The organism is Acidovorax sp. GW823-FHT02H02 (genome assembly GCF_058797075.1).
Window position 1 is genome coordinate 54,089 of record NZ_JBXAJH010000003.1, and the last position, 56,300, is coordinate 110,388.

The 56,300-nt window shown below is 63.5% G+C and carries 51 protein-coding genes, 3 tRNA genes and 1 other RNA gene (2 of these 55 running past the window's edge); 25 read left to right on the forward strand and 30 right to left on the reverse strand.

The features are described from left to right. The 4 genes from AC1RDS_RS03815 to AC1RDS_RS03830 form a co-directional block, all read left to right on the forward strand. Positions 1–156, forward strand: the 3' portion of a protein-coding gene (locus AC1RDS_RS03815) for an HU family DNA-binding protein (protein ID WP_024815362.1). Its footprint begins 117 nt before the window's first position; the window shows 156 of its 273 coding nt (coding positions 118–273); its start codon lies off the left edge, out of view; its stop codon occupies positions 154–156. 15 nt (positions 157–171) lie between these two features. Next, positions 172–247, forward strand: a tRNA-Val gene (locus AC1RDS_RS03820). Between the two features lie 59 nt (positions 248–306). Next, positions 307–2,220 carry a SurA N-terminal domain-containing protein gene (locus tag AC1RDS_RS03825; protein WP_092697940.1) on the forward strand — a complete coding sequence of 638 codons (1,914 nt, stop codon included), beginning with the start codon at positions 307–309 and terminating at the stop codon, positions 2,218–2,220. Positions 2,221–2,282: 62 nt separating this feature from the next. Further along, positions 2,283–2,358, forward strand: a tRNA-His gene (locus AC1RDS_RS03830). A gap of 193 nt (positions 2,359–2,551) precedes the next feature. On the opposite strand, the gene AC1RDS_RS03835 is transcribed toward AC1RDS_RS03830, so the two are convergent. Both AC1RDS_RS03835 and AC1RDS_RS03840 read right to left on the reverse strand, forming a co-directional pair. Next, on the reverse strand, positions 2,552–2,788 hold the full coding sequence (locus tag AC1RDS_RS03835) for a hypothetical protein (protein ID WP_348683683.1): 237 nt from the start codon (positions 2,786–2,788) through the stop codon (positions 2,552–2,554). 103 nt (positions 2,789–2,891) lie between these two features. Beyond that, the gene (locus tag AC1RDS_RS03840; protein WP_092697939.1) at positions 2,892–3,440 is read right to left on the reverse strand and encodes a phasin family protein; all 549 of its coding nucleotides are present in this window, start codon (positions 3,438–3,440) and stop codon (positions 2,892–2,894) included. Positions 3,441–3,641: 201 nt separating this feature from the next. Here AC1RDS_RS03840 and AC1RDS_RS03845 point away from each other — a divergent pair, with 201 nt between their 5' ends. The 7 genes from AC1RDS_RS03845 (at position 3,642) to AC1RDS_RS03875 (ending at position 12,025) form a co-directional block, all read left to right on the forward strand. Continuing rightward, the gene (locus AC1RDS_RS03845) at positions 3,642–4,583 is read left to right on the forward strand and encodes a histone deacetylase family protein (RefSeq protein WP_092697938.1); all 942 of its coding nucleotides are present in this window, start codon (positions 3,642–3,644) and stop codon (positions 4,581–4,583) included. Continuing rightward, the gene (locus AC1RDS_RS03850; protein WP_092697937.1) at positions 4,580–5,053 is read left to right on the forward strand and encodes an acyl-CoA thioesterase; all 474 of its coding nucleotides are present in this window, start codon (positions 4,580–4,582) and stop codon (positions 5,051–5,053) included. Before AC1RDS_RS03845 ends, AC1RDS_RS03850 begins: the two co-directional genes overlap by 4 nt. A gap of 202 nt (positions 5,054–5,255) precedes the next feature. Continuing rightward, positions 5,256–6,464 (forward strand): nicotinate phosphoribosyltransferase, encoded by a 1,209-nt coding sequence (gene pncB, locus AC1RDS_RS03855; RefSeq protein ID WP_092697936.1) that lies wholly within the window; start codon positions 5,256–5,258, stop codon positions 6,462–6,464. Positions 6,465–6,513: 49 nt separating this feature from the next. Then, positions 6,514–7,923, forward strand: coding sequence for a sodium:proton antiporter (locus tag AC1RDS_RS03860; RefSeq protein WP_092697935.1), 1,410 nt, complete (start codon positions 6,514–6,516; stop codon positions 7,921–7,923). Between the two features lie 16 nt (positions 7,924–7,939). Further along, entirely contained in the window at positions 7,940–8,932 is a 993-nt protein-coding gene (locus tag AC1RDS_RS03865) for a 2-hydroxyacid dehydrogenase (RefSeq protein ID WP_092697934.1), read from the forward strand. Positions 8,933–9,011: 79 nt separating this feature from the next. Then, on the forward strand, positions 9,012–10,865 hold the full coding sequence (locus AC1RDS_RS03870) for a DNA recombination protein RmuC (protein ID WP_092697933.1): 1,854 nt from the start codon (positions 9,012–9,014) through the stop codon (positions 10,863–10,865). Further along, entirely contained in the window at positions 10,862–12,025 is a 1,164-nt protein-coding gene (locus AC1RDS_RS03875) for an MFS transporter (protein ID WP_092697932.1), read from the forward strand. Before AC1RDS_RS03870 ends, AC1RDS_RS03875 begins: the two co-directional genes overlap by 4 nt. Before the next feature lie 51 nt (positions 12,026–12,076). Here AC1RDS_RS03875 and AC1RDS_RS03880 read toward each other — a convergent pair whose 3' ends face one another. The 5 genes from AC1RDS_RS03880 to AC1RDS_RS03900 form a co-directional block, all read right to left on the reverse strand. Beyond that, positions 12,077–12,940, reverse strand: a complete 864-nt coding sequence (locus AC1RDS_RS03880) for an LOG family protein (RefSeq protein ID WP_092697931.1) — start codon at positions 12,938–12,940, stop codon at positions 12,077–12,079. 194 nt (positions 12,941–13,134) lie between these two features. Beyond that, positions 13,135–13,521 carry a fluoride efflux transporter CrcB gene (crcB, locus tag AC1RDS_RS03885; RefSeq protein ID WP_092697988.1) on the reverse strand — a complete coding sequence of 129 codons (387 nt, stop codon included), beginning with the start codon at positions 13,519–13,521 and terminating at the stop codon, positions 13,135–13,137. Between the two features lie 37 nt (positions 13,522–13,558). Further along, positions 13,559–14,863, reverse strand: a complete 1,305-nt coding sequence (locus AC1RDS_RS03890; protein ID WP_092697930.1) for a TRAP transporter large permease — start codon at positions 14,861–14,863, stop codon at positions 13,559–13,561. A gap of 17 nt (positions 14,864–14,880) precedes the next feature. Then, positions 14,881–15,390, reverse strand: coding sequence for a TRAP transporter small permease (locus tag AC1RDS_RS03895; RefSeq protein WP_092697929.1), 510 nt, complete (start codon positions 15,388–15,390; stop codon positions 14,881–14,883). 25 nt (positions 15,391–15,415) lie between these two features. After that, complete coding sequence (locus AC1RDS_RS03900; protein WP_092697928.1) at positions 15,416–16,399, reverse strand: TRAP transporter substrate-binding protein; 984 nt, start codon at positions 16,397–16,399, stop codon at positions 15,416–15,418. Between the two features lie 52 nt (positions 16,400–16,451). Here AC1RDS_RS03900 and AC1RDS_RS03905 point away from each other — a divergent pair, with 52 nt between their 5' ends. Together AC1RDS_RS03905 and AC1RDS_RS03910 are read left to right on the forward strand one after the other, a co-directional pair. Continuing rightward, entirely contained in the window at positions 16,452–16,763 is a 312-nt protein-coding gene (locus AC1RDS_RS03905; protein ID WP_139285341.1) for a hypothetical protein, read from the forward strand. A gap of 188 nt (positions 16,764–16,951) precedes the next feature. Continuing rightward, positions 16,952–20,614, forward strand: a complete 3,663-nt coding sequence (locus tag AC1RDS_RS03910) for a hydantoinase B/oxoprolinase family protein (protein ID WP_492226695.1) — start codon at positions 16,952–16,954, stop codon at positions 20,612–20,614. A 99-nt stretch (positions 20,615–20,713) separates the two neighbouring features. Here the strand turns inward: AC1RDS_RS03910 and AC1RDS_RS03915 are convergent, their stop codons facing one another. The 16 genes from AC1RDS_RS03915 to gyrA form a co-directional block, all read right to left on the reverse strand. Beyond that, entirely contained in the window at positions 20,714–21,085 is a 372-nt protein-coding gene (locus AC1RDS_RS03915; protein WP_092697925.1) for a monovalent cation/H(+) antiporter subunit G, read from the reverse strand. After that, positions 21,082–21,363 (reverse strand): K+/H+ antiporter subunit F, encoded by a 282-nt coding sequence (locus AC1RDS_RS03920; RefSeq protein ID WP_092697924.1) that lies wholly within the window; start codon positions 21,361–21,363, stop codon positions 21,082–21,084. The genes AC1RDS_RS03915 and AC1RDS_RS03920 overlap by 4 nt, the downstream gene beginning before the upstream one ends. Further along, entirely contained in the window at positions 21,360–21,848 is a 489-nt protein-coding gene (locus tag AC1RDS_RS03925) for a Na+/H+ antiporter subunit E (RefSeq protein WP_092697923.1), read from the reverse strand. The genes AC1RDS_RS03920 and AC1RDS_RS03925 overlap by 4 nt, the downstream gene beginning before the upstream one ends. Beyond that, positions 21,845–23,578 carry a monovalent cation/H+ antiporter subunit D gene (locus AC1RDS_RS03930; protein ID WP_092697922.1) on the reverse strand — a complete coding sequence of 578 codons (1,734 nt, stop codon included), beginning with the start codon at positions 23,576–23,578 and terminating at the stop codon, positions 21,845–21,847. Before AC1RDS_RS03930 ends, AC1RDS_RS03925 begins: the two co-directional genes overlap by 4 nt. Before the next feature lie 61 nt (positions 23,579–23,639). Continuing rightward, entirely contained in the window at positions 23,640–24,005 is a 366-nt protein-coding gene (locus AC1RDS_RS03935) for a Na+/H+ antiporter subunit C (protein ID WP_092697921.1), read from the reverse strand. Then, entirely contained in the window at positions 24,005–26,956 is a 2,952-nt protein-coding gene (locus AC1RDS_RS03940) for a monovalent cation/H+ antiporter subunit A (RefSeq protein ID WP_092697920.1), read from the reverse strand. Before AC1RDS_RS03940 ends, AC1RDS_RS03935 begins: the two co-directional genes overlap by 1 nt. 139 nt (positions 26,957–27,095) lie before the next feature. Continuing rightward, positions 27,096–27,410, reverse strand: coding sequence for a ComEA family DNA-binding protein (locus AC1RDS_RS03945; RefSeq protein WP_092697919.1), 315 nt, complete (start codon positions 27,408–27,410; stop codon positions 27,096–27,098). Between the two features lie 78 nt (positions 27,411–27,488). Then, a complete protein-coding gene (gene lapB / locus AC1RDS_RS03950) occupies positions 27,489–28,646 on the reverse strand; it encodes a lipopolysaccharide assembly protein LapB (protein ID WP_092697918.1) in 1,158 nt (385 codons plus the stop codon). Beyond that, on the reverse strand, positions 28,636–28,947 hold the full coding sequence (locus AC1RDS_RS03955) for a LapA family protein (protein ID WP_092697917.1): 312 nt from the start codon (positions 28,945–28,947) through the stop codon (positions 28,636–28,638). The genes lapB and AC1RDS_RS03955 overlap by 11 nt, the downstream gene beginning before the upstream one ends. A gap of 155 nt (positions 28,948–29,102) precedes the next feature. Next, positions 29,103–29,408, reverse strand: coding sequence for an integration host factor subunit beta (locus tag AC1RDS_RS03960; protein ID WP_026436927.1), 306 nt, complete (start codon positions 29,406–29,408; stop codon positions 29,103–29,105). Between the two features lie 90 nt (positions 29,409–29,498). Beyond that, entirely contained in the window at positions 29,499–31,199 is a 1,701-nt protein-coding gene (gene rpsA / locus AC1RDS_RS03965) for a 30S ribosomal protein S1 (protein ID WP_255346467.1), read from the reverse strand. A 192-nt stretch (positions 31,200–31,391) separates the two neighbouring features. Further along, on the reverse strand, positions 31,392–33,422 hold the full coding sequence (locus AC1RDS_RS03970) for a bifunctional 3-phosphoshikimate 1-carboxyvinyltransferase/cytidylate kinase (protein WP_092697916.1): 2,031 nt from the start codon (positions 33,420–33,422) through the stop codon (positions 31,392–31,394). 156 nt (positions 33,423–33,578) lie between these two features. Next, entirely contained in the window at positions 33,579–34,451 is an 873-nt protein-coding gene (locus tag AC1RDS_RS03975) for a prephenate dehydrogenase (RefSeq protein ID WP_092697915.1), read from the reverse strand. A 9-nt stretch (positions 34,452–34,460) separates the two neighbouring features. Next, on the reverse strand, positions 34,461–35,558 hold the full coding sequence (gene pheA, locus AC1RDS_RS03980) for a prephenate dehydratase (protein ID WP_092697914.1): 1,098 nt from the start codon (positions 35,556–35,558) through the stop codon (positions 34,461–34,463). Positions 35,559–35,600: 42 nt separating this feature from the next. Beyond that, positions 35,601–36,710, reverse strand: coding sequence for a 3-phosphoserine/phosphohydroxythreonine transaminase (serC, locus tag AC1RDS_RS03985; RefSeq protein WP_092697913.1), 1,110 nt, complete (start codon positions 36,708–36,710; stop codon positions 35,601–35,603). 98 nt (positions 36,711–36,808) lie between these two features. Then, on the reverse strand, positions 36,809–39,481 hold the full coding sequence (gyrA, locus tag AC1RDS_RS03990; protein WP_092697912.1) for a DNA gyrase subunit A: 2,673 nt from the start codon (positions 39,479–39,481) through the stop codon (positions 36,809–36,811). Positions 39,482–39,705: 224 nt separating this feature from the next. On the opposite strand from gyrA, the gene ompA reads away from it, so the two are divergent. The 6 genes from ompA to AC1RDS_RS04020 all read left to right on the forward strand — a co-directional run bounded on the left by ompA (position 39,706) and on the right by AC1RDS_RS04020 (position 44,291). After that, on the forward strand, positions 39,706–40,341 hold the full coding sequence (gene ompA / locus AC1RDS_RS03995) for an outer membrane protein OmpA (protein WP_092697911.1): 636 nt from the start codon (positions 39,706–39,708) through the stop codon (positions 40,339–40,341). Between the two features lie 90 nt (positions 40,342–40,431). Then, entirely contained in the window at positions 40,432–41,142 is a 711-nt protein-coding gene (gene ubiG, locus AC1RDS_RS04000) for a bifunctional 2-polyprenyl-6-hydroxyphenol methylase/3-demethylubiquinol 3-O-methyltransferase UbiG (protein ID WP_092697987.1), read from the forward strand. Between the two features lie 8 nt (positions 41,143–41,150). Then, on the forward strand, positions 41,151–41,816 hold the full coding sequence (locus AC1RDS_RS04005; protein ID WP_092697910.1) for an HAD-IA family hydrolase: 666 nt from the start codon (positions 41,151–41,153) through the stop codon (positions 41,814–41,816). Positions 41,817–41,829: 13 nt separating this feature from the next. Beyond that, positions 41,830–42,216, forward strand: a transfer-messenger RNA (tmRNA) gene (gene ssrA / locus AC1RDS_RS04010). A 338-nt stretch (positions 42,217–42,554) separates the two neighbouring features. Then, the gene (locus AC1RDS_RS04015; RefSeq protein WP_092697909.1) at positions 42,555–43,097 is read left to right on the forward strand and encodes a Chromate resistance protein ChrB; all 543 of its coding nucleotides are present in this window, start codon (positions 42,555–42,557) and stop codon (positions 43,095–43,097) included. A gap of 12 nt (positions 43,098–43,109) precedes the next feature. Then, positions 43,110–44,291, forward strand: coding sequence for an MFS transporter (locus tag AC1RDS_RS04020; protein WP_092697908.1), 1,182 nt, complete (start codon positions 43,110–43,112; stop codon positions 44,289–44,291). Positions 44,292–44,397: 106 nt separating this feature from the next. Here the strand turns inward: AC1RDS_RS04020 and asd are convergent, their stop codons facing one another. Then, entirely contained in the window at positions 44,398–45,249 is an 852-nt protein-coding gene (gene asd / locus AC1RDS_RS04025; RefSeq protein WP_092697986.1) for an archaetidylserine decarboxylase, read from the reverse strand. Positions 45,250–45,623: 374 nt separating this feature from the next. Here asd and AC1RDS_RS04030 point away from each other — a divergent pair, with 374 nt between their 5' ends. The 3 genes from AC1RDS_RS04030 (at position 45,624) to AC1RDS_RS04040 (ending at position 47,492) form a co-directional block, all read left to right on the forward strand. Next, the gene (locus AC1RDS_RS04030; protein ID WP_092697907.1) at positions 45,624–46,826 is read left to right on the forward strand and encodes an HPP family protein; all 1,203 of its coding nucleotides are present in this window, start codon (positions 45,624–45,626) and stop codon (positions 46,824–46,826) included. Between the two features lie 244 nt (positions 46,827–47,070). Further along, positions 47,071–47,319, forward strand: a complete 249-nt coding sequence (infA, locus tag AC1RDS_RS04035) for a translation initiation factor IF-1 (RefSeq protein WP_024815327.1) — start codon at positions 47,071–47,073, stop codon at positions 47,317–47,319. A 96-nt stretch (positions 47,320–47,415) separates the two neighbouring features. Beyond that, positions 47,416–47,492 (forward strand) — tRNA-Pro (locus tag AC1RDS_RS04040). Positions 47,493–47,679: 187 nt separating this feature from the next. Here the strand turns inward: AC1RDS_RS04040 and AC1RDS_RS04045 are convergent. The 6 genes from AC1RDS_RS04045 to AC1RDS_RS04070 form a co-directional block, all read right to left on the reverse strand. Next, entirely contained in the window at positions 47,680–48,465 is a 786-nt protein-coding gene (locus AC1RDS_RS04045; protein ID WP_026437657.1) for a foldase protein PrsA, read from the reverse strand. Between the two features lie 67 nt (positions 48,466–48,532). Further along, positions 48,533–48,808: a BolA family protein gene (locus AC1RDS_RS04050; RefSeq protein WP_026437656.1), complete on the reverse strand. Its 276-nt coding sequence runs from the start codon at positions 48,806–48,808 to the stop codon at positions 48,533–48,535. Next, positions 48,805–49,359, reverse strand: coding sequence for a septation protein A (locus AC1RDS_RS04055; protein ID WP_026437655.1), 555 nt, complete (start codon positions 49,357–49,359; stop codon positions 48,805–48,807). Before AC1RDS_RS04055 ends, AC1RDS_RS04050 begins: the two co-directional genes overlap by 4 nt. Before the next feature lie 36 nt (positions 49,360–49,395). After that, the gene (gene msrB, locus AC1RDS_RS04060; protein WP_026437654.1) at positions 49,396–49,809 is read right to left on the reverse strand and encodes a peptide-methionine (R)-S-oxide reductase MsrB; all 414 of its coding nucleotides are present in this window, start codon (positions 49,807–49,809) and stop codon (positions 49,396–49,398) included. After that, positions 49,806–51,290 (reverse strand): protein adenylyltransferase SelO, encoded by a 1,485-nt coding sequence (locus AC1RDS_RS04065; RefSeq protein ID WP_026437653.1) that lies wholly within the window; start codon positions 51,288–51,290, stop codon positions 49,806–49,808. The genes msrB and AC1RDS_RS04065 overlap by 4 nt, the downstream gene beginning before the upstream one ends. A gap of 76 nt (positions 51,291–51,366) precedes the next feature. After that, complete coding sequence (locus tag AC1RDS_RS04070) at positions 51,367–52,059, reverse strand: Crp/Fnr family transcriptional regulator (RefSeq protein WP_092697906.1); 693 nt, start codon at positions 52,057–52,059, stop codon at positions 51,367–51,369. A 328-nt stretch (positions 52,060–52,387) separates the two neighbouring features. On the opposite strand from AC1RDS_RS04070, the gene AC1RDS_RS04075 reads away from it, so the two are divergent. The 3 genes from AC1RDS_RS04075 to AC1RDS_RS04085 form a co-directional block, all read left to right on the forward strand. After that, a complete protein-coding gene (locus tag AC1RDS_RS04075; RefSeq protein WP_092697905.1) occupies positions 52,388–54,031 on the forward strand; it encodes a 3-(methylthio)propionyl-CoA ligase in 1,644 nt (547 codons plus the stop codon). 181 nt (positions 54,032–54,212) lie between these two features. Then, a complete protein-coding gene (locus AC1RDS_RS04080; RefSeq protein WP_092697904.1) occupies positions 54,213–55,445 on the forward strand; it encodes a branched-chain amino acid ABC transporter substrate-binding protein in 1,233 nt (410 codons plus the stop codon). 68 nt (positions 55,446–55,513) lie between these two features. After that, positions 55,514–56,300: the 5' portion of a branched-chain amino acid ABC transporter permease gene (locus AC1RDS_RS04085; protein ID WP_026437649.1), read on the forward strand. It continues 167 nt past the right edge of the window; only the first 787 of its 954 coding nucleotides appear in the window; its start codon is at positions 55,514–55,516; its stop codon lies beyond the right edge, outside the window.

The following is a 56,300-nucleotide window of genomic DNA, read 5'->3' on the forward strand; positions in this document are numbered from 1 at the left end:
GGCACTGTTTCGCTCGTCGGTTTCGGTACCTTTGCAGTGGGCAAGCGTGCAGCCCGCACGGGTCGCAATCCCCGTACCGGCGCTGCGATTAAAATCAAAGCTGCTAAAGTTCCAAAGTTTCGTCCAGGCAAGGCATTGAAAGACGCCTTGAATTGATGGCCAGTTAGGTTGGGGTCCTTAGCTCAGTTGGTAGAGCGGCTCCTTTACACGGAGTAGGTCGGCGGTTCGAGACCGTCAGGACCCACCACCACCGAACAAAGGCGAACGAAAGTTCGCCTTTTGTTTTTTGTCTCTGAAAGATCGACCATGTTTGAATCCATCCGCAAGCACTCCAAGATCGTGATGTTCTTGTTGTTCTTGTTGATCATTCCATCGTTTGTGCTGGTGGGCATCGACAGCAACTATTTCTCCGAAAAGAGCGCTGTGGTTGCTCGCGTTGATGGTCACGACATCAAGCAGACCGACTGGGACAACGCCCACAAAACGGAGACGGACAGAATCCGGGCCCAGTCGCCCACGGTGGATGCAAAACTGCTCGACTCTCCCGAGGCCCGCTATGCAACGCTGGAACGCCTGGTTCGTGACCGGGTGCTTCAGGCCGCAGCCCAGAAAATGCACCTGGTCACCAGTGACAGCCGCCTGGCCCGCAGCCTGCAGGAAATTCCGGCCATCGCCGCCCTCAAACGCCCTGATGGCTCGCTGGATGCCGAGGCCTACCGCGCATTGGTGGGCGCCCAAGGGCTGACGCCTGAAGGGTTCGAGGCCAGTGTGCGCCGGGACATTTCGGTGAACCAGGTGATGGGCGGGGTGATGGAATCCGCCTTCGGCACCGATGCGCAGGTCAAGCTGTCGCTGGACGCCCTGTACCAGCGCCGCGAAGTGCAGATTGCCCGTTTCAACCCCGCAGATTTTTCCGGCAAGGTGGCGCCCACCGACGCTGATCTGGAAGGCTACTACAAGGCCCATACCTCCGCATTCCAGCAGGCCGAACAGGCCGCCGTGGAGTATGTGGTGCTGGATCTTGACAGCGTGCGTGCTGGCATCACGCTGAACGAAGATGACTTGCGCACCTATTACAAGGAAAACGTGGCCCGCCTGGCAGGCAAGGAGGAGCGCCGGGCCAGTCATATCCTGATCAATGCGCCCAAGGATGCGCCCGCGGCAGACCGGGAAAAGGCCAAGGCGCGTGCCGTGCAATTGCTGGAACAGGTGCGCAAGGCGCCCGCCACTTTTGCGGAGGTTGCCAAGAAGTCCTCCGAAGATGCGGGGTCTGCCGTGTCGGGCGGAGACCTGAACTTCTTTGGGCTGGGCGCCATGGTCAAGCCGTTCGAAGACGCGGCTTTTGCGATGAAAAAAGGCGATATCAGCGACGTGGTGGAAACCGATTTCGGTTATCACATCATTTTGCTGACGGACATCAAGACACCCCGTCAGCCAAGCTTTGAAGAGTTGCGCCCCTCCATGGAAGCCGAACTCAAGCAACAGCAAGCGCAGCGCAAGTTTGCCGAGGTGGCCGAATCGTTTGCCAATGGCGTCTATGAGCAATCCGACAGTCTCAAGCCCGTGGCCGAAAAGCTCGGGCTCAAAGTGCTGACGGCGTCAGGTGTCACCCGTACACCAGCGCCTGGAGCGACGGGCCCGTTGGCCAACGGCAAGCTGCTGGAGGCGCTGTTCTCAACGGATTCGATCGAGAACAAACGCAATACCGAAGCCGTGGAAATCGGACCCAGCCAGATGGCTGCTGCCCGCGTCAGCGCCTACACCGCTGCACGCACCCTGCCACTGGAGGAGGTGCGTGCGCAGGTGCGCAGCCTGTATATCGCCGAGAAATCCGCCGAACTGGCGCGCAAGGACGGCGAAGCAAAGCTGGCTGCATGGAAAGCCACGCCCGGCAATGCTGCGGGTTTGCAATCCGCCATCGTGATCTCGCGCGATCAACCCCAGAATCAGCCACGGCGTCTGGTGGATGCGGTATTGGGTGCCAGTACCGCCACCTTGCCAGCTTGGATCGGTGTGGATCTGGGAGCGCAGGGTTACGCCGTAGCCAAAGTCAATCGACTGGTTCCGCGCGAGACCCCCAACGAGCAAGTCGCCCGCCAGGAGCGCCAGCAATACCTGCAGTGGTGGAGCAATGCCGAAGGACTGGCCTACTATGAGCTGCTGAAAGACCGCTTCAAGGTTCAGATCAAGGCCCCTCGCCCACAGTCCGCACCCGATTGATCAGAAATTTGACGGATATTGGCGCGAAGCCCGGTTTTCTCGGGCTATAATTCAAAGCTACGGTGGCTGTAGCTCAGTTGGTAGAGTCCAGGATTGTGATTCCTGTTGTCGTGGGTTCGAGCCCCATCAGCCACCCCAAAAAATGCCAGTACAAACAAGGACCTTCGGGTCCTTGTTTCGTTTCGGAGGCACTCCAGGGGCGAGAGTTGAAGTCCACTGGCCATCGCCTTCTGCTAGCGACACCCGTTCTGGACTGTTTGCTGCTGCTTTATTTTCCCGACATTGCTTGGTTCGCGGCAAGGGTTTCATTTTCAGAAGCCGGGTCAATGCATCAGATTGCCAGTGGTGCGAAGGCGCTTGAGCTTGATGTCTGCTGCTTCGGGTCGGGCGGCTCAAAAACCATCGCGTAGTCGCGCTGCATCCGCTGGTCTTGTATCCATTCCACCGGTCTTTTTTTGGCGGCAAATGTGCCAACGCGGGGCAAGACGGGGCACAGAGATAAAAAAAGCCCGATCCTGGGATCGGGCTTTAAAAGGATCCCTGAAACGGGGGTTTCGAGAGGATCCAAGGAGACAACTGGAGGCCCCGAATTCGGGGCGATGGCTCAATGGTCGGGGCATTTCCTGGGCGCTGGCGGGAGACTGCACTCCAGTGCCAGTGCCGCGCCTGGTTCAGCGCTTGCGGGGAGCGGCCGACTTGGCGGCGTCGGCTGCGGTGCTGGCGACGGCGTTGAAGTTGGCTTCGGCCACGTCAGAGGCTTGCTTGACGGCCTTCTGCACCGATTCGAAAGCGTTGTTGGCAGCGGCAACGGCGCTCTTCATCACGGCGACGGCGGTTTCGGAACCGGCGGGGGCGTTCTTGGCAGCGCTGTCCACCAGGTTGGCGAATGCCTTTTGCGCGTCGGCGGTCTGGGTTTCGAAGGTCTTGCCGAATTCTGCGCCGGTGCCCGAAGCGATGTCATACAGGTGACGGCTGTAGGCGGCGGTCTTTTCAGCCAGGGGCTGGAACAGGCCGGCTTGCAGTGCCAGCAGCTCCTGTGCGTCCTTCACGCCCAGGACAGCCTGGGTGTGTTGAGCGGCTTCCGTCAGGGCAGCGCGCGAGGCGGTCACGTTCAGTTCGACCAGCTTTTCCACGCCTTCGAAGGCCTTGGTGGTCAGACCAAACAGGGTTTCGATGTTGGCTTTGTGGGATGCCAGGATTTGTTCTGCGGTCAGCGACATGTCATATCTCCTAAAAATGAAACCCGGATGGGTCAAGGTGGTTCACGGACATCTGCGCTGACCTTGACTCGGTAAAGTCATGTTGCAGTGCAGCATGGAGGGAATTTTAGGTGCTTGCAGTTCAATTGCAAGCTATTTTTGCTGCAATGCAACATATTAGGGGCAACTCCCCAGCGGTGATGGGATTGCCACAATCGTGTCATGCATGCCTATTACGCAGACCATTTTGTGTTGCCCCTGCCGGAGGGGCATCGCTTTCCCATGGCGAAATACCGCCTGTTGCGTGACCGCCTGGCGCAGCAGTTGCCCCAGGTGCAACTCCAGGTGGCCCCGCGGGCCTCTGATGGTGAATTGGCCCTGGTTCACACGCCGGGCTATGTCCAGGCGATTGTTGATGGCACTTTGACTGCAGCCGCGCAGCGGGAGATCGGGTTTCCGTGGACCGAGGTGATGGCCGAACGCGCCCGGCGCTCGGTGGGCGCCACTATTGCGGCATGCCGTGCGGCCCTGGCGCAAGGGGTGGCGGGCAGCTTGGCGGGGGGCACGCACCACGCCTATGCCGACAGGGGCAGCGGGTTTTGCGTGTTCAACGACATTGCCGTGGCTGCGCGCCTGATGCAGGCTGAGTGCCAGCGTGGGGGCAGCGCTGGCGTGGTGCCGCCACTTCGGGTGGCGGTGATCGATCTGGACGTGCACCAGGGCAATGGCACGGCACATATCTTTCGCAGCGATGCCAGCGTGTTCACGCTGTCCCTGCACGGGGCGCGCAATTATCCGTTCCGCAAGGAGGCCGGCGACCTGGATGTGGAGCTGCCCGACGGCTGCGCGGACGACGAATACCTGCAGGCGTTGGACCAGGCGCTGGACGCGCTGGAGCAGCGCTTTGCGCCCGGGCTGGTGCTGTACCTGGCGGGTGCCGATCCCCATGTGGGCGACCGGCTGGGCCGCCTGGCCCTGAGCCACGACGGCCTGGAGGCCCGTGACCGCCGGGTTTTCGACTGGGCCTGGCAGCGTCGCTTGCCCTTGGCCTTCACGATGGCCGGTGGCTATGGCCGCGACCTGGCCGACACGCTTCAGGCGCAGCTGACCACCTGGCGGGTGGCGCAGCAGTACCATGCGCGCTGGCAGAATGTCCGGCCATGACCACTGCCCCCCTTTCCCCGGCCGCACAGCCCGCGCGCCCGGTGCCACAGCCGCGCAGCGCCTACCATGCCTTCCGCTCCATCAGCACCCGCTGGATGGACAATGATGTCTATGGGCATGTGAACAACGTCGTTTACTACAGCTGGTTCGACACCGCCGTGAACGCCCACCTGATCGAACAGGGCGTGCTCGATATCCATGCCGGTGACACCATCGGTCTGGTGATCGAGACCCAGTGCAACTACTTTGCCCCGCTGGCATTTCCGCAGACGGTGGAGGCGGGCATCCGCGTGGCGCGGCTGGGTGGCTCCAGCGTGCGCTATGAGGTGGGGCTGTTTGCCCAGGGCGAGCCACTGTGCGCCGCCGCCGGGCATTTCATCCATGTGTATGTGGACCGCGCCACGCGCCGGCCCGTGCCGGTGCCAGAGGCACTGCGTGCCGTGTTGCAGGCACTGGTGGTGGTTGCTTGATAATTTTGCTATACAAAATATAGCGGTTGGCGCTTTTTGCAAAGGTGCTGAAGCCATTTTTGACACATATCTTGCAACCGGGGCAATAGGGGGCTTTCAGACGGAGGCTGCAGCCGCCTGATGGCCTACACTTTGGGGCCCCTGGCCGCGCCAGCGATGGTTTCTGCACCCCCGGGCTGCCCTGCCGTGGCCCCGCCTCACCATGATCATCACCAGCCTGCTCGATACCGATCTGTACAAGTTCACCATGATGCAGGTGGTGCTGCACCAGTTTCCCGGGGCGCAGGTCGAATACCGCTTCAAGTGCCGCAACCCCGGCGTGGAGCTGGCGCCCCATGTGGCCGAGATCAAGGCGGAAATCCGTTCGCTGTGCAGTCTGCAGTTCCAGGACGATGAGCTGGCCTACCTGCGCTCGTTGCGCTTCATCAAGAGCGACTTCGTGGATTTTCTCGGCCTGTTCCGGCTGAACGAGAAATACATCACCGTCACACCGCTGCCCTCGGGTGAGATCGACATCACCATCCGCGGGCCATGGCTGCACACCATCCTGTTCGAGATTCCGGTGCTGGCCATCGTGAACGAGGTCTACTTTCGCAACACGCAGAAGGTGCCTGATTTCCCTGAGGGCCGCCGGCGCCTGGACGACAAGATCGCGCTGCTGCAGGCCGAGGGTCTGGCCGAGCTCAAGATTGCCGATTACGGTACGCGTCGGCGCTTCAGCCGTGCATGGCATGAAGAGCTTTTGCGCGTGCTGGTGGCCCGTCTGGGAACGGGCGACCGCCGCCCGGGGGCACCGCCCGGCCCAGGCCAGTTTGCGGGCACCAGCAATGTGCTCTATGCCATGAAGCTTGGTGTGACGCCGCTCGGAACCATGGCGCATGAATATTTGCAGGCCTGCCAGGCGCTGGGTCCGCGCCTGCGCGACAGCCAGGTGTTCGGCTTTGAAATGTGGGCCAAGGAATACCGCGGCGACCTGGGCATCGCGTTGTCCGATGTGTACGGCATGAGTGCCTTCCTGCGCGACTTCGACCTGTATTTCTGCAAGCTGTTCGATGGTGCCCGGCACGACAGCGGCGACCCGTTTGCCTGGGGTGAGCGCCTGCTCGACCACTACCGCAAGAACCGAGTCGATCCGCTCACCAAGACGCTGATCTTCAGCGACGCGCTCACCTTCCCGCGCACGATAGAGCTGTACCAGCAGTTCCGGGGCCGCTGCCAGCTGGCGTTTGGCATTGGCACCAACCTCACCAACGATCTGGGGTATGAGCCCCTGCAGGTGGTCATCAAGATGACGCGCTGCAACGGCCAGCCCGTGGCCAAGGTGTCGGATACACCCGGCAAGGGCATGTGCGATGACGAGAAATATCTGGCCTATCTGCGCCAGGTGTTCGAGATTCCCTCGGTGCAATGACCGCTCCGGGTGTCCCCTGCAACCCTTCGACAAGAAAGAGAACCCCCCCATGAAGATTTTCCGCTGGCTGGCCGCTGCCGCCCTGTGCGTGCTGCCCGGCCTGGCAGGTGCCGCCGATATCGATGGCAGCCGCCTTTCGCTGTTGTGGGGTGTGCCGTTTGCCGGCATTTTGCTGTCGATTGCGCTCGTGCCCCTGCTGGCACCCGTCTTTTGGCACCACCACTTTGGCAAGGTGGCGGCGGCCTGGGGGTTGGCGTTTCTGCTGCCGTTTGCCGTGGTGTTCGGCCCGGCGGTGGCCGGCGCCAGCTTCGTGCATGCGCTGCTGGCCGAATACATTCCGTTCGTCATTTTGCTCACGGCGCTGTTCGCGGTGTCGGGTGGCATCTACATCCGGGGCAACCTGCATGGCAGCCCGGGGCTCAACACGGCCATTTTGGCCATTGGCGCCGTGCTGGCCAGCTTCATGGGGACCACGGGCGCATCCATGCTGCTGATTCGCCCGCTGATCCGCGCCAACGACAACCGCAAGCATGTGGCCCATGTGGTGGTGTTCTTCATCTTCATCGTCTCCAATGCGGGCGGCTCGCTCACGCCGCTCGGGGATCCGCCGCTGTTCCTGGGCTTCCTGAAGGGTGTGGATTTTTTCTGGACCGTGGCCCATATCTTCCAGGAGACCCTGTTTCTGGTGGGCGTGCTGCTGGTGCTGTTCTACGTGCTCGACAGCTGGTACTACCGCCGCAGCCAGGAGGTGAGGCCGCAAGACCCGACCCCTGACACCCGTGCCATCGGCTTTGACGGCAAGGTCAACTTTGCCCTGCTGGGCGCGGTGGTGGCGCTGGTGCTGCTCAGCGGTTTCTGGAAATCGCCGGTGGTGTTCAACGTTGCCGGCACCGAGGTGGGATTGCCCGGCATCGTGCGCGATGTGGGCCTGGTCCTTGTCACGCTGGCTTCGCTCTGGCTCACGCCCAAAACGGTCCATGCCGACAACCAGTTCGGCTGGGGGCCCATGCAGGAAGTGGCCAAGTTGTTTGCCGGCATTTTTCTGACCATCATCCCCGTGATCGCCATGCTCAAGGCGGGTGTCAACGGTCCCTTTGGCGCCATTGTGGCCGCCGTGACGCGGTCCGACGGATCGCCCGATCCGGCCATGTATTTCTGGGCTACCGGTGTGCTGTCGTCGTTTCTGGACAATGCTCCCACCTACCTGGTGTTCTTCAACACCGCCGGAGGCGACCCCGCCGTGCTCATGACCACGCTGGCCCCCACGCTGGCGGCCATTTCGGCCGGCGCCGTGTTCATGGGGGCCAACACCTACATCGGCAATGCGCCCAATCTGATGGTCAAGGCCATTGCCGAAGACCGTGGCGTGAAGATGCCCAGCTTCTTTGGCTACATGCTGTGGTCGTGCGGCGTTCTGGTGCCCTTGTTTATTCTCATGACCTTTATCTGGTTCCGTTGATTGGAGACTTCCTGATATGAGCAAACCCCGCATCCTGGTTGCCCGCGCGATCTTTCCTGAGGTGGTTGCGCGCCTGGCGCAGCATTTCGAGGTCGAATCCAACCCCGATGACGTGATCTGGTCGCCCCAGGAGCTGGCCGCGCGGCTGGCCGACAAGGACGGTGCGTTCACCACGGGCAGCCAGCGCATCGATGCCGCCCTGCTGGCCGCCGCGCCGCGCCTGAAGATCGTGGCCAACATGGCCGTGGGCTACAACAACTTCGACGTCGATGCCATGACGGCCGCGAGCGTGCAGGGCACCAACACGCCCGACGTGCTGACCGAAACCACGGCGGACTTCGGCTTTGCGCTGCTCATGGCCACGGCCCGGCGCATGGCCGAAAGCGAGCATTACCTGCGCGCTGGAAAGTGGACCACCTGGCGCTACGACATGTTTGCCGGCAGCGACATCCATGGCAGCACGCTGGGCATCATCGGCATGGGGCGCATCGGCCAGGGCGTTGCCAAGCGCGGCGCGCATGGTTTTGGCATGAACGTGGTCTATCACAACCGATCGCGCCTGTCGCCCGCGCTGGAGGCCGAGTGCAAGGCCCGTTATGTCGAAAAAGACGAGCTGCTGCGCACGGCCGACCATGTGGTGCTGGTGCTGCCCTACACCCCGGCATCGCACCACACCATAGCAGCAGCCGAGCTGGCGCTGATGAAGCCCACGGCCACGCTCATCAACATCGCGCGCGGCGGCATCGTGGACGACGCAGCACTGGCAATAGCGTTGCGCGAGCGGCGCATCGCTGCGGCGGGCCTCGATGTGTTCGAGGGCGAGCCCACGGTGCACCCCGACCTGCTCACCGTGCCCAACGTGGTGCTCACGCCGCACATCGCCAGCGCCACGGTGCCCACGCGCCTGGCCATGGCCAACCTGGCGGCGGACAACCTGATCGCCTTCTTTGACGGGCGCGGGCCGCTCACGCCGGTGAACCAGCCGGTGGCCGGTGTGCGCGCCAGGTGATGCTGGGATCTGAGCGAAATTTGCCTATAACGCTTATGAAGTAAGCGTTATTTGCTACTAAAAACATAGTAAATCTGTCTTGACTACCGATACCCTTGTGCTGCTGGCCGCGCTGGCGCTGGTTCTCGCCCTGCTGGTGCTGCTGTTGTTGCGCCGCCCCCGTGTCGATCTGCCACCCGAATGGCTGGCGCGCCTGCAGGCCCTGGAGCAAACCGCCCTGGCCACGCAGATTGCCGTGGCCAAGAACGATGGCGCTCTGGATGGCATGGGCCAGCAGCTGCGCGGTTTCACCCAGACCACCCAGACCACGCTGGAGACCCTGCGCCACGCCGTGGACGAGCGCCTGGCCCAGGCCGTGAGTGAATCGCGCAACAGCCGCACCGAACTGCTGGCGGCGTTTGGTGTGTTCGAGGGGCGGCTGGAGCAGCGCCTGGCGGCTTTCGATGCAGCCCTGAGCCAGCGCCAGACAGCGCTGGATGTGGCGCTGGGCCAGCGCTTCGATGCTCTGCAGCAGGCTGTGGCCGGGCGGCTGGAAGAAAGCAGCAAGGCGCTGCTGGCGCATCTGGCGCAGGGCCAGGCCGATGCGGCCACGGCGCGCACCGAGCTGTCGGCCACGCTGGTGGGGTTTCGCACCGAGCTCACCACCACCACCGCCGCGCTGGCCTTTGAGAGCGTCAAGTCGCGCGAGGCCATGAGCGAGGGCGCGGCGCTGTTTGAAAAGCGCATCCAGGAGCGTTTCGAGGCGCTCACCGCCGCCACGCGCCTCACGCTCGATTCGCTCAAGACCGACATCCAGGCCCAGCTGGGCACCATGTCGAACGCGCTCAAGGACCAGCTCGAAGGCAACAGCTACCAGATCAAGAACCAGTTCTCGGTGCTGCAGGACGCCGTCTCGCAGCAGCTGGCCGGCCTGGTGCAGGGCAGCCAGCACAACGCCGAGCAGCTGCGCACCGCGCTCAACGAGCGCCTCGGTGCCATCCAGGCCGACAACGCCACCAAGCTCGAAGAAATGCGCCGCACGGTGGATGAAAAACTGCACGCCACGCTGGAGCAGCGCCTGGGCGAGTCGTTCAAGCTGGTCAGCGACCGGCTCGAACAGGTGCACAAGGGCCTGGGCGAAATGCAGACGCTGGCGGGCAGCGTGGGCGACTTGAAGCGCGTGATGACCAACGTGAAGTCGCGCGGTACCTGGGGCGAAATGCAGCTCGGGGCCATCATCGACAACGTGCTCACGCCCGAGCAGTTCGCGCGCAACGTCAAGACCGTGCCGGGCAGCGACGAGCTGGTGGAATTCGCCATCCGCCTGCCGGGCAAGAGCGACGAGCACCCCGTGTGGCTGCCCATCGACTCCAAATACCCGGTGGAGCAATACCAGCGCCTCCTGGACGCCCAGGATGCGGCCGACAAGGCGGCCATCCTGTCGGCAGGCAACGCGTTTGAAACCTCCATCAAGCTCGAAGCCAAGAAGATTTTTGCCAAGTACGTCTCGCCCCCGCACACCACCGACTTTGCCGTGCTGTATTTGCCCACCGAGGGCCTGTTCGCCGAGGTGATGCGCCGCCCCGGCCTGGTCGAGGCGGTGCAGAACGACTGCCGCGTGATGATCACCGGCCCGGCCAACCTGGCGGCCATGCTCAACAGCCTGCAGATGGGCTTCAAGACGCTGGCGATCGAAAAGCGCTCGTCCGAGGTGTGGAGCCTGCTGGGCATGGTCAAGACCGAGTTCGCCAAGTTCGGCGATGTGGTCGAGGCCACCAAGAAGTCCATCGACGCCGCCGCCAAGAAGTTTGACGAGGTGGGCGTGCGCACCCGCGCCATCCAGCGCAAGCTGCGCGATGTGCAGGATCTGCCCGCACCGGATCCGGCCATGCCGCTGGCAGGCGCCAGCACATCGGCACTGCCAGGCCTGGACCCCGAGGACGACCCGCTGTGAACTGGGCACTGGCGCGGTTGATTGCCGGCCAGATCTGCGTGCATGCCTGCATGGCCGGCATGCGCATGGCCGCGCCGCTGCTGGCGCTGCGCGAGGGTTACAGCGCAGCGGCCGTGGGCGTGCTGCTGGCGCTGTTTGCGCTCACGCAGGTGTTCCTGGCCTTGCCCGCGGGGCGTTATGCCGATCGCCATGGCTTGAAGCGCCCCGTGGGTCTGGCGGTGGCGGTGGCATCGGCGGGGGCTGCGCTGGCGCTGGTATGGCCGGTCTTTCCGGTGCTGTGCCTGGCGGCATTGATGACGGGGGGCGCCAGCGGTGCCGCGATCATCGCGCTGCAGCGCCATGTGGGCCGGGCCGCCCACGATGCCACGCAACTCAAGCGCGTCTTCAGCTGGCTGGCCATCGGGCCCGCCGTATCCAACTTCATTGGCCCTTTCTTTGCGGGCTTGCTGATCGACCATGCCGGCAGCACCGCCGGCAGCCTGGAGGGCTACCGTGCCGCGTTTGCGCTGATGGCGCTGCTGCCGCTGGCCACCTGGTTCTGGGTGCGCGACACCGTGGAGCTGCCCCCGGTGATTGCCGCCGGCGGTGCACCGCAGCGGGCGTGGGATCTGCTGAACGATGTGCGTTTTCGGCGCCTGTTGCTGGTCAACTGGTTTCTGTCGTCCTGCTGGGACGTGCACACTTTTGTGGTGCCGCTTCTGGGGCACGAACGCGGCCTGTCGGCCTCGGTGATCGGCACCATCCTCGGGGCCTTCGCCGTTGCGGCGGCGCTGGTGCGGGTGCTGATGCCGCTGGTGGCAGAGCGCCTGCGCGAGGCCGCGGTGATCACCACCGCCATGCTGGCCACCGCGCTGCTGTTCGGTGTCTACCCGCTTTTGCCCACGGCGCTGGCCATGGGGGCCTGCTCGGTGCTGCTGGGGCTGGCGCTGGGCTCGGTGCAACCCATGATCATGAGCATGCTGCACCAGATCACGCCACCGGCCCGCCACGGCGAGGCGCTGGGCCTGCGGCTCATGACCATCAATGCCTCCAGCGTGCTCATGCCGGTGCTGTTCGGCTCGGTGGGGGCGCTGATCGGCGTGGCCGGCCTGTTCTGGTTGGTGGGGGTCGGCGTGGGTTTTGGCGCGCGGCAGGCGTGGCTGATGGGGCGCGAGACCTGATGAAGCGGCTGGCCCTGTGCGCCGCGCGCAGGGCCGGCGCTTCGTGTGCTTTCAGAGCTTGTAGAACGCCTTGATCAGGTCCCAGGCTTCCTGCGGGTCGTCGGTGTAGTGGAACAGCTGCAGGTCCTTGGCCGAAATCGTGCCTTCTTCGACCATCACGTCAAAGTTGATCAGGCGCTTCCAGTAGTCGGTGCCGCACAGCACGATGGGCACCGGCTTGGCCTTGCCGGTCTGCACCAGGGTCAGCACTTCGAACAGTTCATCGAGCGTGCCAAACCCGCCGGGGAACGCCACCAGGGCCTTGGCGCGCATCATGAAGTGCATCTTGCGCAGGGCGAAGTAGTGGAACTTGAAACTCAGTGAGGGCGAGATGAAGCGGTTGCCGCTTTGCTCGTGCGGCAGGCCGATGTTCAGGCCCACGTTCAGCGCGCCCGCCTCGTGGGCGCCCCGGTTGGCGGCCTCCATGATGCCGGGGCCGCCGCCCGTGCAGATGTAGATGCGGTCGGCCGGGCGCTGGCGCTCGCTGTACTCGGCCACCAGGCCGGCAAACTGGCGGGCGAGGTTGTAGTAGCGGGCATTGCGCACGGCCTGGTGGGCGCGTTGCAGCTGTGCAGCATCGCCACTGGCCTCGGCTGCACCCAGCTGGGCTGCTGCCTCGTCGGGCGCTACAAAGCGGGCGCTGCCATACACCACCACGGTGTTCTCGATGCCTTGCTCGGCCTGGCCCAGGTCGGGCTTGAGCATTTCCAGCTGAAAGCGGATGCCGCGTGTTTCGCGGCGGAACAAAAACTCGGGGTCGGCAAAAGCGAGCCGGTAGGCATCGGCGTGCAGGGGGTTGTCGTTGTTGGCGTGGGCGTGCAGTTCGGCCCAGGCATCGGCCAGGCGGCGTTCGTTGAGTTGGGTGTTGGCTTCCATGGGGATGGCTGTAGTCGCGGCCCTTGCCGTATGGTGAGAGGGGTGGTGGCATGGCCTGGGCATGGGTGCGCCAGGCCTGGTGGAGTTTTAAATTAAACAGGGCTCTTGCGCTTTTCTGTCATGTGTTGTGAGCTATAAAAATAATAGCAATTCAAGGCGCTGCCAGCGCTGCGCTGCATTGGCCAGGCAGCCCGCTACGGGCGGGTGGACAGCGCCAGTGCCACAGTCTGCAGCCCGAGTATGGTCATGAGCAGCGAGCCCCCCAGGTGCAGCACGGTGGTGCCCGATGCCATCAGGTAGCGCTGCTGCTGCAGCATGGTCACCACCTCGGCCGAAAAGCTGGAAAACGTGGTCAGCGCCCCCAGAAACCCCGTGACCAGCGCCAGCCGCCACACCGGGTCGATGTGGGGCAGCGCCTGGAAGGCAGCAACGCACACACCGATGAGGTAGCCACCCACCAGATTGGCCACCAGCGTGCCCCATGGCAACAGCGCACCGGTGCCGCTGAGCCACAGGCCCAGACGCCAGCGGGCCAGCGCCCCCAGGCTGGCGCCGATACAAATGGACAGAACATTCAGCATGGCGCCATTGTCCACATCCGGTGGTTGCGTCCGGCGCTCAGCGCGCCGCCATCTGCTGCGGCAGCCAGGTCACGATGCCAGGGAAGACGTAGATCAGCGCCACCGCGCCGCACATGAGCAAAAACATGGGCAGGGTGACCTTGGTGATCCAGGGCAACTGGCGGCCCGTCATGCCTTGCAGCACGAACAGGTTGAAGCCCACAGGGGGCGTGATCTGCGCCATTTCGACGACCAGCACGATGAAGATGCCGAACCAGATGGGGTCGATGCCTGCGGCCTGCACCGTGGGCATGAGCACACCCATGGTCAGCACCACCATCGAGATGCCGTCCAGGAAACACCCGAGGATGATGAAGAAAATGGCCAGTGCCACGATGAGTTGGGCCTGGTTCAGGCCCAGCGATGCAATCCACTCGGCCAGGTGGCGCGGCAAGCCGATGTAGCCCATGGCCAGCGTGAGGAACGCGGCCCCTGCCAGGATCAGCGCGATCATGCAGTACAGGCGCGTCGCGCCCATCAGCGAATCCTTGAACGTGCCCCAGTTCATCGAGCCCTGCACGGCCGACAGCACCAGCGAGCCCACCACGCCCACGGCAGCCGCCTCGGTGGCGGTGGCAAATCCGGTGTAGATGGAGCCCAGCACGGCCGCAATCAGCAGCATCACGGGGATCAGGCTGCGCGATTCGGACAGCTTCTGCATGAAGCCCATGCGCACGTCGGCGGCCGGCACCTGTTCGGGGTGGCGCAGCGCCCAGACCACGATGTAGCCCGAGAACAGGGCTGCCAGCAGGATGCCCGGCAGCACGCCCGCAATGAACAGCTGCGAGATCGACACCTCGGCTGACACGCCGTAGACGATCATGATGATCGACGGTGGGATCAGCAGGCCCAGCGTGCTGGCACCGGCCAGCGTTCCCACCACCATGTGCTCGGGGTAGCCCCGGCGCGTCAGCTCGGGCAGCGTCATCTTGCCGATGGTGGCGCAGGTGGCGGCGCTCGATCCCGACACGGCGGCAAAGATGGTGCAGCCCACCACGTTGGTGTGCAGCAGCCGGCCCGGCAGCGCCTGCACCCAGGGGGCCAGGCCCTTGAACATGTCCTGCGACAGCCGGGTGCGGAACAGGATTTCGCCCATCCAGATGAACAGCGGCAGGGCCGTGAGGGTCCAGCTGGAGGCGCTGCCCCAGATGGTCACCGCCATCGCATCGCCCGCCGGGCGCGCGGAAAACAGCTGCATGGCGATCCAGGCGACGCCGGAGAGGGTGAGCCCGATCCATACGCCGCTGCCCAGGATCAGGAACAGCGACAGTACGAGCAGGCCGGTGATGGCGAGATCACTCATGGTAGGTTGTGCCGGGTTTATTCATTGCGCAATGCTTCGCCGGATGAGGCATCCGCACGCCTGCCCATCATTTCCAGCACCAGTTCGTCCAAGAATGCGATCGCCAGAATCACCGTGCCAACGGCCATGGCGATTTGTGGAATCCACAGCGGTGTGGCGTCGCTGCTGGTGGAGATGTCGTGGAACCCGTGCGACTGCCAGGCCAGCTTGCAGCTGTAGGTGGCAAACAGCAGCGCCAGCAGTGTGGCAATGGCCAGGGCCCAGATCTCGAACGCCTTCTTGGCGCCGCCCTTCAGAAAGTTGAGCAGCAGCGTGACGCGGATGTGTTCGCCGCGCTTCAAGGTGTGGGCGAGCGCCAGAAAACCGGCTGCGGCCATCAGGTAGCCCGCATAGGCATCGGTGCCCGGCACATGGAAGTGGAACTGCCGGCTGGCGATGGACAGCAGCACCATCCCCAGCAGGCCGACCATGAAAAGCGCCGCCAGGGCGGCGGCGCCGTCGTACAGAAAGTCCAGCAGGCGGCGCATGGGCACAGTCTTCAAAGGTGCCGGCTTACTTCCGGTAGGCGTCGATCAGCGCCTTGCCCTCGGGGCCGGCCTTGTCGAGCCATTCCTTGAGCATGGTGTCGCCCACCTTGCCCATGTCGGCCTTCAGTGCGGCAGGTGGTGCCACCACTTCCATGCCGTTGGCCTTGAGCTTGGCCACGGTGTCGGCGTTGACCTTGGCACTGTTGGCCCAGCCGCGCGCCTCGGCGTCGGCACCGGCTTTGAGCAGGGCCTGCTGCAGGGGCTTGTCCAGCGCATCAAACGCCTTCTTGTTCACCAGCAGGGCGTTTTTGGGCAGCCAGGCCTGGGTGTCGTAATAGAACTTGAGGTGCTCGTACAGCTTGCTGTCCACTCCTGTGGCGCCCGAGGTCATGGTCGATTCGACCACGCCCGTGGCCAGTGCCTGCGAGAACTCGGCAGCCTGCACCGTCACGGGCTGGGCGCCCACCAGCTCGGCAATGCGCGCGGTGGCGGGGCTGTAGGCGCGCCACTTGATGCCCTTGAGGTCGGCGGCGGAGGCCAGCGGCTTCTTGGTGTAGATGCCCTGGGGTGGCCAGGCCACGGCGTACAGCAGCATCATTCCCTGCTCCGCCAGCTTCTTTTCCAGGAAGGGCTTTTGGGCGGCGTAGAGCTTCCTGGACGCGTCGTAGCTGTCGGCCAGGAAGGGCAGGCCATCCACGCCAAACAGCTGCCATTCGTTCTGGAAGTTGGCCAGCAGGATCTCGCCCATCTGCGCCTGGCCGCCTTGCACGGCGCGCTTGATTTCGGGGGCCTTGAACAGCGCGGCGTTGGCATGCACCGTGATCTTGAGCTTGCCGCCCGTGGCCTTGTCCACGTCGCTGGCCAGTTGCACCATGTTTTCCGTGTGGAAGTTGGTGGCCGGGTAGGCGGCGGCCAGGTCCCACTTGGTCTGGCCAAAAGCCGGTGTGACAGACAGGCCGGCAGCCAGTGCCAATCCGAGTGCGGTGACGGGGAAGATTCGACGCTTCATGAAATAGCTCCGCAGGGTTGGATGTCAAAAATATGAGGATTCACTCTATCGAATGCAGGTCGTTTGGGGGGTAGGTGTTTTGCCTGAATATCGCCAGATTTCCTTCGATTTGCCCACAATATCTACATGCACATCCCGTGCCATGGGGGCTTTCTGCAAGGCGCTTTCCGGGAAATCTGCGGGCAGTGCAACCAATGCGTCGGGCCCCATCGATTCGTCTGCACAACTGGTGAATGAAGCGTTCAAAAATGGGGGGCTCGGTGTTGTAATCTCGCAAAAGAAAGGCGAAGAAGCCAGCTTCGCCGCTGTCGATGCGGATCGCCTCCAGTACAGCGCTACCGCGAGATTCACGAAAATGGCCTGATTGGTGCGCTGAATGCCGGCGATGCGCTCAACCGTGACATCGGCGAGTGGGTCCGTTTGCGGCGTGTGCCCTCGGGCATGCATGACCAGACTGCGCGCTCTGCGGCGTTGCGGTAGTCAATTTCAGATAAAAAACAGCTCTGGCCATCACCTGTAAATCGCTGGTGGCTGTAAATTGAGTAGAAAAAAATGTCCCTTCAACCCTCTTTCGCACCCCGCTGGCAGTTCTGGATTGACCGGGGTGGCACCTTCACCGACGTGGTGGGCAAGCGCCCCGATGGCAGCCTGGTCACGCACAAGCTGCTGTCCGAGAGCCCCGAGCAGTACAAGGACGCCGCCGTGGCGGGCATTCGCCACCTGCTGGGTTTGAAGTCCGGCGAGGCGGTGACGCCCGAACTGGTGGAGTGCGTGAAGATGGGCACCACGGTGGCCACCAACGCACTGCTGGAGCGCAAGGGCGAGCCCACGCTGCTCATCACCACCAAGGGCTTCAAGGATGCGCTGCGCATTGCCTACCAGAATCGACCACGCCTGTTTGATCGCCGCATCGTGCTGCCCGAACTGCTGTACAGCCGCGTGATCGAGGCGCAGGAGCGTGTGGGCGCACACGGCGAGATGATCGAGCCGCTGGACGAGGCGCATCTGAAAGAGCGCCTGTGGGCCGCCTACGACGCGGGCCTGCGCAGCGTAGCCATCGTGTTCATGCACGGCTGGCGCTACACCGCCCACGAGCAGGCAGCCGCCCGCCTGGCCGAGCAGGCGGGGTTCACGCAGATCAGCACATCGCACGCCACCAGCCCCATGATGAAGTTCGTGAGCCGGGGCGACACCACCGTGGTCGATGCCTACCTTTCGCCCATCCTGCGCCGCTATGTGGACCAGGTGGCGGGAGAAATGCCGGGTGTGCCGCTGTTTTTCATGCAGTCGTCGGGGGGGCTGACGGATGCGCACCGTTTTCAGGGCAAGGACGCGATCCTGTCGGGCCCCGCGGGTGGCATCGTCGGCATGGCACGCACCGCAGGCTTGGCGGGCCACGACAAGGTCATCGGCTTTGACATGGGCGGTACCAGCACCGATGTGAGCCACTATGCGGGCGCGTTCGAGCACGAGTTCGAAACGCAGGTCGCCGGCGTGCGCATGCGCGCGCCCATGATGAGCATCCATACCGTGGCAGCGGGTGGGGGCTCCATCCTGGGTTTTGACGGCGCCCGTTTTCGCGTCGGCCCCGAGAGTGCGGGCGCCAACCCCGGCCCCGCCAGCTACCGCCGGGGCGGGCCGCTGGCCGTGACCGATGCGAACGTGATGGTCGGCAAGATCCAGCCCGCGCATTTTCCGAAAGTTTTTGGCCACTCGGCCAACGAGGCGCTGGATGGCGATACCGTGGTGCAGAAGTTTGGCGCGCTGGCGCAGCAGACAGGCCGCAGTGCCGAGGATGTGGCCCACGGCTTCATCCAGATCGCCGTGCAGCAGATGGCCAATGCCATCAAGAAGATCAGCGTGGCGCGCGGCTACGACGTGACGCGCTACACCCTGCAGTGCTTTGGCGGCGCGGGCGGCCAGCATGCCTGCCTGGTGGCCGATGCGCTGGGCATGGCGCGCGTGCTGGTGCACCCGCTGGCGGGCGTGCTCAGCGCCTACGGCATGGGCCTGGCTGACCAGAATGTGATCCGCGAGCAGGCGGTGGAAACCAAGCTGGGGCCCGAGGCGCTGGCGGGCATTGCCGCCACGCTGGAGCAACTGGCCACCATCGCGTGCACCGAGCTGGAGCGCCAGCAGTCGGGCAGCGGCACAGCCGTGGTGCACCGGCGCGTGCATGTGCGCTACGAGGGCAGCGATTCCGCGCTCATCGTGCCGTTTGGCCCCATGGCCGAGATCACCGCCACGTTCGAGGCCGCCTACCGCCAGCGCTTTGCCTTCCTCATGCAGGGCAAGGGCCTGGTGGTGGAGGCTGTCTCGGTCGAGGCCGTGGTGCCCGGCGATGCGCCTGTGGAGCCGCGCCACGCGCTGCAACCCGCGCGCACGGTGCCGCGCCGCAGCACCGTGCGCATGTACACCGGTGGCATCGACGGCGTGGCCGCGTGGCACGACGCCGCGCTGGTGGTACGCGAGGATTTGCGCCCCGGTGATGTGGTCCCCGGCCCGGCCATCATTGCCGAGAAGAACGCGACAACCATCGTCGAGCCCGGCTGGGAGGCCGAGCTGACCGAGCTGGATCACCTGCTGCTCAAGCGCCGCGTGGCCCGTGCCGCGCATCATGCCGTGGGCACCACGGTGGACCCGGTGCTGCTCGAAGTCTTCAACAACCTGTTCATGAACATCGCCGAGCAGATGGGGCTGCAGTTGCAGAACACGGCCTACTCGGTCAACATCAAAGAGCGTCTCGATTTCAGCTGTGCGCTGTTCGACGCAGCGGGCCACCTGATCGCCAATGCGCCGCACATGCCGGTGCACCTCGGGTCCATGGGCGAGAGCATCCAGACGGTGATCCGCCAGGCCGGAACGGACTTGCAATCCGGCGCGGGCAAGATGCAGCCCGGCGACGTGTTCGTGCTCAACGATCCCTACCACGGCGGCACGCACCTGCCGGATATCACGGTCATCACGCCGGTCTACATCGCCGATGAAGCCACGCCCAGGTTCTATGTGGGCAGCCGTGGGCACCATGCCGATGTGGGCGGCACCACCCCTGGTTCCATGCCGCCGTTTTCCACGCGCATCGAGGAAGAGGGCGTGCAGATCAACAACGTGAAGCTGGTGGAGCGCGGCGTGCTGCGCGAGGCGGAAATGATTGCGCTGCTGCAAAGCGGTGAGTACCCGAGCCGCAACCCGCAGCAGAACATGGCCGATTTGCGTGCGCAGATCGCGGCCAACGAAAAAGGCCAGCAGGAGCTGCGCCGCATGGTGGGCGAGTTCGGCCTGGACGTGGTGCAGGCCTACATGCGCCATGTGCAGGACAACGCCGAAGAATCCGTGCGCCGCGTGATCACGCGGTTGAAGGATGGCGCGTTCACCTTGCCGCTCGACAACGGCGCGCAGATCAGCGTGGCCGTGAAGGTGGACGCACACAACCGCAGCGCCACCATCGACTTCACCGGCACCAGCCCGCAGCAGACCAACAACTTCAACGCGCCCACGGCGGTGTGCATGGCTGCGGTGCTGTATGTGTTTCGCATGCTGGTGGACGACGACATCCCGCTGAACGCGGGCTGCCTGAAGCCGCTCAACGTCGTCATTCCGCCCGGCAGCATGCTCAACCCCCACCCGCCGGCCTCGGTGGTGGCGGGCAATGTGGAGACCTCCACCTGCATCACCAATGCCTTGCTGGGGGCGCTGGGTGTGATGGCGGGCAGCCAGTGCACCATGAACAACTTCACCTTCGGCAACGCGCGCTACCAGTACTACGAGACCATTTCCGGCGGCAATGGTGCAGGCGGCGTGTTCGATGACGCGGGTGCCCTGGTGGGCGGCTTTGGTGGCACGAGCGTGGTGCAGACGCACATGACCAATTCGCGCCTGACCGATCCGGAAATCCTCGAATTCCGCTTTCCGGTACGACTGGAAAGCTATGCCATCCGTGCCAACTCGGGTGGCGGCGGCCGCTGGGCGGGGGGCAACGGTGGGGTGCGGCGCATCCGTTTTCTGGAGCCGATGACGGCCAGTATCCTGTCGAACGGGCGCCACCACGGGGCGTTTGGCATGGCCGGTGGCAAGGTCGGCGCGCCCGGCATCAACAAGGTGGTGCGCGCCAGTGGACGGGTCGAACTGCTCGACCACATCGGCCAGGCCGAGATGCAGCCGGGCGATGTGTTCGAGATCCACACCCCCGGAGGCGGCGGGTTTGGTACTGCGTGAGCAGGATTAAGGTGAAATAGGCTGCCAGGGCATATGGGTAAAGCGCTGGCAGCTATCGATCAAGGCGTAATTGGCGGCACTTCGGGCGATATGGGCCCTTCACGAATCGCGTTCCTGCGAACCCGTGCTGCGGCTCAGGCTGGGAGGCGCATCGTTGCCCGCGCGCCGTGCACGGAACAAGGCCGCGCGCATGAGGAAGATGTTGGTCACGGGCACCGTGATGGCCACGAACAGCGCGATCAACAGGGAGTGCAGCGCCAGGCCTTGCCCCTGCAGCGAAAAATACACGATGGTGCCGTGCATGACGCACCAGCAGCCCATGGTGGCAATGATGGACGGCGCATGCACGCGCTCGAAATAGGTCTTGAGGCGCAGCAAGCCCCAGGAGCCCAGCAGCGCAATCGCCGAGCCCGCCAGCAACAGCACCGCGATGATGATTTCTGCCCACAGCGGCAGCGCGGCTTCGGTCATTCGATCACCTCGCCGCGCAGCAGAAATTTGGCCATGGCCGTCGTGCCCACGAAGCTGAACAGCGCGATCAGCAGCGCCCCCTCGAAATAGGTGCTGCTGCCATAGAGAACGCCCAGCACCAGCGCCAGCAGCATGCCGTTGAGGTACATGCAGTCGAGCGCCAGCACGCGGTCTTGCGCCGACGGACCCTTGAGCAGCCGCACCAGGGCGAGCACCATGGCCAGCACCAGCATGCACAGGGCAATGGGCAGGGCCCACGAAAGAACAGGGTGGGTCATTCAAAAATCTCCATCAGCGGCCGCTCGTAGCACTGCTTGACGTGGTCGATCAGGGTCTGGGGATCATCCACCTCCAGGGCATGCAGCATGAGCATGGAGCCGTCCAGCGAGAGCTCGGCCCAGGCGGTACCGGGCGTGATGCAGACGATCATGGCCAGCACGGCCAGCGCATTGGGGTCGCGCAATTCCAGGGGAATGAGCACGAAGTCGGCACCATGCCGTGGTCGCCCGGGAGAAAGCAGCAGCCGCGCCACGGACAGGTTGGATGCGACCGTGTCGGCCACCACCGTCAGGCCCAGCCGCAGCACGGTGCCGGGGCGGCGAATGCGCACCGGCAGTGGCCGCAGTCCGCGCGTGAGCAGGGGTATCAGCCACGCCACCAGCAGTGCCAGCAGCAGGTTGCCGGGGCTGAGCGACTGGTTGAGCAGCAGCCACAGCACGAACAGCGCGGTCGACAGCAGGGGGGCGGGCAGCAGGCGTTTCATGGGGCCTCCTGGGGTACCGCGGCATTGCCTGGTGTGGTGGGGCCGGGAATGGGCTTTGCCTGCATCACGGCGCGGATGTAGGTGCCTGGTGAATGCAGGGCATCGGCCGTGGCCTGGGTGAAACGCATCACGGGGGCGGCCAGCACGGTCAGGGCAATGCACAGCGCCAGCAGGGCGGCGATGGGCAGGCCCTCCAGCACGCGCAGCTGCGGTGCAACGCGGTCATGGGTGGCCCAGAAATGGCGGATGCCGGCCCGGGTGAGGGCAATCAGCGCCAGCAGGCCGGTGGCGACCATCAGGGCAAACAGCGCCCACCCCGGCCCGCCTGGCTGGGTGCCGGCCGAAGAGCCCAGGCCCAGCGGATTGAGCAGGGCGCTGAGCATGGCGACCTTGCCGACAAACCCCGACAGCGGCGGCAGGCCGGCAATGACCAGTGTGCAGACCAGAAACGCCAGGCCCAGCAGGGCGGCGGCAGCAGGGATCACGCGACCGATGAGCACTTCTTCGTCCGCGTCGAGGTTCAGGCCTTCGGTGGGAACGAGCTCGGCGTTGAGGAAGGGCGCGTTGTCGGCCTGCTCGAATGGCGCGTAGCTGGCACCGTCGTTGCGCCAGCGGTCGATGAGGTCGGCGGTGAGGAACAGGGCTGCGACGGCCAGCGTGGAACTGGGCAGGTAATACAGCAGCCCGGCGGTGAGCAGGTTCTGGCCAAAGCCTGCCGCCGCCAGCAGGGTGCCGGACGACAGGATGGCGGCAAATCCGGCCAGGTGCGACAACCGCTGCGAACCCAGCATGCCCACCGCGCCAAAGGCCATGGTCAGCATGCCGCCGGCGATCAGCCACAGGCTGCCGAACAGCGCCGAGGCACCGGCCTCGCTGCTGAACAGCAAGGTCCACAGCCGCAGGATGGTGTAGATGCCCACCTTGGTCATCAGCGCAAACAAGGCGCCCACGGGGGCCGTGGCGGCGCTGTAGGCCGGCACCAGCCAGAAGTTGAGCGGCCACACCGCTGCCTTGATGAGAAAGGCCGTGGCCAGGATGGCTGCCGCCGTATGCAGCAGGCCGCGGTCGGCGGCGGCCACCAGCGGAATGGTCTGCGCCAGGTCGGCCATGTTCAGCGTGCCGGTGATGCCATACAGCATCGACACGCCCACCAGGAACAGCGAGGACGCCGCCAGGTTGATGGCGATGTAGTGCAGCCCCGCCTGCACGCGCGGCCGGCCCGAGCCGTGCAGCAGCAGACCGTAGGACGCGGCCAGCATGATCTCGAAGAATACGAACAGGTTGAACAGGTCGGCCGTGAGAAAGGCGCCCGCCAGCCCCATGAGCTGGAACTGGAACAAGGGATGAAAATGCACCCCCGCGCGGTGCCAACGGGCCCCCGCAAACACGATGGAGGCCAGCGCGACCAGGCTGGTCAGCACCAGCATCATGGCCGAGAGGCGGTCCAGGGCCAGCACGATGCCAAACGGTGCCTGCCAGTTGGCCGCCAGGTACACGCCCATGCCGCTGGTGGCGCCGGGCTGGTTGGACCACAGCAGCAGGGCCAGGGCCACCAGCAGCCCCAGCGCGGTGGACAGCATGTTGAGAACCAGTTTCAGGCGCTGCTGCTCCTCGCGCAGCAGCAGCATGAGCGCGGCCGTGAGCAGGGGCAGGGCGATGGGGGCGAGTATCAGGTGCGGCATCAGTGCCGAGGTCGCCTGCTCGACCAGCGCGGTCAGGCCGGCATTCATGGGATGGCCCCTGGTGCGCAGCGCTGCGGCGTGGGCATGGCTTGGGGGTGCAGCAGGCAGCTCATGGCATCTCCTGCACGTCGCGCGCCCTGCTGCCGTCCACATGGTCGGTGCCCGACATGCCGCGCGATGCCAGCAGCACCACCAGGAACAGGGCCGTCATGGCAAAGCCGATCACGATGGCCGTCAGCACCAGCGCCTGCGGCATGGGGTCGGCGTAGTGGGCCAGATCCTGCGGCACGCCAGCGCGCAGCACGGGCTCCTTGTCGATCGCCAGGCCCAGGCGGCCCATGCTGAAGATGAACAGGTTGACGGCATAGGACAGCAGCGACAGCCCCATGATGACCTGGAAGGTGCGCGGGCGCAGCAGCAGCCAGACGCCCGAGCCCGTGAGTACGCCGATGGCGATGATCAGAACGATTTCCATCAGCGGGTGGTCTCCAGTGGGGTTTCCCGGGCGGCCTCTTGCAGCGCTGCTTCTTCGGCCAGGCGCGCGTGGTAGCGGTGGCCACGCACCGACTGGTGGGCAATGGCCGTGAGGATCAGCAGGGAGGACCCCACCACGAGCGTGAACACGCCCATGTCAAAGAACATGGCGCTGGCCACATGGATGTCGCCCAGCAGCGGCAGGTTCAGGTGAAAGGTGTGGCTGGTGAGGAATGGATAGCCCACCACGATCGCCCCGAGCCCCGTGCCCAGGGCGAACAGCAGTCCGTTGCCGATCCAGCGGCGCGGGTACAGAGGCAGGTGGGCTTCGACCCACGCGGTGCCCGAGACGATGTACTGCAGCAGCAGCGCGACCGAGAACACCAGCCCCGCCACGAATCCGCCGCCGGGCTCGTTGTGCCCGCGCATGAACAGGTAGAACGCCACCACGGTGGCAAAGGGCAGCAAGAGGCGCACCAGCACGGCAGGCACCATCAGGTAGCCCACGGCGGTGTCGGCGGCATGGCGCGGGTTGAGCAGGTCGGTCTGCAGGTCGGCCGGCATGTTGCGCTGCTGTTCGGGCAGGTCCATGGTTTCGCGCGCGGGGCGAAAGCGCCGCAGCAGGGCATACACCGTGAGGGCCACCACCCCCAGCACCACGATTTCGCCAAAGGTGTCGAAGCCGCGGAAATCCACCAGCATCACGTTGACCACGTTGGTGCCACCGCCCTGCGTCAGGGCGTTTTCCAGGAAGAAGGTGGATGTGCTGTCGGGAAATGGCCGGCTTATCATGGCAAAGGCTAGCCAGGCCATGCCGCCGCCGGCGGCCAGTGCCAGCACCATGTCGCGCAGGCGGCGCCACCGGGTGGTCGCCTGCTCGGCAGAGGTGGCGATGCGCAGGGCCTCGTCGCGCTTGGGCAGCCAGCGCAGGCCCAGCAGGATCAGCACCGTGGTCACGATCTCGACCACGATCTGTGTCAGTGCCAGGTCGGGCGCCGAGAACCACAGGAAGGTGATGCAGGTGCAAAGACCCGCCCCACCCGCCAGGGTCAGCGCAGCCAGGCGGTGGTATTTGGCCTGCCAGGCGGCTGCCACGGCGCAGACCATGCCCACGGCCCAGAGCAGCACGAACGCGGGCGACAGCGGCAGCATGCTGCGCTGGCCCAGCTGCAAGCCCTGGTTCCACAGTGGCATGGCGCCGGCAGCCAGCGCCGCGCAGACCAGCCACAGCATCTGCCACTGCAGGCGCTGGGTGGATAAAAGGCGCCGACCGCTGCGGCCCATCTGTGTGATGAGGGCCAGTGCACCGTCAAACAGGCGGCGCCCCGGGATGTGGTGGATGAGGGGAGGTGCATCGACCTGGCCAGCGGCGCGCAGTGCCCGCAGCGCCAGGTACAGCACCATTCCGCCCACCAGGGCCAGCAGGCTCATGATGAACGGGGTATTGAAGCCATGCCACACCGCCAGGCTGAAGGCGGGAAGCTCTCCACCCACCACCGGCCGGGCCGCCGCATCCAGAAAGCGGCCAATAGACCATGCGGGCAGCATGCCCACCACGAGGCACATCAGCACCAGCAGCTCGACCGGGACGCGCATCCAGTGCGGTGGCTCGTGCGGTGTGTGGGGCAGATCGGTGGCTGGCGGGCCACAGAACACATCCACCGTGAAGCGCAGCGAATAGGCTACGCTGAACATGCCTGCCAGGGTGGCGGCAATGGGCAGAACGACACCAACCACCGGTGTCGTGTCCAGGAACACCGTTTCGGCGAAGAACATCTCCTTGGACAGAAAGCCATTGAGCAGTGGCACACCCGCCATCGCGGCGCTGGCCACCATGGCCAGCGTGGCGGTGACAGGCATCATCGAGCGCAGGCCCGACAGGCGCCGGATGTCGCGCGTGCCGCTCTCATGGTCCACGATGCCGGCGGCCATGAACAGCGACGCCTTGAAGGTGGCGTGGTTCATGATGTGAAAGACGGCGGCCACAGCGGCCAGCGGGCTGTTCAGGCCCAGCAGCAGGGTGATGAGTCCCAGGTGCGAAATGGTCGAATAGGCGAGCAGGCCCTTGAGATCGTTCTGGAACATCGCGGCATAGCCGCCCACCAGAAGGGTGGCCAGGCCGGCGCCGCCCACCAGCCAGAACCAGGGCTCGGTGCCGCCCATCACGGGCCACATGCGGGCCAGCAGAAAAACGCCTGCCTTGACCATGGTGGCCGAGTGCAGATAGGCCGACACGGGTGTGGGTGCGGCCATGGCGTTTGGCAGCCAGAAGTGAAACGGAAACTGCGCGCTTTTGGTGAAGGCGCCCAGCAGCACCAGCACGAGGGCCGTGAGGTACAGCGGATGGTTGCGCACCTGTGCGCCGGCGGCGAGCACATGATCGAGGTCATAGCTGCCCACGATGTGGCCGATGACCAGCATGCCACCCAGCATGCACAGGCCGCCCGTGCCGGTCACGGTGAGCGCCATGCGTGCCCCGCGCCGTGCATCGCGCCGGTGGTGCCAGTAGCCGATCAGCAGGAACGAAAACAGGCTGGTCAGCTCCCAGAAGAACGCCAGCTGGATGATGTTGCCCGCCAGCACCACGCCGGCCATTGCTCCCATGAAGGCCAGAAAAAACGAGAAGAAGCGCGGCACCGGATCGGCGGGCGACATGTAGTAGCGCGCATACAGCACCACCAGCGTGCCGATGCCCAGCACCAGCATGCAGAACATCCAGGCAAAGCCATCCATGCGAATGACCAGGTTCAGGCCCAGCGCGGGCAGCCATTCGATCTCCTGGCGCAGCACGCCGCCGTCTGCGATCTGGGGAAAGTAGAGCGCGGCCTGGACCGTGCAGAACAGTGCAATCAGTCCCGCGACGGTGGACTCGGTATTGCGGGCATTCGCGGGCAATACCGCTGCAAGGAAGCTGCCGATGAAGGGGAGAAGAATGAGGGTGATCAGGGGCATGCGCCGACGATTTTACGGGGCGCTTCGCTGCAGTCTTGGCAAAGACCATCCGGTCCCGGGCATAGAGCATCCTGTGCCTCGGCTGTACCCGTTCCAAAAGAAAACCCGCTGCCGCGGGTTTTGTAATTTCGTGGAGTGCTTATTTTTTGGGAGCGCTGACAGCTGTTGCTGCAGGTGCCGTGGAGGATGCCTTGAAAGTCCGGCCGTTCACCCTCAGGCCTTCGGTGGAAAACTTGCCGGCAGTGACCTCGCCCACTCCGCGCACACGCTGGATGAAATCGTCCCAGTCCTTGAAGGCACCGTGTTTGCGCTCTGCGATGATCTTTCCGGAGAGGCCGGGACCGATGCCCTTGATGCCGTCCAGCTCAGCGGCTGTGGCTTGGTTCACATCGACCGCTGCAAACGACGCAGCGGCATACAGCATGGCAACGATCACCATCAGTTTCTTCAGCATGGATCAACTCCTCTGTGGAATGAGGCGGCGCGATGAAGCCGCCCAGCCATCATAGCGGGGCGCACTGGCGCGGCAGGCTCAGAGTTCTTCCACCCGGCGTGCGGGGTAGCTGTCCCAGGTCTGGCAGCCGGGACACTGCCAGAAATGCTGGCGGGCCTCGAAGCCGCAGGCAGCGCAGCGGTAGCGGGTGAGGGGCAGGGCGGCATGGTCGAGCGCCCGCTGCACCTGCGGATGGAACTCTTCGTGCTCCAGCTTTTCTCCTACCAGCCACTTCGCGGCAGCCACCAGCGATAGCTCCTTGTCCAGATGCTGGACATACCACTGCCGTGCCGTGTCCGCAGTGGTGGCGTCCAGGGCCTGCAAGGCCACGAGGCCTTCCAGCACATCCAGCGATGGCGCCTGGGCGTAATGCGCTTGCAGCAATGCCTGCATTTCGGGCACCTTGCCCGCAGCGATGGCTGTCTCCACCATCAGGGGTGTGGCCAGAGGCACTGCGGCGGGGGAATGCCGGCTCAGCGCCTGCAAGGTGCCCAGGGCCGCACCACTGTCCCCCATGCGCTGTTGCAGCCGGGCGAGGTCGATGCGGGCGCGTGCGGCTTCTGGCGCAGTGTCCACGGCCTGGTTCAGCAAGGCCAAAGCACCGGCGTTGTCGTCGCGTGCAATGCAGGTTTGCGCCTGCTCGCACAGGTAATGCGCCTGGCGGGTGCTGAAATCGCCCTGGCGGGCGTCGTGCATCTTGTGGGCAATGCCTGCAGCGTGGGGCCAGTCGCGTGAGCGTTCGTAGATGGCCAGCAAGGCCAGGCGGGCCTGGCCCTCGAACGGTGTGCCCTCCAGCTGGTTCAGGGCCGCTTCGGCCCGGTCGAGCAGGCCGGCTTTCAGGAAATCAAGCGCCAGGGCGTGCTGGGCGCGCTCCCGGTCGGAGCGCGAGAGGTCGCCGCGCGACAGCAGGTGCTCGTGCACCCGCACCGCACGGTCGTATTCACCCCGACGGCGAAACAGATTGCCCAGGGCAAAGTGCAGTTCGGAGGTGTCGGGGTCGTTCTGCACCGCCTCGATGAAGGCATCAATGGCCTGGTCCTGCTGCTCGTTGAGCAGAAAGTTCAATCCCTTGAAATAGGCCTTGGGGGCGCGCCGGTTTTCCGCGCGCAGCTGGCGCAGGTCAAAGCGCGAGGCCAGCCAGCCGAGCACGAAGGCCAGGGGCAAGCCCAGCAGGATCCAGCTGATATCAAATTCCATGGGGAGGCAGTATTTCGGCGGATGGTGGCGGGGTGGGCGCGACAGCTGCTGGCGCCGGCGAGGCTGGTGGCGGCACATGGGCGCGGCGCGCGGCCCGGCGGTGCTTCCACCAGCGGGGCACCATGCCCAGGACGCCCACCGCCAGTCCTGCGGCAAACGCGGTCAGCACCACCAGCACCAGGGGCGCACGCCATTGCGTGCCAAAGAAAAAATGCACGGTGGCGTCTTGCTGGTTGTTGAGTGCAAACGCAAACAGCGTAAAAAAAATGGCTGCCTTGAGCAGCCACAGGAGGTATTTCATGGAGATCCCCAGTGGTGGGGGGATTCTAAGAGCTCGGCCATCGGGCCTGACCGCAGCGCGGGGCGAGGCAGTTCGTTCATGGCTTACGCATGAAAATTGCCTCTAACGTCGATCCATAAATCGCCAGAAGCTATCAAATCAGAAGCATTTTTGCGTCAGTTGGGTTGATCGAGCTCGGCTGTTCGCTGGTCCACAGCCTCCCGAAGTGCCTTTCCCGGTTTGAAATGCGGCACGCGCTTTTCAGGAATGGCCACTGCTTCACCGCTGCGCGGATTGCGGCCCATGCGGGGAGGGCGGTGGTTCACTGAGAAGCTGCCAAAGCCCCGGATCTCGATGCGGTGCCCGCGCACCAGGGCGTCGCCCACGGCATCCAGAATGGTCTTGACCGCGAATTCGGCATCGCGGTGGGTGAGCTGACCAAAGCGTTCGGCCAGTTCTTCAACGAGGTCTGAGCGGGTCATGGAATCTTGGGTCATGGCAGGGAATCAGTGGCTGAAAGAGAAGCGGGCGCACAAGGCGCCCGCTGTCTGACCGTTTAACGGGTCAGCGCTTTACTTTTCCGAGTTGTCCAGCTTGGCGCGCAGCAGGGCGCCCAGGCTGGTCGTGCCGGCGCTTTCGCGGCTCGACTGCTGGCTCAGGCTGGCCATGGCGCCTTGTTCGTCGGCCATGTCCTTTTGCTTGATCGACAGCTGGATGTTGCGGGTCTTGCGATCCACGTTGACCACCACAGCGGTGACTTCGTCGCCTTCCTTGAGCACGTTGCGGGCATCTTCCACGCGGTCGCGGGAAATTTCCGAAGCGCGCAGGTAGCCCACGATGTCTTCGCCGAGGTCGATTTCAGCGCCACGGGCATCCACGGTCTTGACCTTGCCGGTCACCGTCTGGCCCTTGTCGTTCACGGTCACGAAGGTGGTGAACGGGTCGCCGTCGAGCTGCTTGATGCCCAGCGAGATGCGTTCGCGGTCCACGTCCACGGCCAGCACGATGGCTTCCACTTCCTGGCCCTTCTTGTAGTTGCGAACCGCGGCTTCGCCGGTTTCGTTCCACGAAAGGTCGGACAGGTGCACCAGGCCGTCGATGCCGGCAGCCAGGCCCACGAATACGCCGAAGTCGGTGATCGACTTGATGGGACCCTTGACGCGGTCGCCGCGCTTCGTGTCCTGTGCGAATTCTTGCCATGGGTTGGCCTTGCACTGCTTCATGCCCAGGCTGATACGGCGCTTGTCTTCGTCGATTTCCAGAACCATGACTTCGACTTCGTCGCCCAGCGTGACCAGCTTGGACGGAGCGATGTTCTTGTTGGTCCAGTCCATTTCGGAGACGTGCACCAGGCCTTCGATGCCGGGTTCGAGTTCGACGAACGCGCCGTAGTCGGCAATGTTCGTGATCTTGCCGAACAGGCGGGTGCCTTGGGGGTAGCGGCGGTTCACGCCCATCCAGGGGTCGTCGCCCATCTGCTTCAGGCCCAGCGAGACACGGTTCTTTTCGGTGTCGAACTTGAGGATCTTGGCCGTGATTTCCTGGCCTGCGGTCACCACTTCGGAAGGGTGACGCACGCGGCGCCATGCCATGTCGGTGATGTGCAGCAGGCCGTCGATGCCGCCCAGATCCACGAACGCACCGTATTCGGTGATGTTCTTGACCACGCCTTGGACGATGGAACCTTCCTTCAGGGTTTCCATCAGCTTGGCGCGCTCTTCACCCATGGAAGCTTCCACCACGGCGCGGCGGCTCAGCACCACGTTGTTGCGCTTGCGGTCGAGCTTGATGACCTTGAATTCCATGGTCTTGTTTTCGTACGGCGTCAGATCCTTGATCGGACGCGTATCGATCAGCGAACCGGGCAGGAATGCGCGGATGCCGTTGACCAGGACGGTCAGGCCGCCCTTGACCTTGCCGCTGGTCGTGCCAGTGACGAATTCGCCGGATTCCAGGGCCTTTTCCAGGCTCATCCAGGAGGCCAGACGCTTGGCGGTGTCGCGCGACAGGATGGTGTCGCCGTAGCCGTTTTCGATGGAGCCAATGGCCACCGAGACGAAGTCACCCACTTGGACTTCGACTTCGCCCTTGTCGTTCTTGAACTCTTCCAGCGGCACGTAGGCTTCGGACTTGAGGCCAGCGTTGACGACCACGAAGTTGTGCTCGACGCGCACGACTTCAGCGGTGATGACTTCGCCAGGGCGCATTTCCGTGCGCTGCAAGGATTCTTCAAAAAGGGCGGCAAAAGATTCGGACATGTGTTTCCTTGCCACAAACAGGATTCCAATAGCACCATTGCTATTGTTTTTATAGCTGCTTGCGGTGGTTTTTTGCGGTAGAACCGCGGGTTAGGTTATCGATCCAAACAGCCTGGGCGCTGGCGCGCGAGAAGGGCTGCATGGGCCTGTGGCAAGGCCTTTCGGCGCTGCCTGGGGGCCCCGTTTTCAAGAAGGGCCCCACACTGTTCAGCCTTGCGCAGAGACTGCGAAAGGCTGCCGCTCCTGCCACCAGGCCAACACCTGATCGACGGCTTCATCAATCGTCAAGTGGGAGTTGTCCAGGACCAGAGCGTCCTGCGCGGGCTGGAGGGGTGCGACGCTGCGGGAACTGTCCCGTGCATCGCGTGCCTCCAGATCCGCGCGAAGGTCGCCGATACTAGCTGAAAAACCCTTTGAAATCAACTGTTTGTAACGACGCTCGGCGCGGCAGGCGGCACTGGCTGTCAGGTACACCTTCAAGGGGGCGTTCGGGAAGATCACCGTGCCCATGTCGCGGCCATCTGCCACCAGGCCTGGCAGGCGCCGAAAGCTGTGCTGGAGTTGAACCAGCGCTGTGCGCACAGCGGGCAGGGCCGACACGCGGGATGCGTTCATGCCGGCTTCTTCGGTGCGGATGGCATCGGTCACGTCGTCGCCGCCAAGCAGCACCTGGCCACCGTCAAAGTGCACGGGCAGGGTCTGGGCCAGGGCGCCTATGCGCGTTTCATGCTCTGCGTCGATGGTCAGGCCGGCACGCGCGGCGGCCAGGGCGGTGATGCGGTACATGGCGCCCGAGTCGAGAAACTGGTAGCCCAGCCGCTGCGCCACGGCCGCCGCCACCGTGCCCTTGCCCGAGGCGGTGGGGCCGTCGATGCAGATCACCGGGATACGGGCTGTCTCTGCCCGGGATACCGAGAACAGTGCTTCGAAATAGTCTGGAAACGTCTTGGCGACACACTTTGGATCTTCGATGCGCACCGGCAGGTTGGCTGGATTGAAGGCTGCCAGCGAAAAGCACATGGCCACGCGGTGGTCGTCGTAGGTATGGATGCTCGCGGGCTTCCAGTCCTGCTCGCGGGCGGGCGGTGTCACGCAGATGAAGTCTGCACCCTCTTGCACCGTGGCGCCGAGCTTGCGCAGCTCGGTGGCCATCGCGGCGATGCGGTCGGTTTCCTTCACGCGCCAGCTGGCGATGTTGCGCAGCGTGGTCGTTCCCTCGGCGTACAGCGCCATCACGGCCAGGGTCATGGCGGCATCGGGGATGTGGTTGCAGTCCAGATCGATGGCCTTCAGGGGCCATGCTCCGCGTGCTATCTGCAGCCAGTTGGGGCCACCAGTGACCACGGCGCCCATGGCCCGGGCGGCTTCGACAAAGCGGATGTCGCCCTGAATGGAATCGAGGCCGACGCCTTGTATTTTTATACCTTTTTGATCACTGGCGCTTGTTGCTATTGCGCCAAGTGCTATGAAGTAGCTAGCGGATGAAGCATCTGCCTCCACATGAATGTCACCGGGCGATTGGTAGCGGCTGCCCGCTGCAATCGTGAACCGCTGCCAGTTCTGGTGCTCGACCACGATGCCAAAGCGTGCCAGCAACTGCTGCGTGATGTGGATGTAGGGCTTGGAGATCAGTTCGCCCACCACCTCGATGACCACCTCCTGGTGCGTTGCCGCCAGCGGCAGCGCCATGAGCAGCGCCGTGAGGAACTGGCTCGATACATCGCCACGCACCTGGATGGGCGCAGCCAGGGAGAGGGCGGGAACACCCTGGTCGTGCGCGATGCGCAAGGGAGGGTAGCCATCGTTGCCGAGGTAGTCGATCTGGCAGCCCAGCTGGCGCAGTGCATCAACGAGGTCGCCAATCGGGCGCTCATGCATGCGGGGCACACCCGACAGTTCGAACTCGCCGCCCAGCAGCGCCAGCGCCGCCGTCAAAGGGCGCATGGCGGTGCCGGCGTTGCCCATGAAGAGTCGGGCCGGCGATCGGGGTGCGCTGCCACCCAGGCCGGTGATGCGCACGGTGCTGCCCGCTTCATCCACCGTGCAGCCGATCTGGCGCAGCGCATCCAGCATCACGCGGGTGTCGTCGGACGCGAGCAGGTCGTGCACGGTGGTGGTGCCGGCGCTCAGTGCCGCCAGCAGCAGCACGCGGTTGGAGATGCTCTTGGAGCCGGGCAGGTGGACGTCGCCCGACGCGGCTTGCAGGGGCGGCAGATCAAGAAATGCGGTGCTGTACATCGGTGTGGTTCGTCCATTCCAGCTCAAAGAGCGTTTCTGAGGCCAGGTGCCTGTGCAACTGGTGTGCCCCCGCACCAGTGCCCCCGTGGAACTGGCTTTGCCAGGCCACCGGGGGCGTCCCCCTGGGGGGAAGGTGCCGCAGGCGACTCAGGGGGGTTACTTCCGCTTCGCGCCCATGCGCCAGTGGGTACGGGTTTCGCTGGCCAGGGTGAGCATGTCTTCCAGGCGCTGTGCATCGCCCTTTTCCATGGCCTGCTCAAAAGTCTGCAGGGCTTGCTGGAACAGCCGCGACTGGGCCAGCAGTTCTTCACGGTTGGAGAGCAAAATGTCGCGCCACATCTTGGGGTCGCTTGCAGCGATGCGGGTGAAATCGCGAAAACCCGGGCCCGCCAGCGACAGGAAGTCATCGCCGCTCGATTGCCCGGTGATGCTGTTCATCATGGCAAATGCCAGCAGGTGCGGCAGGTGGCTGACGGCGGCAAACGCGGCATCATGCGATTCGGGTGACATGCTGCTCACCCGGCACCCCAGCGCCGTCCACACCTCTTCGGCCTTGTGCAGCTGCGCTGTGAGCGTCCGCTCGATGGGGGTGAGGATGACCTGCCGGCCACTGTAGAGCTCGGCATCGGCGTGTTCCACCCCGGAGACCTCGCGCCCGGTAATCGGGTGGGCGGGCACGAACGAGCCCAGCTGGTCACGCAGTGCGCGGCGGGCCGCCTGCACCACGTCGGCCTTGGTGGAGCCCACGTCCATGATCAGCATCTGCGGGGTGACGAGGTGCTTGATGGCCTTGAGTGTGGCCTCTGTGGCAGCAACGGGAACGGCCACCAGCACAATGTCGGCCCCCGCCACGGCCAGCAGGGCCGAAGGGGCCTCGACATCAATCACGCCCAGCTGGCGGGCGCGGTCGGTGGTAGAGGGGGACTTGCTGTAGCCGACCACCCGTTTGACGAGGCCGGCCTTTTTCATCGCCAGCGCAAACGAGCCGCCCATGAGGCCACAGCCAATCAGTCCGAGCTGTTCAAACATGCGGGCTCCTCAGGCTGAGACAGGGTAGGTGCCCAGCACCTTGTAGAACGCGCACAGGCTGCGCAGTTCTTCCAGCGCCCGCGCCACATGGGGCTGGGCGGGATGGCCGTCAAGGTCGATGTAGAAGTAGTACTCCCACTGGCCCGTGCGGGCAGGGCGTGATTCAAAGCGGGTCATCGAGACGCCATGGGTCTTGAGCGGCACGAGCAGGTCATGCACGGCGCCGGGCCGGTTGGGGACGGACACGATGAGGCTGGTGCAGTCCTTGCCCGAGGGGGGCGGCGTCTGCAGCGTGTGGGGCAGGCAGATGATGGCGAACCGCGTGCGGTTGTAGGCATCGTCCTGGATGGCGTGGGCCACGATGTGCAGGCCGAACTGCTGGGCTGCGCGCTCGCTGGACAGGGCCGCCCACGCGGGGTTGGTGGCTGCCAGTCGCGCACCTTCTGCGTTGCTGGAGACCGGGCGGCGCTCGGCATGGGGCAGGTGCTTGGTCAGCCAGGCCTGGCACTGCGCGAGGGCCTGGGGGTGGGCCAGCACGGCCTCGATGCCGTCGAGCGCATTGGTCTGGCGCAGCAGGTTGTGCCGGATCAGCAGGCTGACCTCGCCCACCACATGGGCGGGCGTGTGCAGGAACATGTCGAGCGAGCGGGTGACCACGCCTTCGGTGGAGTTCTCCACGCCCACCACCCCGTATTGCGCGCTGCCAGCAGCGGTGGCATGAAAGACTTCGTCGAAGTTGGCGCAATACATCAGGTCGGCAGCACCGCCAAAGTATTCGATGGCCGCCTGTTCGCAGAAGGTGCCTTCGGGGCCGAGCACGGCCACGCGCTGGGGTGATTCGAGCGCCAGGCAGGCCGACATGATCTCGCGCCAGATGGCTGCCACATGGGCGCCCTTGAGCGGACCGGGGTTGGCGGTCTGGATCTTCTCGATCACCTGCGCCACGCGGTCGGGGCGGAAGAAGGGCGTGCCTTCGCGCTTCTTGACTTCGCCCACCCGCTCGGCCACCAGCGCGCGCTGGTTGAGCAGCGTGAGCAGTTGCTGGTCGATGTTGTCGATCTGCACGCGCAGGCTGGCGAGATCGGGTGAGGCTTGCGGATTGTTCATGGATGACGGCGGTGTTGGCGGAGCGTGCGGCTGAACGGGCGTTCAGGCGTTTTTTTGTTCAAATTCTCGCAGGTAGTCCACCAGCGCCTGCACACCGGCCAGGGGCATGGCGTTGTAGATGCTGGCGCGCATGCCGCCCACCGACTTGTGCCCCTTGAGCTGCAGCAGCCCGCGCTCCTTGGCACCTGCCAGGAAGGCATCGTTGCGGCTTTCGTCGCGCAGGAAGAAGGGCACGTTCATGCGCGAGCGGCAGTTGGCCGCCACCTTGTTGACATAGAACTGCGACTGGTCAATGGCGTCGTACAGCAAGCGGGCCTTGGCGATGTTGCGCTGCTCGATTGCCGCCACGCCGCTGTGCGCACCCTCGCGCTGGCGTTTGAGCCACTGGAAGGTCAGACCCGCCACGTAGATACCCCAGGTGGGCGGCGTGTTGTACATGGAGTGGTTGTCGGCCACGATGCGATAGTCGAACGCGCTGGGGCATATCGGCAGAGCCTGGCCCAGCAGGTCTTCGCGCACCACCACCAGCGTGAGGCCGGCGGGCCCCAGGTTCTTTTGCGCACCACCGAAGGCCAGGCCGACGCGCGACCAGTCCACGGTGCGCGAGGCCACATGGGATGAGAAATCGATCACCAGCGGCGCATCGCTGCCCAGTGCCTTGAGGTCGGGCAGCTGGTGGAATTCGACGCCGTTGATGGTTTCATTGCTGCAAATGTGCACATAGCTGGCACCCCGGCTCACGGTCCAGCCTGCGGGGTCGGGCAGGGCGGTGAATCCGCTGTCTTCACCGGATGCGATCACGTTGACTTCCGAGGCGTATTTGCGCGCCTCTTTTTGCGACTTCTGGCTCCAGCTGCCGGTCACCACGAAATCGACCGCACCGGCTCGCGACAGGTTGAGGGGCACGATGGCGTTTTCTGCCAGGCCACCGCCTTGCATGAAGAGAATCTTGAAATGGGCCGGCACGCCCAGCAGCTCGCGCAAGTCGGCTTCGGCAGCCTCGTAGATCGAGATGAATTCCTTGCCGCGGTGGCTCATCTCCATCACGCCCATGCCGCTGCCGTGCCAGTCCAGCATCTCGGCGGCAGCCTGTTCCAGGACTTCGGGGGGAATGGCGGCCGGGCCGGCCGAGAAGTTGTACGGGCGTGTCATCGTATCTTGATCAAAAATTCTGCTAGCGCTTATTGGGTAAGCGCTAGCAGCTTCTGTTTTATTAGCGTTATTGGCACGACAGGATCGTGCGGCACGGATCAGGCGTCGGGCGTATCGGGGGTGTCGGGCGCAGTCGGTGCGCCACTGTTCGTGTTCGCTTCGCCTTCGGCTTCAATGTCGGTCACGTTGGCGTCATTTTCGACGATGCGCTGTAGGCCGCTGAGCTTGGAGCCCTCATCCAGCGCGATCAGCGTCACGCCTTGCGTGGCACGGCCGAGTTCGCGGATCTCGGAGACGCGGGTGCGCACCAGCACGCCCTTGTCGGTGATCAGCATGATCTCGTCATCGGCATGCACCAGCGTGGCGGCCACCACCTTGCCGTTGCGCTCGCTTTGCTGGATGGCGATCATGCCCTTGGTGCCACGGCCGTGGCGGGTGTATTCGACGATGCTGGTGCGCTTGCCATAGCCGTTTTCGGTGGCGGTCAGCACGCTCTGCGTTTCGTCCTCGGCCACCAGCATGGCGATCACGCTCTGGCCGTCTTCCAGCATCATGCCGCGCACGCCGCGGGCCTGGCGGCCAAGTGGGCGCACGTCGTTTTCATCAAAGCGCACGGCCTTGCCACCATCGCTGAACAGCATCACGTCGTGCTGGCCGTCGGTGAGGGCCGCGCCAATCAGGTAGTCGCTGTCGTCGAGGTTGACGGCGATGATGCCGCCCTTGCGCGGGTTGCTGAATTCATCCAGCGCGGTCTTCTTCACGGTGCCCATGCTGGTCGCCATGAACACGAAGCGGTCGGCCGGGAAGCTGCGCATGTCGCCCGTGAGCGGCAGCACCACGTTGATCTTTTCGCCGTCCTGCAGCGGGAACATGTTGACGATGGGACGGCCACGCGAGCCGCGCGAGCCCGCGGGCACTTCCCAGACCTTGAGCCAGTACAGGCGGCCCCGGTTGGAGAAGCACAGGATGTAGTCGTGCGTGTTGGCGATGAAGAGCTGGTCGATCCAGTCGTCTTCCTTGGTCGCCGTGGCCTGCTTGCCGCGCCCGCCGCGCTTTTGTGCGCGGTATTCGCTCAAGGGCTGGCTCTTGATGTAGCCGGTGTGGCTGAGCGTCACCACCATGTCGGTGGGCGTGATCAGGTCTTCGGTGGAGAGGTCCTGGGCGCTGTATTCGACCACGCTGCGGCGTGCACCCAGCTTGTGCTGGCCGAACTCCTGCTTGATGGCGGTGAGTTCGTCGCCAATGATGACCGACACGCGCTCGGGCTTGGCCAGAATGTCCAGCAGGTCTTCGATGACCGACATGACTTCCTTGTACTCGGCCACGATCTTGTCCTGCTCCAGGCCGGTGAGGCGCTGCAGGCGCATCTGCAGGATTTCCTGGGCCTGCGTGTCCGACAGGCGGTACAGGCCATCCTGGCCCATGCCGAATTCCTTTTCCAGTCCTTCGGGGCGGTAGTCGTCGGCGTTGACCACGCCGCCATCCGCGCGGGTGCGCGTGAGCATTTCGCGCACCAGCTTGCTGTCCCAGGAGCGCGTCATCAGTTCGGCCTTGGCCACTGGCGGCGTGGGCGATTCGCGGATGATGCGGATGAAGTCGTCGATATTGCCCAGCGCGACGGCCAGACCTTCAAGTACGTGGCCGCGGTCGCGCGCCTTGCGCAACTCGAACACCGTGCGGCGCGTCACCACTTCGCGGCGGTGCTGCAGGAAGACGCTGATCAGGTCTTTGAGGGTGCACAGACGGGGCTGGCCGTCGATCAGTGCCACCATGTTCATGCCGAAGGTGTCCTGCAGCTGCGTCTGCTTGTACAGGTTGTTCAGTACCACTTCAGGCACTTCGCCGCGCTTGAGCTCGATCACCAGGCGCATGCCCGACTTGTCGGACTCGTCCTGGATGTGGCTGATGCCCTCGATCTTCTTTTCGTGCACCAGCTCGGCCATGCGCTCCTGCAGCGTCTTCTTGTTGACCTGGTAGGGCAGCTCGTCCACGATGATCGCCTGGCGCTGGCCCCGGTCGATGTCCTCGAAGTGGCAGCGCGCACGCATCACCACCTTGCCGCGACCGGTGCGGTAACCGTCCTTCACGCCATTGATGCCGTAGATGATGCCGGCCGTTGGGAAATCGGGTGCCGGAATGATCTCCATCAATTCGTCGATGGTGGTTTCGGGGTTGCGCAGCATGTGCAGGCAGGCGTCCACCACTTCGTTGAGGTTGTGCGGCGGGATGTTGGTGGCCATGCCCACGGCGATGCCGGCCGAGCCGTTGACCAGCAGGTTGGGCAGTTTGCTCGGCAGCACCAGGGGTTCTTTTTCGCTGCCGTCGTAGTTAGGGCCGAAATCGACGGTCTCCTTGTCGATATCGCCGAGCATCTCGTGCGCTATTTTTGCCAGGCGGATCTCGGTGTACCGCATTGCAGCGGCGCTGTCGCCGTCCACCGAGCCGAAGTTGCCCTGACCATCCACCAGCATGTGGCGCAGCGAGAAATCCTGCGCCATGCGCACGATGGTGTCATACACCGCCGAGTCGCCATGCGGGTGGTATTTACCAATCACATCCCCCACGATGCGAGCCGACTTTTTGTAGGGGCGGTTCCAGTCGTTGTTGAGCTCGTGCATGGCAAAGAGCACGCGCCGGTGTACAGGCTTGAGGCCATCCCGTGCATCGGGCAAAGCCCGCCCAACGATCACACTCATCGCGTAGTCGAGATAGCTGCGCCGCATCTCCTCTTCAAGGCTGATGGGCAGGGTTTCTTTGGCAAACTGGGTCATTGGGGGCAGCGGTGACGGCAAAGGGAAGCCATTTTAGGGGTAAGGCAGTGTAGCGACTTAGCAACATATCATGGCAATTGCGCTTTTGTCCTACGGCGCCAAGCCCGCGGCCCCATCACTTGCACTGTTACGTATGGCACAATCGATTGAACGTTTTTGGTGATGGTCACCGACAACGTCCTGTTTCGCAGCGCGGCTGCGGCTTTTTCCCCAAGAGGAGAACCATGAAGAAACTGAACAAAGTGGCGATGTTGTTTGCCTCCGCAGCGCTCGCAACCGCCGCTGGCGCACAAACCGTTGACAACTGGAAGAATGGCTCCGGCGAGCTGGTCTGGAAAAACGGCACCAATGAATACTGCTGGCGCGATGCCAACTGGACGCCCGCAACGGCTGCTCCAGGATGCGACGGTGCTCTGGTTGTTCCCGCCGCTGCCCCAGCTCCCGCTGCTGCTCCAGCGCCCGCCGCTGCTGCCCCAGCGCCCGCTCCGGCTCCCGCTGTGGCCACCAAGGTGACCTACGCTGCCGACGCTTTCTTTGACTTCGACAAGTCCGTTCTGAAGCCTGAAGGCAAGGCGAAGCTCGATGACTTGGTCTCCAAGGTCAAGGATATCAACCTGGAAGTCATCATCGCCGTGGGTCACACCGACTCCGTGGGTTCTGATGCTTACAACCAGAAGCTGTCGGTGCGTCGTTCCGAAGCCGTGAAGGCCTATCTGGTCTCCAAGGGCATCGAAAAGAACCGGGTGTACACCGAAGGCAAGGGTGAGAAGCAGCCTGTGGCTGACAACAAGACCAAAGAAGGTCGCGCCAAGAACCGCCGCGTCGAAATCGAAGTGGTCGGCACCCGCGCTACCAAGTAATCTTCGGATTGCTCAAAAAAAGGCCCCAAATTCGGGGCCTTTTTTACGCCTGTACTTTGGTCGTCTTTAGCTTGATGGACAATGACTCCCATGAGTGAATCTGTGAACGCCGATCCCGCCGAATTGGCCAAATTTTCTGAGCTCGCCCACCGATGGTGGGATCCTGAAAGCGAGTTCCGGCCACTGCATCAAATCAACCCACTCCGTCTGGAGTGGATTGATAGCCGGGCCGCCTTGTCTGCTAAGGCGGTGCTGGATGTGGGGTGTGGCGGGGGAATTCTTTCGGATTCGATGGCGCGCAAGGGGGCGGACGTCACCGGCATTGATCTGTCCACCAAGGCCTTGCGCGTGGCCAGGCTGCACGCGTTGGAAGCCCAGACTGCTAATCTGCGTTTTCGGGAGATAAGTGTCGAAGCGTTGGCCGCCGAGCAACCCGCCAGCTTCGATGTGGTGACCTGCATGGAAATGCTGGAGCATGTTCCGGATCCCGCGTCCGTCGTGCAGGCATGTGCTCGACTCGTGAAGCCTGGTGGATGGGTTTTTTTCTCTACCATTAACCGCAATGCCAAGGCGTTTGCGCTGGCTATCGTGGGTGCAGAATATATCTTGAACATGCTGCCGCGCGGTACGCATGAATACGCCAAACTGCTTCGCCCAAGCGAACTCGCTGCCAGTTGCCGCGCAGCAGGCCTTGACGTCACGGACACCTGCGGCCTTGAGCATAATCCGCTCACGCGCCGCTATTGGCTTAGTAGCGATACCAGTGTCAACTACATGTTTGCCACTCGGCGTGCTGCTTGAGGCGCTGCATGTTTCACAACATTCGTGCTGTCTTGTTCGATCTGGATGGAACCTTGATCGATAGCGCTCCTGATCTTGGTGCGGCGGCCGACAAGATGCGCACCGACCGTGGTATGCCCTCCTTGCCTTCAGACCGTTATCGTCCCATGGCTGGCGCGGGAGCGCGGGGCATGCTGGGTGAGGCCTTTGGTCTGACGCCGGAGCACCCAGACTATGCAGCGTACCGCGAAGAGTTTTTCGTCAATTACGAAAGGCGCATGACCCATCTGACCACTGTTTTTGATGGGATCTCTCAACTGATCGAGCAACTGCTGCAGCGGCAAATGGCATGGGGTGTGGTTACCAATAAATCGGCCCGCTTCACCGGCCCGCTGACCCTTGCCATGCCGTTGTTCAGTACCGCCAGCGCCGTTGTGAGCGGGGACACCACGCCCCATGCCAAACCGCACCCTGCGCCACTCCTGGAAGCCGCGTCGCGCCTGGGATTGGATCCTGGCCTTTGTATCTATGTGGGTGACGACGAGCGGGATATCGTTGCGGGGCGTGCAGCTGGCATGGGAACGGTGGCTGCGACGTATGGATATCTGGGAGCGACGGCAAATCCTTTGCAATGGGGCGCTCAGGCGGTAATTAATTCTCCGGCAGAGCTCTTGCAATTGCTCGGGAAGGCCTAAAATGCTTCCCATAGGGGCTGTCCTGGTTTCGACGTGGGTTCGGAATCGGTGTGGTGCATGTCGAGCTTGAGTCACGCTCGTAAATCTCGATTTAACAAACTAACTGCAAACGACGAACGTTTCGCACTCGCTGCTTAATTGCCAGTGAGCCTTGCAACAGTTGGCCGATGGGCTGGGCAAGGGGGTTCTGAGCAATCAGTTCCTCCCGGCTGCAAGGATAATTACATGGGCTGGCTTCGATCCGGGTACCTTGGATTGGGGCGAGAAAATAGGGTACTGGCGGCCGGTGTAGCGTGCGACTGCGCGATGCCGATGGCGAGACTTAAAACAGACCGCTAAACATGTAGATCTGCCCGATAAAGGCTTGCGGACGCGGGTTCAATTCCCGCCAGCTCCACCATAATGTGAAATCCCAACCCTTATCGGTTGGGATTTTTTTTGCCCATTCCCCCAGTGCTGGCGCGGATTCCGGTCATGGTCTCGCGAGCGCCACCCCTGCGAAGTCGGCGTTTTCGCCCCTGCCGACGCCTCTCTGTTCTCCGTTTTTTCTGGTGGTCACGCGAGCGTTCTCCAGGTCACTTCCTTTGCTGGCGCGGGTTTAGAGAGGTCAGGTTGTAGTTAGCAACCCCTGTAGCTGTGGCGACCCAGCCGCGACAGTGGGTTGGCCGCCGTGTGCTTTACTAGCAAAAATTTCTTCGAACAATTAAAATGCAACGGTCGTTACATTAAAATAGAAGTATGAACTCGATTGCTTGGCTGCTACTGACGTACAAGGTGCCGCCCGAGCCGGCCAAGAGGCGCATCGCCCTCTGGCGCAAGCTCAAGGGGATGGGGGCCGTCTACCTCCAGAACGGGGTCTGTCTACTTCCCAAGACTGACGATCACACGCGGCGCCTCAAGATCATTGGGCACGAGATCAGCGAGATGTCCGGCGATTCTGTCCTGTTGGAGACGGCCGCACTCGACGAAGCGCAGGCGGAAAAGGTGATAGCCCGTTTCAAGGCTGACCGTGATGAGGAGTACGCCGAGTTCCTCGACAAATGCAAGGACTTCGAGTCAGAGATCGCCAAGGAAACTGCAGCCCAAAAGTTCACCTACGCGGAGTTGGAGGAGAACGATGTTGACCTGAAAAAGCTCCAGTCCTGGCTGGAGAAGCTTGGCAAGCTCGACTTCTATGGGGCGACCCTGGCAACTGATGCCCAGCAGCGGCTGCAAGCGTGTGCATTGCTGCTGGACGCCTACGCCCAGCGTGTGTTCGAGGCCCACGACGAAAACCGTTAACACCCATTGATCATGACAACAACGACAACAACAACGTCGCTCAGCAGGATTCCATCCGGCATCTGGGTGCTCGGGTTCGTGAGCATGCTGATGGACATCTCTTCCGAGATGATCCACAGCCTGCTACCGCTATTCATGGTCGGCACGCTGGGTGCAAGCGCATTTGCGGTCGGCTTGATCGAAGGCCTGGCCGAATCGACTGCGTTGATCGTCAAGGTGTTCTCGGGTGCGATCAGCGACTATCTGGGCAAGCGCAAAGGCCTGGCCGTTTTTGGCTACGCATTGGGGGCCTTGACCAAGCCCCTTTTTGCTATCGCACCCACCACCGGCATCGTGCTCACAGCACGCCTGCTGGATCGGGTCGGCAAAGGCGTGCGCGGCGCTCCGCGTGATGCGTTGGTGGCGGATATCGCCCCGCCCGAAGTGCGTGGCGCAGCGTTCGGGCTGCGCCAGTCCCTCGACACCGTGGGGGCGTTTCTCGGCCCGCTGCTAGCCGTCGGCCTGATGCTGCTGTGGGCCAACGATTTTCGGGCGGTGTTCTGGGTGGCCGTGATTCCCGGGTTGCTCGCGGTCGTATTGCTACTGTTTGGTGTGCGCGAGCCCGAGCGCCACGTTGGCGAAAAGCGCACCAACCCGATCAGTCGTGAAAACCTCAAGCGCTTGAGCGGCGCGTATTGGTGGGTCGTCGGTGTGGGCGCGGTATTCACTCTGGCCCGATTCAGCGAAGCCTTTCTGGTGTTGCGAGCCCAGCAGAGCGGCATCGCCGTTGCGTTGGTGCCGTTGGTGATGGTGGCCATGAATGTCGTCTACGCAGCGTCGGCCTATCCGTTCGGGAAGTTGTCGGACCGGATGAGCCACAAGAAGCTCTTGGCTTGGGGCTTGGTCGTCCTGGTTGCTGCCGATTTGGTCTTGGCGATGGATGACCACTGGACGACGGTGCTCGCAGGCGTGGCGCTGTGGGGTGTTCACATGGGCATGACGCAGGGCTTGTTGGCGACGATGGTTGCAGATGCGGCACCCGCCGACCTTCGTGGAACCGCCTTCGGCTTCTTCAACCTGGTCAGCGGTCTTGCCATGTTGATCGCCAGCGTCGTCGCTGGGCTGCTGTGGGATCAGTTCGGAGCCTCGTTCACCTTTTATGCGGGTGCCGCTTTCTGCGGTGTGGCTTTGCTCGGCTTGTTCAAGAAATTCTGATCGAGGCTGTACGCGGGCGGTGCCGTGTCAGTGACCCATGGCAGCTGCTTCGGGCGGCTCCCATCCCGCATGCCCCTGGCTTTGCCGGGGATGGTTGCTGGTTGCATTAGCGGCTACTGCGCCGGGCCATGGCTTCCCCGAGTTGGATTGGCCGCGCAGCCGCCCAGTCATGATTGAACTCCAGCGGCCCCTGCGGGAAAAGCATCACCACGGTAGAGCCCAGCAGGAAACGTCCCATTTCTTCGCCTTGCTGCAGGCTTACCTGGCCCGCTGCATAGTTCCATTGCCGCAGCTGGCCCGTGCGGGGCGGGTTCACCTGACCATGCCATACGGTGGCCATGCTGCCCACGATGGTGGCTCCCACCAGTACCAGCACAAAAGGCCCGTGGTCTGATTCAAAGACGCACACCACGCGCTCATTGCGTGCAAAAAGGCCCGGTACGCCACGCGCCGTGGTGGGGTTCACGGAAAAAAGGTCACCCGGCACATGCACCATTCGCGTGAGTTGGCCCGCGCAGGGCATGTGGATGCGGTGGTAGTCACGTGGACTCAGGTACAAGGTGGCGAAATGGCCGTGATCAAAGCGCGCTGCCAGTGCGGCATCACCACCCACCAGCGCGGTTGTGGAGTAGTGGTGGCCCTTGGCTTGAAAGATCAGGTCTTTTTCTATGCGGCCAAGCTGGCTGATGGTTCCGTCCACTGGGCAAATCAGATCGGCCGATGCCAGCGGGCGCAAGCCCGGTTTCAGCGCGCGCGTGAAAAAGTCGTTGAATGATGGATAGCTGGCGATGTCCGGATTGGCCGCCTCTGCCATGTTCACGTTGTAGCGGGCCACAAAGCGGCGTATCACCGCGGTGGTCAGGCCTCCCAGCCGTGCCGACGCAAATCTGCCGGCCAGCGTGGTGAGTGCCCGCTTGGGCATGAGGTACTGCGGCAGAACTGCCAGACGATCAGACACGGGCAAGCCTCTCAAGGACGAAAGCGGCTGATTCTATCGGCCGCATGCCTCGGGACTGGTGCCATGCATCCCCGCAGCTCTTGCAGTGACTGGGGTTGGTTCTGCGTGTTCGGTGCGCAGCGAAATCACCGTGCGACAGCCCTGGAAACCGAAACCCGTTTTGCCGAGGCGGCTCGGCGCGCGTGGCGGTGGGTGCAAGAAATGCTGGCAGATGCTTTGCTGCCGGGTTTTGGTCGGGCGTCCATCGCACTTCGGCGGACTTCGGCAAAATACGGGGCCAGGTGCTGGTTCAGTGCGATTTTTTCGTGAATGAGTCTGAACCACGAACACGATAAGCTGAGGTGCGACGGTGCCCTGGCGTTTGCGATTGCGTCATGTCCTCTCCACATTCGGGCCTTCCTCCCACCCCTCCTGCCACACTTCTGACATCGCCTGGCGCGCGGTGGATGCGCTGGCTTCGTCGTTTCTGGCCCGCGCCGGTGGGCATTGATGGCCGTGAAAGACTTCGGGTGATTGCAGGGGTCTCGCTCGGTGTCCTGATTGCAGCCCTGCTGAGTCGCTGGTGGGCGATAGGCCACGCTGGCCCGTGGATGGTGGGCTCGCTGGGTGCGAGCGCCATTCTGGTCTTTGGCATGCCGTCCAGCCCATTGGCCCAACCCTGGCCGGTGCTGGGCGGCAGTACTCTGTCGGCACTGGTGGGCGGTGTTTGTGCGGCGCTGGTGCCCGATCCTGCCGTTGCAGGAGCACTGGCGGTGGGGCTTTCCATGGCGCTCATGGTGCCCCTGCGTTGCCTGCATCCGCCAGGTGGTGCCATGGCACTGTATGTTGTGATAGCCCAGGGCAACGGATTGCAACTGGCGGCTTTTCCGATTTGCTTCAACGCCTTGGTTCTGGTGGTTTTGGGTGTGGCCTACAACACCCTGACGGGGCGCCAATATCCGCATTCGCAACGCTGGCGCGAACCAGCGGGCCCGCCACAATCGGGACCCTTTGCCGCATCGGACGTGGATGCCGCGTTGTCTCACTACAACCAGCTTCTCGATGTGAGCCGCGAGGATCTGGAAGGGTTGTTGCATCTGGCCGGTCGGGCGGCCTTTCAGCGCACGCTGGGCGATCTGCGCTGTTCGGACGTCATGTCCAAGCCGCCGTTGGCCGTGGAGGCGGGAGTGTCGCTCAAGGACGCCTGGGCACTGATGCGCAGCCAGCAGGTCAAGGCGCTTCCCGTGGTGGATGCACATCGCCTTGTGGTGGGTATCGTCACCGTGGCGGACTTCATGCGGCTTGCCAACCTGGATATGCACGAAGGTCTGGGGCAGCGATTGCGGACACTGGTGATGGGCCGCAGCGGCCAGCCGGCATCGGTGGGCGAGATCATGTCGCACCCTGTACAAGTGATTGGAGAACAGCAGCACGCCATGGATCTCGTGCCTCTTTTTTCGCAGGGTGGGCATCATCACATTCCGGTAGTGGACACCCGTCAGCAGTTGGTGGGCATCATTACCCAGACAGATCTGGTGCGCACGCTGGCTGGCGCCTTGCAGATTCCGCAAGTGGCGGGCTCCACCCCTGCTGGGTAGTTTGGCGCGCCGGCATAGGCAGACCGGGGACATCGCGCTACAATCAGCAGGCTCATGCACAGCGCCTCGCCTGTCCATTGAAGCCGTCTCCCCGGCCTCTTTTCTGATCTGCGCCCCGGGTGCAGCGACTCCCCCGCCCGCAAAGCACCGTGCCCCGAGCCCCCTGAAGGCACGGTAACGGCGGTCGTGGATGCACGATGTGCTGGTGTGCCAACCACAGAATATTTGTTTTTAAGAGATAACCATGGCCAAAGAAGAACTCATTGAAATGCAAGGCTCCGTGACGGAAGTTTTGCCGGATTCGCGTTTTCGCGTCACCTTGGAAAACGGCCACCAGCTGATTGCCTACACCGGTGGAAAGATGCGCAAGCACCATATCCGCATTTTGGCGGGCGACAAGGTGTCGCTGGAATTGTCGCCCTACGATTTGACCAAGGGACGCATCACTTTCCGCCATCTGGCGGGTCGTGGTCCAGGGCCCTCCAGCCGTTGATTTTTCTCCATGGCGGCTCCTGCCGCAGGAGAGACGTAAAAATGAAATGCGTCAAATCCAAAACAGGCCGGATTTTCGGGTTAGAATACGAGCTGTCGGAGCGTAGCGCAGCCTGGTAGCGCATCTGCTTTGGGAGCAGAGGGTCGCGAGTTCGAATCCCGCCGCTCCGACCAATGTTCAAAGGACTTGCAGCACAAGCTGCAAGTCCTTTTTGCTTTCTGCCTAATGGGAGTATGGTGCTTTGCCAAGCTCCAGCCCATTCGCGATGAGAACCACATCATCACCATAAAAAAAACGCGGCCTGGGCCGCGTTTCCTGTGGGTGAGTGGGCGTTCCGGGTGAACGCGGCGACTTCCCTTTTTATTCCACCTTGGCCTTGGCGCGCAGTTCTTCCTGGAACTTAGCCAGCTTTTGCTGCTGCAGTTGCTGCGCCACCTGGGGCTTGACCTCGTCCAGCTTGGGCAACTGGGCCTGGCGCATATCGTCCAGGCGGATCACGTGCCAGCCAAACTGGCTCTTGACAGGGGTCTCGGTCATCTTGCCCTTGCTGAGCTTGATCAGGGCTTCGGTGAATTCGCTCACATAGCTGGCGGGATTGGCCCAGTCCAGATCGCCGCCCTTGGCGCCAGAGCCTGGATCCTTGGATTGCTTCTTGGCGATGTCTTCAAACTTGGCGCCTTTCTTGATGGAGGCAATGATGGCCTTGGCATCGGCTTCCTTGTCCACCAGGATGTGGCTGGCCTTGTATTCCTTGCCACTGTTGGCTGCCGCGAACTTGTCGTACTCGGCCTGGATTTCAGCGTCCGTGACGGGGTTGTTTTTCTGGAAATCGGCGAACAGTTCGCGGATCAGGATGGTCTGGCGGGCCAGTTCCATCTGTGCCTTGTAGTCTGTCGATGTCTCCAGGCCACGCTTTTGCGCTTCCTGCAGGAAGATTTCGCGGGCGATCACTTCTTCCTTGATCTGGCCTTCCACTTCAGGGGTCACAGGGCGACCGGACCGCTCCACCTGCTGGCGCAGGACTTCGGCGCGCTCTTTGGGTACGGCCTTGCCGTTCACGATGGCAATGTTCTGGGCGGAAACGGGCAGGGCCATCGTACCCAGCACGGCAGCGGCCACGAGGCCTGACAGGATCTGTTTCTTCATGCGGAATCCAAAAAATGAGAGGGTGATTGCAGGCTGAAGGCCGGCAGCTGCATAGATGGGTGCCGGTTCAGAGAACTTCAATGGCGATGGCGTGAACGCCCTGGTCAATAAATTCTTGCAGCGCATCATACACAAGGCGATGCTGCGCCACGCGGCCTTTTCCTGTAAGCAGGGGTGACGCAATGCGCACCCTGAAATGGGTTCCGAAACCCGTGCCGTTGGCGCCCGCATGGCCCGCGTGGGCGGCACTTTCGTCCAGCACTTGCACATGGGTGGGGGTGAGTTTTTCAATCAGGCGCTGCTGCATGGCCTGGGCCAGGATGGGAAGTTGGTTTGCGGTCATGCCTGTGGCCCTTTGGTGTCGTCGGTGTCCTTCATGTAGCGGCTCAGATACAGTGCCTGCGCCAGCACAAACACGAACATCAGGCCCATGCCGCCAAACAGCTTGAAGGTGACCCAGGTGTCGGTATCAAAGTGATAGGCCACCCAGAGGTTGAGCACGCCCATGACGGCAAAGAAGCCCGTCCAGCTCCAGTTCATCGTGCGCCAGGCGGACTCTGGCAGATCCATCTGGGCACCCATCAGGGACTTGAGCAAATTCTTGCGGAAGAACAGCTGGCCGCCCAGCAGCGCGCCACCCATCAGCCAGTACAGCACCGTGGGCTTCCATTTGATGAAGGTGTCGCTGTGCGAGAGCAGGGTGGCGCCGCCGAATAGCACGATCACCCCCAGGCTGAGCCATTGCATGGGTTCGACCTTGCCGTGCTTGTAATGCAGGTAGCCGATCTGCACCGCCGTGGCGGCAATGGCCACCGCCGTGGCGATGTAGATACCCCAGATCTTGAACGCCGCAAAGAACAGGAAGATGGGAAAGAAATCGATCAGTAGTTTCATGTCGCCTGAGGGTAGGGGTGATGGTCTGGGCGTGTTTCAGGGGGCGTCGGGCTCGAAATCGAGCGAGGCCGAATTCATGCAGTAGCGCAGGCCGGTTGGCGCCGGGCCGTCTTCGAAGACATGGCCCAGGTGCGCACCGCATTGTGCACACACGGTTTCGGTGCGGACCATGCCGTGGCTGTGATCGACGATTTCGGCAATGGCGCCCGGTACTGCCTGCGAGAAGCTTGGCCAGCCGCAGCCGGCATCGAACTTGGTGGCGGCATCAAACAACTTGGCCCCGCAGCAGATGCAGTGGTAGCTGCCATCGGCCCAGTGGGCCTCGTATTTGCCAGTGAAGGGGCGTTCTGTGGCCGCATGGCGCGTGACCTGCAGGGCTGCAGGTTCGGCGCCTTTTTCGCGCAGGATGGCTTGCCATTCGGCGTCGGTTTTCTGGAGAGGAAAGTTCATGATGAACAGCTGATCTCGATGGAGGACGCCCAGTCGGGCGGAAAGTCGGCCCAGGCATCGTGGCCGGGGTGTTCGTCGAACGGACGCTCCAGCAGGCGCTGCAAGGTGCGTAGCTCGGAAAAATCGCCAAGTTTCGCCGCGCGGATGGCCTGCTCGCCCAGGTGGTTGCGCAGCACGAACTTGGGGTTGGTTTTTAGCATCAAATCGGCCGATAGCTCTTTATTCATAAGCGCCAGAAGCGCTGAATAAGATAGCTCCCACCGGTCCCAACCCGCAGGGTCTGCAAACAGGTCACGCACGGGCTCGAAGTCGTTGTGCGCCACCGCCTGCGACAGGCGGCGCCAGAAGATGGTGTAGTCCACGCCGTTTTTGGCCAGCAGCAGCAAGATGCCGTCGATCAGATCGGCATCGCCGGCACCCTCCTGCACAAGGCCCAGCTTGGCGCGCATGCGGGCCATGAATTCGGTGGAGAAGACGGTTTTGTACGATACCAGGGCCGCTTGGGCCAGCTCTTGGTCGCCGATCAGCGGCAGCAGTGCCTGGGCCAGGCAAAACAGGTTCCAGTAAGCCACGTTGGGCTGGCGGTTGTAGGCGTATCGGCCCTGGGTATCGCTGTGGTTGCAGACATGGCCGGGCACGAACGCATCCAGGAACTGGAAGGGGCCGTAGTCGATCGTCAGGCCCAGGATGCTCATGTTGTCGGTGTTCATCACGCCGTGGCAAAAACCCACGGCCTGCCATTGCGCCACCATCGTTGCCGTGCGCTCGCTCACGGCCTGCAGCAAGGCTGCATAGGCGTTGCCACCCGGCTGCGGTGCAGTGCGGCAGGCCGGGTAATAGCGGTCGATCACATAGTCGGCCAGCGTGCGCAGTTCTTTTTCCATGTCGCGCGCGGCGAAATGCTCGAAATGGCCGAAGCGGATGAAGCTCTGTGCCACCCGGGTCACTACGGCGGCGGTCTCTGTCTCCTCGCGGTGCACGGGGGCGGGTGATCCGGTGACGCACAGAGCCCGCGAGCTCGGTATGCCCAGTGCATGCATGGCTTCGCTGCACAGAAACTCGCGGATGCTGGAGCGCAGCACCGCGCGCCCATCGCCCATGCGCGAGTATGGGGTGCGGCCGCTGCCCTTGAGCTGCACTTCCAGCCCACCGGTGGTTTCGCCCAGCAGGATCGCGCGCCCGTCGCCCAGTTGTCCTGCCCAGACGCCAAATTGGTGGCCGCTGTAGACACTGGCCAGCGGGCGGCTGCCGGGAGGGCAGGCATTGCCCGTGAACACCCGCAGGGCTTCGTCGGACGCCAGCCAGGCGGCGTCCAGGCCCAGCAGATCCGCCACGCCGCCGCTGGTGCCCACCCAGTATGGCTGGGGCAAAGGCGTGGGATTCAGGTGGGTAAAGAATGCCGGTCCCAGGCTCGCAAAACCGCCGCAGTCGTCCGTCAGGTCCAACGGTGGGGCGGGGGGGCAGTCGGCATGGGGGTTCATGGGGGCATTGTCTCGTAGTCGGGATGCCCCGGCGCCCGCAGGGCCTTGCGTGCGTTGGCCCGCTGCGCGCGGCTGTTCAGTTGTCGATGGTGGCTGCCAGGTAGGCGCGCAGTGCGTCGTCGTCCACCACGGCCACGCGCCCCAGGTCCAGCGTGACGATGCGCAGGGCCTCCAATGTGCGCAGCACGCGGTTGACCGTTTGGCGCGACAGTCCTGCCAGGTGCCCCAGTTCTTCCTGGGTGAGCAGGATGCGCCGCGTGCTGCGCCAGAACAGGGGGCTCAGGTACAGCGCCACGCGGTGCTCGGGCGAGCGCATGCGGCCGGCTTCGATGATGGCCATGGCCTGGCCGAGCCGCATGTTGAGGTGGTTGGCCAGGTACTGGTTGAAAGCAAGGCTGGTGTCGCGCAGTGCCGAGAACAGCGGCAGCGGCAGACACAGCAGCCGTGTCTCGCGCAGCGCGACGACGTGGTAGCGGCGGGGTTCGGGCTTCATGGCCGAGCCTTCTCCGAACCACTCGCCATCAGGCACGCCCAGAAACGCGGAGTGCCGCCCGCGCGCTTCAGGGCTGTGCAGCATCACCAGGCCGCTGAGCACGGCATGCCAGCCCTGAACCGCGGTGCCCGCGGCCAGCATGGTTTCGCCCTTGCCGCCCTGCAGTGTCTGCACGGCATCGCGCACTTCTTCCTGCCGTCCCGGCGAAAGGCTGTGGAACCACGGTTGGGTGGCGATGAATCGCTGGGCAGAGGGAGCGGAAAACATTGCTTGCATTGTGCCGCGCGGCGCTGGTGGCTGGCTCCGCCGCGGTCGGCGCTGCCGACGAAAGGGGGGAGTGAACAAATGAATGGGAACCTACCGGCCGCAGGGGCGGGAAAACCCGCGCCACCTGTCAGCCGCGCGACATGTGTTGGCGCCGGACGCGAAACGCTGCAGACTGTCGCACGGGCCGAGAGCGGCTTGGCGCCTTGCATCCACGTGCGTTTGCAACGGCGGCTGAGCAGCAGCGGCGTCGGCCTGCAGGGCGCGCGGCGTAAGCGTTTGCGCGACCTTGCCACGGTAGGATAAGGATTCCAAATCACATGACTTTCAAGGAGCGCACATGCTGGGCCTGATGCAGAGCCAACCACTGCTGATTTCGTCGCTGATCGAGTTTGCCGAACGGCACCACGGCGATGCAGAAATCGTTTCACGCCGGGTCGAGGGAGACATCCATCGCTACACCTATCGCGACCTCGCATTGCGCTCCAAGCAACTGGCCAACGTGCTGGATGGCATGGGCCTGGAGTTCAGCGACCGCGTGGCTTCGCTGGCATGGAACGGCTATCGCCACATGGAGATGTACTTTGGCGTGAGCGGATCCGGCCGTGTGCTGCACACCGTCAACCCACGCCTGCATCCTGACCAGATCGCATGGATAGTCAACCATGCGCAAGACCAGGTGCTGTGCTTTGACACCACCTTCCTGCCGCTGGTGCAGGCCGTGCATGCGCGCTGCCCTTCGGTGAGGAAGTGGGTGGCGCTGTGCGATGCCGACAAGCTGCCCGCCGATTCGGGCATTCCGGGCCTGGTGAGCTACGAGGCGTGGATAGGCGGTGCATCGAGCGATTACGCCTGGCCGGTGTTCGACGAAAACTCGGCCTCCAGCATGTGCTACACGAGCGGCACCACCGGCAATCCCAAGGCGGCGCTCTACAGCCATCGCTCCACCACGCTGCATGCCTATGCGGCGGCACTGCCCGATGTGATGGGCCTCTCGGCGCGTGACTCTGTATTGCCTGTAGTGCCGATGTTCCACGTCAATGCCTGGGGCATCCCCTATTCGGCACCGCTGACCGGCTGCAAGCTGGTGTTTCCCGGGCCGGCACTGGATGGCAAATCGGTGTACGAGCTGATCGAGGCGGAAGGGGTGACCTTCGCCGCCGGCGTGCCCACGGTCTGGCAGATGCTGCTGAACCATGTCAAGGCTGGGGGCCTGAAGTTCAGCACGCTCAACCGCACGGTGATTGGCGGCTCTGCCTGCCCGCCCGCCATGATCCATGCCTTCCAGGATGAATTCGGTGTGTCGGTGCTGCATGCCTGGGGCATGACCGAGATGAGCCCCCTGGGCACGCTGTGCACGCTCAAGAACAAGCACCTCGCACTGCCGCGCGATGGGCAGATGAAGATCCTGCAAAAGCAGGGGCGCGCCATCTACGGCGTGGACATGAAGATCGTCGACAGCGCGGGCAATGAACTGCCCTGGGACGGCAAGAGCTATGGCGACCTGCTGGTGAAGGGGCCATGGATCGTGGCCGACTATTACCGCAGCGAAGGCGGCAGCCCGCTGGTACCCGACGCACAGGGACGCGGTTGGTTCCCCACAGGCGATGTGGCCACCATCGACGCCGATGGCTTCATGCAGATCACCGACCGCAGCAAGGATGTGATCAAGTCCGGCGGCGAGTGGATCAGCTCCATCGACATCGAGAACATCGCCATGGCGCACCCGGCCATCGCCATGGCGGCGTGCATCGGTATGCCGCACCCCAAGTGGGATGAGCGCCCGATCATCGCCGTGGCCCTGAAGCCCGGTGCCGAAGCGAGTCGCGAGGAACTGCTGGCCTTCTTCGAGGGCAAGACCGCCAAGTGGCAGGTGCCCGATGACGTGGTGTTTGTGGACGCCATTCCGATCGGTGCCACCGGAAAGATGCTCAAGGCCAAGCTGCGCGAACAGCTCAAGGACTACCGTTTGCCCGGCTTGTGAACCGCAGTGGGCGTGGCGCTCGGGGGAGCGCGCTGCCCGCTGACATGCCGGTCGCTTGCGGCATGTCGTTGGCTTTCGGCGGGCCAGTCGCCTGCGCGATAGCTGCTAGGGGCAATCCCTGAGGGGTGGTTTGGTGCAACGCGGTACGCTGCGTTCGGTTGATTCAACAGGAGACAAGACCATGAAATTTGCTATCAAAGCAGTAGCTGCATCCGTCATTCTGGTAAGCGCTGGCGGCGCGTTCGCCCAAAAGGGTGAAACGGTCAAGATCGCCTGGCTGGATCCACTCTCGGGTCTCATGGCTGCGGTGGGTACGAACCAGCTCAAGAGCTTCCAGTTTCTGGCGGAAGAGTTCAACAAGAAGAATGCAGCCGGCGTCAAATTTGAAATCATCGGCATCGACAACAAGCTGAGCCCGCAGGAAACCACCAGCGCCCTGCGCTCGGCCATGGACCAGGGTGCACGCTACGTAGTGCAGGGCAATGGTTCCGGCCCCGCGCTGGCCATCATCGACGCGCTCGAAAAGCACAACGCCCGCAATCCCGGCAAGGAAGTCCTGTTCCTCAACTACGCGGCCGTGGACCCCGACCTCACCAACAGCAAGTGCAGCTACTGGCACTTCCGTCTGGATGCCGACACCTCCATGAAGATGGAAGCGCTGACCACCTACATGAAGGATCTTCCAGAAGTCAAGAAGGTCTACCTGATCAACCAGAACTACTCGCACGGCCACCAGGTTTCCAAGTTCGCCAAGGACATGATGAAGCGCAAGCGCCCCGATGTGCAGTTCGTCGGTGACGACCTGCACCCGCTGGCCCAGGTGCGGGACTTCTCGCCCTACATCGCCAAGATCAAGGCTTCGGGCGCCGACAGTGTGATCACCGGCAACTGGGGTTCCGACCTGGCGCTGCTCATCAAGGCGGCCAACGACGCCGGCCTGAACAATGTCAACTTCTACACCTACTACGGTTCCGTGACCGGCAGCCCCACTGCCATGGGTGCCGCAGCAGCGGGCCGTGTGTACATGGCGGCTTACGCCCACATGAATTTGCCGGGCCCGCTGAACCAGATCGTGCTGGACTACAAGAAGAAGTTCAATGACGACATGTACACCGGCGCCGTGTACCACGCCTTCTCCATGCTGTCCGAAGGTTTTGCCAAGGCAAAGTCGACCGATCCCGTCAAGGTGGCTGCCGTGCTCGAAGGCATGAAGTTCAAGAGCTTCAATGGCGAGGTCGAAATGCGCAAGGCCGACCACCAGCTGCAGCAGGGCCTGTTCATCTCCAAGTGGGAGAAGGCCGGGGGCAAGTACCCGCTCGACTCCGAGGGCACCGGCTACACGTTCGTTCCGGTGAAGTACTACGAGCCCTATGTGGCCAGCACGCCCACCTCGTGCCAGATGAAGCGTCCGTAAATTCGGCTCCATCGCTTCGAGGCCCGACCTACTCGGGCCTTTTTTTTACCCAGCAATGAAAAATTCCAATGAATCCTGAGTTTTTCGTGATCTCCACGCTCAATGGCGTGAGCTACGGCCTGCTGCTGTTCATGCTCAGCTCCGGCCTCACCCTCATCTTCAGCATGATGGGGGTCCTCAATTTCGCGCACACCAGCTTTTACATGCTGGGGGCCTACATCGCCTACACGATTTCGAGCGTGGTGGGCTTCTGGCCCGCGCTGGTGCTGGCCCCCCTGCTGGTGGGGGCCATGGGTGCCCTGTTTGAACGCTACAGCCTGCGCCGCGTGCACAAGTTTGGCCATGTGCCAGAGTTGCTGGTGACGTTCGGGTTGTCTTATCTGATCCTGGAGCTGGTGCAGCTGGTGTGGGGGCGTTCCACGGTCCCCTATGGGCTGCCCACGCAGTTGCAGGGGCCCTTGTTCACGCTGTATGGAACGCAGTTTCCCAGGTCACGTTCCTTCGTGATGCTGGTGGCATTGCTGATGCTGGTGTCGGTGTGGCTGCTGCTCACCCGCACCCGCATTGGTCTGGTGATACAGGCGGCCCTCAAGCACCCCGAGATGGTGGAGGCCCTGGGCCACAACGTGCCCCGCGTGTTCATGCTGGTGTTTGGCGGTGGTGCGGCCCTGGCGGGGCTGGCCGGTGTGATTGGCGGCAATACCTATGTCACCGAGCCCGCGATGGCGGCCTCGGTCGGCTCCATCATCTTTGTGGTGGTGGTGGTGGGCGGCATGGGCTCGCTGGCCGGGGCCTTTCTGGCCTCGCTGCTGATTGGCCTGGTGCAGACCTTTGCCGTGGCCATCGATTACTCGC

What these genes read in the sequence shown, in the direction of transcription:
- AC1RDS_RS03955 (WP_092697917.1), bottom strand. Translation starts at nt 28,947, where the DNA reads ATGAAATACCTCCTGTGGCTGCTCAAGGCAGCCATTTTTTTTACGCTG.
- AC1RDS_RS04015 (WP_092697909.1), top strand. Translation starts at nt 42,555, where the DNA reads ATGAACTCGATTGCTTGGCTGCTACTGACGTACAAGGTGCCGCCCGAG.
- serC (WP_092697913.1), bottom strand. Translation starts at nt 36,710, where the DNA reads ATGACACGCCCGTACAACTTCTCGGCCGGCCCGGCCGCCATTCCCCCC.
- AC1RDS_RS03910 (WP_492226695.1), top strand. Translation starts at nt 16,952, where the DNA reads ATGTCCCTTCAACCCTCTTTCGCACCCCGCTGGCAGTTCTGGATTGAC.
- AC1RDS_RS04080 (WP_092697904.1), top strand. Translation starts at nt 54,213, where the DNA reads ATGAAATTTGCTATCAAAGCAGTAGCTGCATCCGTCATTCTGGTAAGC.
- AC1RDS_RS03900 (WP_092697928.1), bottom strand. Translation starts at nt 16,399, where the DNA reads ATGAAGCGTCGAATCTTCCCCGTCACCGCACTCGGATTGGCACTGGCT.
- AC1RDS_RS04045 (WP_026437657.1), bottom strand. Translation starts at nt 48,465, where the DNA reads ATGAAGAAACAGATCCTGTCAGGCCTCGTGGCCGCTGCCGTGCTGGGT.
- AC1RDS_RS03930 (WP_092697922.1), bottom strand. Translation starts at nt 23,578, where the DNA reads ATGAATGCCGGCCTGACCGCGCTGGTCGAGCAGGCGACCTCGGCACTG.
- infA (WP_024815327.1), top strand. Translation starts at nt 47,071, where the DNA reads ATGGCCAAAGAAGAACTCATTGAAATGCAAGGCTCCGTGACGGAAGTT.
- AC1RDS_RS03945 (WP_092697919.1), bottom strand. Translation starts at nt 27,410, where the DNA reads ATGCTGAAGAAACTGATGGTGATCGTTGCCATGCTGTATGCCGCTGCG.
- pncB (WP_092697936.1), top strand. Translation starts at nt 5,256, where the DNA reads ATGATCATCACCAGCCTGCTCGATACCGATCTGTACAAGTTCACCATG.
- AC1RDS_RS03845 (WP_092697938.1), top strand. Translation starts at nt 3,642, where the DNA reads ATGCATGCCTATTACGCAGACCATTTTGTGTTGCCCCTGCCGGAGGGG.
- AC1RDS_RS03935 (WP_092697921.1), bottom strand. Translation starts at nt 24,005, where the DNA reads ATGGAAATCGTTCTGATCATCGCCATCGGCGTACTCACGGGCTCGGGC.
- AC1RDS_RS03905 (WP_139285341.1), top strand. Translation starts at nt 16,452, where the DNA reads ATGCAGGTCGTTTGGGGGGTAGGTGTTTTGCCTGAATATCGCCAGATT.
- AC1RDS_RS03880 (WP_092697931.1), bottom strand. Translation starts at nt 12,940, where the DNA reads ATGGAAGCCAACACCCAACTCAACGAACGCCGCCTGGCCGATGCCTGG.
- crcB (WP_092697988.1), bottom strand. Translation starts at nt 13,521, where the DNA reads ATGCTGAATGTTCTGTCCATTTGTATCGGCGCCAGCCTGGGGGCGCTG.
- AC1RDS_RS04050 (WP_026437656.1), bottom strand. Translation starts at nt 48,808, where the DNA reads ATGACCGCAAACCAACTTCCCATCCTGGCCCAGGCCATGCAGCAGCGC.
- AC1RDS_RS04075 (WP_092697905.1), top strand. Translation starts at nt 52,388, where the DNA reads ATGCTGGGCCTGATGCAGAGCCAACCACTGCTGATTTCGTCGCTGATC.
- AC1RDS_RS03840 (WP_092697939.1), bottom strand. Translation starts at nt 3,440, where the DNA reads ATGTCGCTGACCGCAGAACAAATCCTGGCATCCCACAAAGCCAACATC.
- gyrA (WP_092697912.1), bottom strand. Translation starts at nt 39,481, where the DNA reads ATGACCCAGTTTGCCAAAGAAACCCTGCCCATCAGCCTTGAAGAGGAG.
- AC1RDS_RS04005 (WP_092697910.1), top strand. Translation starts at nt 41,151, where the DNA reads ATGTTTCACAACATTCGTGCTGTCTTGTTCGATCTGGATGGAACCTTG.
- pheA (WP_092697914.1), bottom strand. Translation starts at nt 35,558, where the DNA reads ATGAACAATCCGCAAGCCTCACCCGATCTCGCCAGCCTGCGCGTGCAG.
- ubiG (WP_092697987.1), top strand. Translation starts at nt 40,432, where the DNA reads ATGAGTGAATCTGTGAACGCCGATCCCGCCGAATTGGCCAAATTTTCT.
- AC1RDS_RS03940 (WP_092697920.1), bottom strand. Translation starts at nt 26,956, where the DNA reads ATGCCCCTGATCACCCTCATTCTTCTCCCCTTCATCGGCAGCTTCCTT.
- AC1RDS_RS03890 (WP_092697930.1), bottom strand. Translation starts at nt 14,863, where the DNA reads ATGAGTGATCTCGCCATCACCGGCCTGCTCGTACTGTCGCTGTTCCTG.
- msrB (WP_026437654.1), bottom strand. Translation starts at nt 49,809, where the DNA reads ATGAACTTTCCTCTCCAGAAAACCGACGCCGAATGGCAAGCCATCCTG.
- AC1RDS_RS03865 (WP_092697934.1), top strand. Translation starts at nt 7,940, where the DNA reads ATGAGCAAACCCCGCATCCTGGTTGCCCGCGCGATCTTTCCTGAGGTG.
- AC1RDS_RS04020 (WP_092697908.1), top strand. Translation starts at nt 43,110, where the DNA reads ATGACAACAACGACAACAACAACGTCGCTCAGCAGGATTCCATCCGGC.
- AC1RDS_RS04055 (WP_026437655.1), bottom strand. Translation starts at nt 49,359, where the DNA reads ATGAAACTACTGATCGATTTCTTTCCCATCTTCCTGTTCTTTGCGGCG.
- AC1RDS_RS03925 (WP_092697923.1), bottom strand. Translation starts at nt 21,848, where the DNA reads ATGAAACGCCTGCTGCCCGCCCCCCTGCTGTCGACCGCGCTGTTCGTG.
- lapB (WP_092697918.1), bottom strand. Translation starts at nt 28,646, where the DNA reads ATGGAATTTGATATCAGCTGGATCCTGCTGGGCTTGCCCCTGGCCTTC.
- AC1RDS_RS03825 (WP_092697940.1), top strand. Translation starts at nt 307, where the DNA reads ATGTTTGAATCCATCCGCAAGCACTCCAAGATCGTGATGTTCTTGTTG.
- AC1RDS_RS03850 (WP_092697937.1), top strand. Translation starts at nt 4,580, where the DNA reads ATGACCACTGCCCCCCTTTCCCCGGCCGCACAGCCCGCGCGCCCGGTG.
- AC1RDS_RS03970 (WP_092697916.1), bottom strand. Translation starts at nt 33,422, where the DNA reads ATGTACAGCACCGCATTTCTTGATCTGCCGCCCCTGCAAGCCGCGTCG.
- AC1RDS_RS04070 (WP_092697906.1), bottom strand. Translation starts at nt 52,059, where the DNA reads ATGCAAGCAATGTTTTCCGCTCCCTCTGCCCAGCGATTCATCGCCACC.
- AC1RDS_RS04065 (WP_026437653.1), bottom strand. Translation starts at nt 51,290, where the DNA reads ATGAACCCCCATGCCGACTGCCCCCCCGCCCCACCGTTGGACCTGACG.
- AC1RDS_RS03860 (WP_092697935.1), top strand. Translation starts at nt 6,514, where the DNA reads ATGAAGATTTTCCGCTGGCTGGCCGCTGCCGCCCTGTGCGTGCTGCCC.
- AC1RDS_RS04030 (WP_092697907.1), top strand. Translation starts at nt 45,624, where the DNA reads ATGTCCTCTCCACATTCGGGCCTTCCTCCCACCCCTCCTGCCACACTT.
- AC1RDS_RS03960 (WP_026436927.1), bottom strand. Translation starts at nt 29,408, where the DNA reads ATGACCCGCTCAGACCTCGTTGAAGAACTGGCCGAACGCTTTGGTCAG.
- AC1RDS_RS03975 (WP_092697915.1), bottom strand. Translation starts at nt 34,451, where the DNA reads ATGTTTGAACAGCTCGGACTGATTGGCTGTGGCCTCATGGGCGGCTCG.
- ompA (WP_092697911.1), top strand. Translation starts at nt 39,706, where the DNA reads ATGAAGAAACTGAACAAAGTGGCGATGTTGTTTGCCTCCGCAGCGCTC.
- AC1RDS_RS03895 (WP_092697929.1), bottom strand. Translation starts at nt 15,390, where the DNA reads ATGCGCCGCCTGCTGGACTTTCTGTACGACGGCGCCGCCGCCCTGGCG.
- AC1RDS_RS03920 (WP_092697924.1), bottom strand. Translation starts at nt 21,363, where the DNA reads ATGACCCACCCTGTTCTTTCGTGGGCCCTGCCCATTGCCCTGTGCATG.
- AC1RDS_RS03915 (WP_092697925.1), bottom strand. Translation starts at nt 21,085, where the DNA reads ATGACCGAAGCCGCGCTGCCGCTGTGGGCAGAAATCATCATCGCGGTG.